Annotated in this window: 43 protein-coding genes (1 of these 43 only partly in view); 15 read left to right on the top strand and 28 right to left on the bottom strand. The window is 68.0% G+C overall.

Translation table 11 applies throughout. The features are described 5' to 3' along the window. Positions 1-5, top strand: the 3' portion of a protein-coding gene (locus tag BMX85_RS21330; RefSeq protein ID WP_090323407.1) for a Gfo/Idh/MocA family protein. Its footprint begins 1,099 nt before the window's first position; 5 of the gene's 1,104 nt are visible here — the last part of the coding sequence; the start codon falls outside the window, past its left edge; its stop codon occupies positions 3-5. A gap of 1 nt (position 6) precedes the next feature. Here BMX85_RS21330 and BMX85_RS21325 read toward each other — a convergent pair whose 3' ends face one another. Together BMX85_RS21325 and BMX85_RS21320 are read right to left on the bottom strand one after the other, a co-directional pair. Further along, complete coding sequence (locus BMX85_RS21325) at positions 7-612, bottom strand: hypothetical protein (protein WP_229210603.1); 606 nt, start codon at positions 610-612, stop codon at positions 7-9. Between the two features lie 188 nt (positions 613-800). After that, positions 801-1,688 (bottom strand): bifunctional helix-turn-helix transcriptional regulator/GNAT family N-acetyltransferase, encoded by an 888-nt coding sequence (locus BMX85_RS21320; RefSeq protein WP_090323402.1) that lies wholly within the window; start codon positions 1,686-1,688, stop codon positions 801-803. 125 nt (positions 1,689-1,813) lie between these two features. On the opposite strand from BMX85_RS21320, the gene BMX85_RS21315 reads away from it, so the two are divergent. After that, complete coding sequence (locus tag BMX85_RS21315) at positions 1,814-2,176, top strand: DUF5710 domain-containing protein (protein ID WP_090323399.1); 363 nt, start codon at positions 1,814-1,816, stop codon at positions 2,174-2,176. Between the two features lie 89 nt (positions 2,177-2,265). Next, positions 2,266-3,390, top strand: a complete 1,125-nt coding sequence (locus BMX85_RS21310) for a class I SAM-dependent methyltransferase (protein WP_229210602.1) — start codon at positions 2,266-2,268, stop codon at positions 3,388-3,390. On the opposite strand, the gene BMX85_RS21305 is transcribed toward BMX85_RS21310, so the two are convergent. Continuing rightward, positions 3,387-4,280, bottom strand: a complete 894-nt coding sequence (locus BMX85_RS21305) for a LysR family transcriptional regulator ArgP (protein ID WP_090323394.1) — start codon at positions 4,278-4,280, stop codon at positions 3,387-3,389. The two genes, BMX85_RS21310 and BMX85_RS21305, sit on opposite strands and share 4 nt — an antisense overlap. 87 nt (positions 4,281-4,367) lie before the next feature. On the opposite strand from BMX85_RS21305, the gene BMX85_RS21300 reads away from it, so the two are divergent. Continuing rightward, the gene (locus BMX85_RS21300; protein ID WP_090323391.1) at positions 4,368-4,973 is read left to right on the top strand and encodes a LysE/ArgO family amino acid transporter; all 606 of its coding nucleotides are present in this window, start codon (positions 4,368-4,370) and stop codon (positions 4,971-4,973) included. Between the two features lie 372 nt (positions 4,974-5,345). Further along, positions 5,346-7,478 (top strand): putative bifunctional diguanylate cyclase/phosphodiesterase, encoded by a 2,133-nt coding sequence (locus tag BMX85_RS21295; RefSeq protein ID WP_229210601.1) that lies wholly within the window; start codon positions 5,346-5,348, stop codon positions 7,476-7,478. On the opposite strand, the gene BMX85_RS21290 is transcribed toward BMX85_RS21295, so the two are convergent. Beyond that, positions 7,464-7,832, bottom strand: a complete 369-nt coding sequence (locus BMX85_RS21290; RefSeq protein WP_177196842.1) for a hypothetical protein — start codon at positions 7,830-7,832, stop codon at positions 7,464-7,466. The two genes, BMX85_RS21295 and BMX85_RS21290, sit on opposite strands and share 15 nt — an antisense overlap. A 162-nt stretch (positions 7,833-7,994) precedes the next feature. On the opposite strand from BMX85_RS21290, the gene BMX85_RS21285 reads away from it, so the two are divergent. After that, positions 7,995-10,238, top strand: coding sequence for a TonB-dependent receptor (locus BMX85_RS21285; protein ID WP_090323386.1), 2,244 nt, complete (start codon positions 7,995-7,997; stop codon positions 10,236-10,238). 183 nt (positions 10,239-10,421) lie between these two features. Next, positions 10,422-12,110, top strand: coding sequence for a methyl-accepting chemotaxis protein (locus BMX85_RS21280; RefSeq protein ID WP_090323383.1), 1,689 nt, complete (start codon positions 10,422-10,424; stop codon positions 12,108-12,110). Positions 12,111-12,209: 99 nt separating this feature from the next. Here the strand turns inward: BMX85_RS21280 and BMX85_RS21275 are convergent, their stop codons facing one another. Then, the gene (locus BMX85_RS21275) at positions 12,210-12,398 is read right to left on the bottom strand and encodes an oxidoreductase-like domain-containing protein (RefSeq protein WP_229210600.1); all 189 of its coding nucleotides are present in this window, start codon (positions 12,396-12,398) and stop codon (positions 12,210-12,212) included. Between the two features lie 11 nt (positions 12,399-12,409). Further along, positions 12,410-15,559, bottom strand: coding sequence for a ligand-binding sensor domain-containing diguanylate cyclase (locus BMX85_RS21270; protein ID WP_229210599.1), 3,150 nt, complete (start codon positions 15,557-15,559; stop codon positions 12,410-12,412). 383 nt (positions 15,560-15,942) lie between these two features. Here BMX85_RS21270 and BMX85_RS21265 point away from each other — a divergent pair, with 383 nt between their 5' ends. Further along, complete coding sequence (locus BMX85_RS21265) at positions 15,943-17,541, top strand: DEAD/DEAH box helicase (protein ID WP_090323375.1); 1,599 nt, start codon at positions 15,943-15,945, stop codon at positions 17,539-17,541. A gap of 101 nt (positions 17,542-17,642) precedes the next feature. Here BMX85_RS21265 and rffA read toward each other — a convergent pair whose 3' ends face one another. The 13 genes from rffA to BMX85_RS21200 form a co-directional block, all read right to left on the bottom strand. Beyond that, positions 17,643-18,770 carry a dTDP-4-amino-4,6-dideoxygalactose transaminase gene (rffA, locus tag BMX85_RS21260; protein WP_090323373.1) on the bottom strand — a complete coding sequence of 376 codons (1,128 nt, stop codon included), beginning with the start codon at positions 18,768-18,770 and terminating at the stop codon, positions 17,643-17,645. Between the two features lie 12 nt (positions 18,771-18,782). Then, positions 18,783-19,148: a DMT family transporter gene (locus BMX85_RS21255; protein WP_090323370.1), complete on the bottom strand. Its 366-nt coding sequence runs from the start codon at positions 19,146-19,148 to the stop codon at positions 18,783-18,785. Continuing rightward, the gene (locus BMX85_RS21250) at positions 19,145-19,882 is read right to left on the bottom strand and encodes a GNAT family N-acetyltransferase (RefSeq protein ID WP_090323368.1); all 738 of its coding nucleotides are present in this window, start codon (positions 19,880-19,882) and stop codon (positions 19,145-19,147) included. The genes BMX85_RS21255 and BMX85_RS21250 overlap by 4 nt, the downstream gene beginning before the upstream one ends. Before the next feature lie 25 nt (positions 19,883-19,907). After that, a complete protein-coding gene (locus BMX85_RS21245; protein ID WP_090323365.1) occupies positions 19,908-20,867 on the bottom strand; it encodes a glycosyltransferase family 2 protein in 960 nt (319 codons plus the stop codon). Between the two features lie 3 nt (positions 20,868-20,870). Then, a complete protein-coding gene (locus tag BMX85_RS21240; protein ID WP_090323363.1) occupies positions 20,871-22,907 on the bottom strand; it encodes a hypothetical protein in 2,037 nt (678 codons plus the stop codon). Positions 22,908-23,106: 199 nt separating this feature from the next. Beyond that, positions 23,107-24,318, bottom strand: a complete 1,212-nt coding sequence (locus BMX85_RS21235; protein WP_177196840.1) for a glycosyltransferase family 4 protein — start codon at positions 24,316-24,318, stop codon at positions 23,107-23,109. Beyond that, positions 24,308-27,199: a glycosyltransferase gene (locus BMX85_RS21230; RefSeq protein WP_090323360.1), complete on the bottom strand. Its 2,892-nt coding sequence runs from the start codon at positions 27,197-27,199 to the stop codon at positions 24,308-24,310. Before BMX85_RS21230 ends, BMX85_RS21235 begins: the two co-directional genes overlap by 11 nt. Before the next feature lie 15 nt (positions 27,200-27,214). Continuing rightward, positions 27,215-28,561: a class I SAM-dependent methyltransferase gene (locus BMX85_RS21225; protein WP_090323358.1), complete on the bottom strand. Its 1,347-nt coding sequence runs from the start codon at positions 28,559-28,561 to the stop codon at positions 27,215-27,217. Continuing rightward, positions 28,558-29,814, bottom strand: coding sequence for an ABC transporter ATP-binding protein (locus tag BMX85_RS21220; RefSeq protein ID WP_229210598.1), 1,257 nt, complete (start codon positions 29,812-29,814; stop codon positions 28,558-28,560). The genes BMX85_RS21225 and BMX85_RS21220 overlap by 4 nt, the downstream gene beginning before the upstream one ends. Further along, positions 29,811-30,611: an ABC transporter permease gene (locus BMX85_RS21215; protein ID WP_090323355.1), complete on the bottom strand. Its 801-nt coding sequence runs from the start codon at positions 30,609-30,611 to the stop codon at positions 29,811-29,813. The genes BMX85_RS21220 and BMX85_RS21215 overlap by 4 nt, the downstream gene beginning before the upstream one ends. A gap of 129 nt (positions 30,612-30,740) precedes the next feature. Next, positions 30,741-31,493, bottom strand: a complete 753-nt coding sequence (locus BMX85_RS21210) for a Crp/Fnr family transcriptional regulator (RefSeq protein WP_090323354.1) — start codon at positions 31,491-31,493, stop codon at positions 30,741-30,743. Positions 31,494-31,525: 32 nt separating this feature from the next. Continuing rightward, positions 31,526-32,782, bottom strand: coding sequence for a tetratricopeptide repeat protein (locus BMX85_RS21205; RefSeq protein WP_090323352.1), 1,257 nt, complete (start codon positions 32,780-32,782; stop codon positions 31,526-31,528). Continuing rightward, a complete protein-coding gene (locus BMX85_RS21200) occupies positions 32,779-34,662 on the bottom strand; it encodes a CHASE2 domain-containing protein (protein WP_090323350.1) in 1,884 nt (627 codons plus the stop codon). Before BMX85_RS21200 ends, BMX85_RS21205 begins: the two co-directional genes overlap by 4 nt. Before the next feature lie 306 nt (positions 34,663-34,968). On the opposite strand from BMX85_RS21200, the gene BMX85_RS21195 reads away from it, so the two are divergent. From BMX85_RS21195 to BMX85_RS21175, 5 genes are all read left to right on the top strand, one after another. Beyond that, on the top strand, positions 34,969-36,366 hold the full coding sequence (locus BMX85_RS21195; protein ID WP_090323347.1) for a FecR family protein: 1,398 nt from the start codon (positions 34,969-34,971) through the stop codon (positions 36,364-36,366). A gap of 402 nt (positions 36,367-36,768) precedes the next feature. Then, positions 36,769-39,267, top strand: a complete 2,499-nt coding sequence (locus tag BMX85_RS21190; RefSeq protein ID WP_090323345.1) for a DUF4214 domain-containing protein — start codon at positions 36,769-36,771, stop codon at positions 39,265-39,267. A 369-nt stretch (positions 39,268-39,636) separates the two neighbouring features. Then, positions 39,637-41,436 carry a type I secretion system permease/ATPase gene (locus BMX85_RS21185; RefSeq protein WP_090323343.1) on the top strand — a complete coding sequence of 600 codons (1,800 nt, stop codon included), beginning with the start codon at positions 39,637-39,639 and terminating at the stop codon, positions 41,434-41,436. A 6-nt stretch (positions 41,437-41,442) separates the two neighbouring features. After that, the gene (locus BMX85_RS21180; RefSeq protein ID WP_090323341.1) at positions 41,443-42,801 is read left to right on the top strand and encodes an HlyD family type I secretion periplasmic adaptor subunit; all 1,359 of its coding nucleotides are present in this window, start codon (positions 41,443-41,445) and stop codon (positions 42,799-42,801) included. Between the two features lie 2 nt (positions 42,802-42,803). Further along, positions 42,804-44,159 carry a TolC family outer membrane protein gene (locus BMX85_RS21175; RefSeq protein WP_229210597.1) on the top strand — a complete coding sequence of 452 codons (1,356 nt, stop codon included), beginning with the start codon at positions 42,804-42,806 and terminating at the stop codon, positions 44,157-44,159. 4 nt (positions 44,160-44,163) lie between these two features. Here BMX85_RS21175 and BMX85_RS21170 read toward each other — a convergent pair whose 3' ends face one another. Next, complete coding sequence (locus tag BMX85_RS21170; protein WP_177196839.1) at positions 44,164-45,261, bottom strand: acyltransferase family protein; 1,098 nt, start codon at positions 45,259-45,261, stop codon at positions 44,164-44,166. A gap of 164 nt (positions 45,262-45,425) precedes the next feature. On the opposite strand from BMX85_RS21170, the gene BMX85_RS21165 reads away from it, so the two are divergent. Then, the gene (locus tag BMX85_RS21165; protein ID WP_090323333.1) at positions 45,426-46,541 is read left to right on the top strand and encodes an acyltransferase family protein; all 1,116 of its coding nucleotides are present in this window, start codon (positions 45,426-45,428) and stop codon (positions 46,539-46,541) included. Between the two features lie 9 nt (positions 46,542-46,550). On the opposite strand, the gene BMX85_RS21160 is transcribed toward BMX85_RS21165, so the two are convergent. From BMX85_RS21160 to BMX85_RS21125, 8 genes are all read right to left on the bottom strand, one after another. Then, positions 46,551-47,402, bottom strand: a complete 852-nt coding sequence (locus BMX85_RS21160; protein WP_090323871.1) for a sulfurtransferase — start codon at positions 47,400-47,402, stop codon at positions 46,551-46,553. A 111-nt stretch (positions 47,403-47,513) separates the two neighbouring features. Further along, entirely contained in the window at positions 47,514-48,251 is a 738-nt protein-coding gene (locus BMX85_RS21155; protein ID WP_090323330.1) for a glycosyltransferase family 2 protein, read from the bottom strand. Further along, positions 48,248-48,646 (bottom strand): HAD family hydrolase, encoded by a 399-nt coding sequence (locus tag BMX85_RS21150; protein WP_090323328.1) that lies wholly within the window; start codon positions 48,644-48,646, stop codon positions 48,248-48,250. Before BMX85_RS21150 ends, BMX85_RS21155 begins: the two co-directional genes overlap by 4 nt. Next, complete coding sequence (locus BMX85_RS21145; protein ID WP_090323325.1) at positions 48,630-50,102, bottom strand: hypothetical protein; 1,473 nt, start codon at positions 50,100-50,102, stop codon at positions 48,630-48,632. Before BMX85_RS21145 ends, BMX85_RS21150 begins: the two co-directional genes overlap by 17 nt. Position 50,103: 1 nt before the next feature. After that, entirely contained in the window at positions 50,104-50,997 is an 894-nt protein-coding gene (locus BMX85_RS21140) for a lysylphosphatidylglycerol synthase domain-containing protein (RefSeq protein ID WP_090323322.1), read from the bottom strand. Next, positions 50,994-51,818 (bottom strand): glycosyltransferase family 2 protein, encoded by an 825-nt coding sequence (locus BMX85_RS21135; RefSeq protein WP_090323319.1) that lies wholly within the window; start codon positions 51,816-51,818, stop codon positions 50,994-50,996. Before BMX85_RS21135 ends, BMX85_RS21140 begins: the two co-directional genes overlap by 4 nt. Positions 51,819-51,846: 28 nt before the next feature. Further along, positions 51,847-52,278, bottom strand: coding sequence for a GtrA family protein (locus BMX85_RS21130; RefSeq protein ID WP_090323317.1), 432 nt, complete (start codon positions 52,276-52,278; stop codon positions 51,847-51,849). Continuing rightward, entirely contained in the window at positions 52,275-53,894 is a 1,620-nt protein-coding gene (locus BMX85_RS21125; RefSeq protein WP_090323314.1) for a hypothetical protein, read from the bottom strand. Before BMX85_RS21125 ends, BMX85_RS21130 begins: the two co-directional genes overlap by 4 nt. 188 nt (positions 53,895-54,082) lie before the next feature. Here BMX85_RS21125 and dnaE point away from each other — a divergent pair, with 188 nt between their 5' ends. Beyond that, positions 54,083-57,646, top strand: coding sequence for a DNA polymerase III subunit alpha (dnaE, locus tag BMX85_RS21120; RefSeq protein ID WP_090323312.1), 3,564 nt, complete (start codon positions 54,083-54,085; stop codon positions 57,644-57,646). Positions 57,647-57,671: the final 25 nt, after the last annotated feature.

Below are 57,671 nucleotides of genomic sequence, written 5' to 3'. Positions count from 1 at the left end.
TGTAGGTCAGCTTTTCGATTTGTGATTGCCGGCTTCCTCGGCGATCTTAATGTCCAGCATCGAGATCACGAGGTCGTCCTCCGTCAGCAATTCCTTCAGCGGGAAACCGTCCTCCATGGCGATCACGGCGCCGGCCGTCACCTTTTCCTCCACGTCGCCTCCGGGCGGCGTGTGCGGCATGAAGGCGAATTGCGGAAAGCGCGTCTTGCCGTGCGCGGCGATTTCGTGCAAGGTCCTCGGCGCGGCGCGCAACAGGCCGTTGCGCACATGGTTCTGGCGCGCTTCGCCGCGTTGCTTGAGCATCGCCGTCAGCCGGACGATCTCCTCCGTCAGGCGGTCGGACTCCGCCTGCTGATGGCTGAGCTCGTCGTCGGTGAGCGCTTCTTCCCACTGCGTCAGTTTCAGCAGGCCGCGCTTGTGCAAGGTCTGCCGCTGCAGGTCGATCTCGATGGCGGCGGCGCGGGTCTGGTGCGAATCCAGGTCCTGGGCGACGCTGGCGTCGCCGTTGGCGCGGTGCCACTTGTCGCCGAAGTTGAACACCAGGCCGTCGAAGTAAAAGTACATCGGCAAGCCATGGGCCGGCGCGTACTCCAGCACTTGTTGTGCCGTCATATTCCAGCGGGCAGCTAGTTCCGCCAAAGTCAGTGTCAGGGGTTCAATCGTGGGCATGATGGGCGCTAGTCGAATCGTCAATTGTTGGGCGTCATTTTCTCACAGTCGCTTGCATCCCGCGTCCACTTTGTGGGCATGCGGCGACGATGTTGGCATTTTGACCCGGTGCGGGTAACGCCGCCCGCTGTTCAGCCCAGCCGCTTGCGCATGAAGATGGTCGCTTGCGGATTGTCGTTGTAGCGTTCGCAGCGTTCGTAACCCAGCCGGTCGTACAGCCCGATCGCCGCACGCAGGTCGTCCTTGGTGTCGAGATACACGCTGGTGTGGCCGGCCCGCGCGGCGTGCTCTTCCAGCGCCCGCATCAGCGCCTGCGACAGGCCGCGCCGGCGGTAGCGGTCGGCAACGTAGAGGCGCTTGCATTCGACCGCGCCGGCGATATCGGGTAGCGGCCGCATCGCCACGCAGCCGGCCGCGGCGCCGTCCACGTAGGCGATCCACATCGCCGAGCTGTCGTCGTCGAGGAAGGCGCGGATGGCGTCGTCGTCGTCGCGCAGCACCACGCCGATGACGTCGAAGTATTCGTACAGCAAGTGCCGCGCGTCGTTCAGCTGCGCGGCCGTGGCGCGCACAAGGTGGGTGGACGGCGGCGACAGGATCTCCCGCACCTTGCTCATCGCCGCCAGCAACTCCGCGCGTTGCGTCTCGCCCAGTTGGTCGAGCATGCGCACCGTTTCCGACGAGACGCGGTGATTGATGTCGGCGATCACGGCCTGGCCGTTGGCGGTCAGGCTGAGCAACGTGGCGCGCTTGTCCCGCGCCGAGCGCACGCCTTCGATCAGCCCGCGTTCGGTCAGCGAGCGCACCATGCGGCTCATGTAGCCCGCGTCCAGACCGAGCTTGGTGCGCAGATGGTTGGCGGTGCAGCCCGGACTTTGCGACAGTTCATACATCATCCGGCTTTCGCTGAGCGAGTAGTCGGTGTCGAGGTAGCGTCCGCGCAGCAAACCCAGATGCACGGTGTAAAAACGGTTGAATTGCCGTACCACCTCGGCCTGTTGCCGCACATGCTGATCCATATCGTTCCTTATTGGTTGCCTTTGGCAAGTACTTCCGGAGACTATAGCGCCGTTGCGGCGTACGGTCAACATGGCGCGCGGGGCAGGCGGTAAAATGGCGCCTTCCCCATCGCGGAGTAGCGAAAATGATGTTTCTTAAAGTTCCGTTTGCGGAAAAAGACGAGGCCAAGGCGCTGGGCGCCCGTTGGAACGGCGAACGCAAGTCGTGGTACGTGCCCGATGGTAAGCCGACCGAGGCGTTCGAAAAATGGTTGCCGCCGGGCGGCGCCGATTTCGTCCCGGCCAAGGCCGCCGCCGCGCCGAAGGCCAAGCCGGCTTCGGTCGACTCCTATGTCGGCAAGTCGGTGATCGGCAAGCTGTATCAGGAACTGCCGCACGACTGCAATCCGTTCGAGGTGTGCCCGGTGTGCGCGCCGGCGCTGGCCAGCTCCGGCTGGCAGGCCGCGCACCAGGATGTCGCCCGGTTGCTGGTCGGCCTGCGGGGCTGACGGCGGCTTAATTAATGGTTAAGCTGAAACTGTTGAGATAGTGACCACACGCGGGATCGATCTGTTCTAGAATACTGATGAGATGCAGTATGAGACTCCCCCACCTGAAGCCGCCGATGAACAGTCACACGATGCCGCCAGTTTTCCGCACCGAAGACGGGCCGGTCACACCGGTCGCCAGCTTCAAGCAACCCGCCGATATCTTTGAAGCGCTGTTTCAAAGCATACAAGGCGGCGAAAAGCATGTGCGGCCGCTGCTGGACCTGGTGCCCGATTCCCGCTTTCTTGGATTCATCGAGGTCGGCTACGCGCTGCGGGCCTGCCTCGAAGACAAATCGCGCCGCGACTACCTGCTGCAGCGCCTGCGCCCGCATCTGGGCGTGATCATCGGCACCTTGCCGGCGAGCATACAGCCGCACGGCATGCTGCCCAAGCAACCGGCGCCACCCGGTTTCCGCGACCTGGAACAGATCGGCGACGACGAAATCCGCGCCTGGCTGATCGAGGACGGCGGCCTGATCTATGGCGAATTCGCCCGCTACGAGCTCGATAACCTGTTTGACGCCATCGCGCCGGCGATCCGTCCCGGCGGCGTCATGGTCGATCTGGGTAGCGGACTGGGCAAGGTGGTGATGTCGGCGGCGCTGGCGTTTCCGTTCCAGCGCTGCGTCGGTGTCGAGTGCATGGGCTACCGCCACCGCATGGCGCTGCAGCGCCTGCACAATCTGCTGGTGCTGGCCGAGCGCGGCGTAGCCCATCTGCCGACGCCGCTGACAGCCAACGCCCCGTTGACCTTGCCTTTCGGCGACGCGACCACCGGCAGCCACCTGCTCGACCTGGCATCGCGCATCTCCTTTGTCGAAAGCGACATGTTCAAGGTCGACGTGCACGGCGCCAGCCTGGTGTTCTTGTACAGCACCTGTTTCGGCCCGCTGATGGACGCGCTGGCCGACAAGCTGGCGCGCGAACTGCAAGAGGGCGCGCTGGTGACGACCACCACCTACGCGCTCAAGCATCCGGCCTTCACGCTGCTGCATTATTTCCCTGCCGGCACGGTCGCCTGGACCAACGTGATGCTGTATAAACGCACCGGCAAGCTGGAGTCGCTGCCGCCGGCGGACATCACGCATCCGCATCAACCGGACGCGGACGAGTGGGAAGCGCGCGCCCGCCAGGATCTGGACGCCATGGATGCACGGGCGGGCACAGCCTAAAGCAACCATTTGCGCGCGGTCGCGACGATATTGTCCGACAGCGTGCGGGTAAATGGCGTCTGGATATCCCAGATATGCCAGGTCAGCGGCACGTCCAGCACGTGGCCCGGCGCCAGATCCACCAACGTTCCCGCTTTCAGCTGCGCTTCGCATTGCAGCAGCGGCAGCATGCCGTAGGCAAATCCGGCTTCGATGAAGCGTACATACCCGTCCGAACTGGACAGCGAATGGTGCGGCACCCGTCCGGTATGGCCGGTGCGCTGCGCGACAAAGCGCGTCTGCAGCATATCCTTGCGGTCGAAATGCAAGGCGGGAGCGTGCTGGACGGCATCGGCGGTGAAGCCATCCGGGAACCAGCGCGCCGCGAACGCCGGACTGCTGACGCATACATACCGCATGGCGCCGAGCGGGGTGGACGTGGTGCCCGCAACTTGCGCCGTTTCGCTGGTAACGCAGCCGAAAACACGGCCTTCGCGCAGCATCGTCAGCGTGTGGTCCTGGTCGTCGAGGCGGATGTGCAACATGCAGTCGCCCGAGCCCATCAATGGCGCGACCGCTTCCTGTAGCCAGGTGGCGGCGCTGTCGGCATTGATGGCGATGGCGATTTCCGGCAGGGGCGCGGCACCGGGTCCGGCGTGCCGAAATTCGGTCAGCGCTGCTTCCAGCAGCTGCACCTGGCGATAGTGGGCGATCAGCCGCTGGCCGGCCTCGGTCGCCACCGGCGGCTGGCTGCGCACGATCAGCAACTCGCCGGCACTGTTCTCCAGCATGCGGATGCGCTGGGAGACGGCCGATTGGGTGATCGACAGGGCTGCCGCGGCCTTGTCGAAACTTCCATGGTCGATTACGGCGTCCAGCGCCGCCAGTCCGCGATAGTCGATCCGGCTCATTAGCGTTCCTAATATTTGGTCAGTATTATTAATTATACTTATCTTTCGGCGGGCGCTACGCTGTCGTCCTTGAACACTGGAGGACGCATGGAAGTGACCGCATTTTTAAAGGGCATGGGGCTGGGCGGGGGATTGATCGTCGCCATCGGATCGCAAAACGCTTATTTACTGCGTCAGGCTTTAAAGAAAGAGTACGTGCTGACCTGCATCGCCATTTGCATTATCTGCGATGTGATGCTGATCGGCGCCGGCGTCGCCGGCATGGGCAAGTTAATTGTCGAGGCGCCCGGATTGCTCTTCTGGATTAAATTGGCTGGCGCCGGGTTTTTATTCTGGTACGGGGTGAGGGCGGCGCGTTCCGCATTGAATCCGGTTGCGATGGAAGCCGACAATGCTAAACCCGCCGCCAGCCGCCATGCGGTGATCGGAGCGATGCTGGCGTTCAGTTTATTGAATCCGCACGTTTATCTCGATACGGTGGTATTACTTGGTTCGATAGGCGGCCAGCAAATCGGCGCCGGACCGGTTTATTTTGCATTGGGCGCAATGCTGGCGTCGGTTATATGGTTTTGCGGATTGGGGTGGGGTGCACGCTTTTTGATACCGGTATTCACTCGTCCGCGTGCCTGGCAGATATTGGACGGTGTGATCGCGCTGGTAATGTGGACATTGGCGGTTACGTTGTTCGTGTAGCCGCCGCAAGACGGGTTCAGGCTGAAAATTGGCTGGTTCGTGCTGATTTTTGGCATGAAAACCACGAAATGTTGCGCCTGCTGCCCAGTTTTTCGCCAGCCGACTTCATCTGGTTGTAAATTTATTTCCATCGGGAACGATCCCGCCAACAGTTCGCATACAATGTTGAAAGTTGCGAAGATATGGCGCACCGACCAGTGGGATTAAATACGTATGGAACCGGGCAATTACTTAAGCGAGTCGATGATGGCGGCGGCCTTTGCGTCGGATGCCATTTTGAGCGTCTTGCTTATATTTCTCTGGCTAACCCAGCGTAAAGAGAAACACGCCCTGTTCTGGGGTATGGGGCAGATCGCGATAATGATCGGCGTCATGACGTGGTTTGTCGGCGCAAAGTTTCTGCCGCACCAGATTCGCCTGTTTATATGCGCGCTGATGCTCACCGCCGGCATGGTCGGTTATTGGGGCGGCACACAATATTTTCTCGGCGATCTGCGCCGCCGGCATTTGCGGGGAATATTAATTGCCGCCGCCGCGCTGACCGGCATATTCTATCTGTTGTGGAACGCTTATTATGACCTGGTGGCGCCCGCCACCGCGTCGATCAGCGGTGCCGTCATGTTATGGATGGGCGTGCGTTTGGTGCAGGCCCAACAGCGTTACCGCTGGCTCGGTTATACCTTGATCGCGCGCGGACTATTTAACATCGTCTCTTCGATTACCCTGACACCGGAGCTGTATTTGGTCTGGTTCGCCGGCACCTCCCTGCTCAAAACCCTGTCGATGCTCGGCCTGATCTATTCGGTGCAGGACGAGATCCAGCAACGCTACGCGCGCACCATCGACAGCCTCAGTCATGGTTTTTTGATACGGGACCGGCGCGGCTACGTTCATGTCGCCAACGAACGCTGCGCCAGCCTGCTGGGGTTCGACAGCCCGTCCGACCTGGTGGGCAAGCACGTGTGCGAGCTGCTGCCGGACCTGACCCCGGCCATCGCCGACGCGTATTTCCAGCGTTTCGAGGCCAAGGGCGTCCAGTATCCGCTGACCGAAACGGCGACGTTTAAATTGCATAACGGCGTCAAGCTGCCGGTCGAGATGATGGGCTCTCCCTATATCGAGCGCGGCCGCCTGTATTGCCTGATCCAGCTGATCGACATCAGCGAGCGCAAGAAAAAGGACGACATGCTGTACCGCGCCGCCCGCATCGATCCGGTGACCGGCTTTTTCAACCGCCACGCGCTGTCGGTGTCGCTGGCGCAGGAAGTCGCCGGCGCGGCGGCGGCCGGGCGGGAATGCGCGGTGCTGTTCCTCGACCTGGACAAGTTCAAGCGGGTCAACGATTCCTTCGGACACGCCATCGGCGACGAACTGCTGCGCCAGACCGCCCACCGCTTGTACGGCGTGCTGCGCCCGGACGACGTGCTGGCCCGGTTCGGCGGCGACGAGTTCATCGTCGTCATGCCCGATCTGGCGCCGGGCACGGCCGAGCAGATGGCCACCGAATGCGCCGAGCGCGTCATCGGCGCCATCGCCAACCGTTTCGACCTGTCCCACCATGCGATCGCCCTGTCGGCCAGCGTCGGCGTCGCGTGCTATCCATTGCACGGAAGCGATAGCGATATGCTGATACGCAATGCCGACATCGCCATGTACGAGGCCAAGAAAGCCGGGCGCGGCGAGCTGCGTTTCTTCAACGACGCCATGAACGCCGCCGCCAAGGAGGCGCTGGTGATCGACGGCGCCTTGCGCGGCGCCATCGAGGCCGGCGAGTTCACCCTGCTGTACCAGCCCATCGTCGACGCCCGGACCGGCAAGCCGGCCAAGGTCGAGGCGTTGCTGCGCTGGCACAGCGCCGCGCTGGGGTGGGTGGCGCCGGACCGCTTCATCCCGGTCGCCGAGGACAGCGGCATGATCGTCGCCATCGGCACCTGGGTGCTGAACGAGGCATGCCGCCAGGTCGCGCGCTGGCGCGACGGCCCGCTCGGCGGCTTGACGATCAGCATCAACGTCTCGGCCTGGCAGTTGGCCGACCCGGCCTTCGTGGGCCTGGTGGAGCAGGCGCTCGCCAGCAACGGCCTGGACGGCCACCGGCTGGAGCTGGAATTGACCGAGCGCGTGCTGATCGACGACGGCGGCCAGGTGCGCGCGGTGCTGCGGCGGCTGCGCGCCCTGGGCGTGAGCATGTCGCTCGACGACTTCGGCACCGGTTATTCGTCGCTCAGCTACCTGACCCGCTTCCAGCTGAACACCTTGAAGATCGACCGCGCCTTCGTCATGGACATCGAGCATAGCGAGCGCAGCAACAGTCTGGTGAACGCCATCATCGCCATGGGACACAGCCTGGGGCTGCGCTTGGTGGCCGAGGGCGTCGAGACGGCCGGCCAGGCGGCGATCCTGGAAACGATGGGGTGCCACTACCTGCAAGGCTATTATTTGTCGCGGCCGATCGCGCCGGACGAGCTGCTGCGCTTCGCCGGCGCACGGCGGCTATCGGCTTCCTGAGTTGCCGGCGGCGGCGGCCTCCGCCGCCGTCGGTAGTTTGCGCGCCGCCTCGTCGCGCGTCAGTATCCAGATGCGGTCGATATGGCCGGTGGCGTCGACGGTGTAATTGACGACGATATCGCTGCCACGCAGCGAGCCGGGCATGTCGATGGTGTTGTCTTGATTGAAGATGCGCGCGGAGGGCGACAACCGGCGCGCCTTGCCGTCGATGCCGACGTCGGGAAAATAGCCCGGCGTCATCCTGCCGCGCAGCGCGTCGGGCGGGAAGGGGCGCTCGAAGGCGAGCGCCGCCGGCGGCGCACCCAGCAACGCCACCCCCACCGTCGCCATCAGCAACATGATCATCCGCAACATGGCCGCCTCCAGGTCCCGCCAAAATAGCAGCTTACCCGATTCCCTTTGCAAATTGTTGCCATGTCATCCAGATGTCATAGCACCGTCATCGCAACGTCACATGCCGTTCCTACAATCTTGCGAGTCGATCATTCCACTAACCCGCAAGAAAGAAGAACACTCATGCAACAGCGCTTCCCTCTGAAACCTTTGTGCCTGGTGGTCCTGCAAGCACTGGCCGTCCAGGCGTACGCGGCCGACGCCGCCGACGCCGCCGATAGCGCCGCCGCCGCCGGCGCCCTGGCCGGTCCGATGCAAACGGTGGAGATCACCGGCCGCGGCCAGTCGCGCCAGGTGCAGAACATCAACAAGGCCGACCTGGCCGAGGCGCTGCCGGGCACCAGCCCGCTGAAGGTGCTCGACAAGCTGCCGGGCGTGAACTTCCAGTCGGCCGATCCGTTCGGCGCCTACGAGTGGTCGACCTCGTTCAGCATCCGCGGTTTCAACCAGAGCCAGCTGGGCTTCACCCTGGACGGCGTGCCGCTGGGCGACATGAGCTACGGTAACAACAACGGCCTGCACATCAGCCGCGCCATCTCGTCGGAAAACATCGGCGGCGTCCAAGTGTCGCAGGGCGCCGGCTCGCTGGGCACCGCCTCCACCAGCAACCTGGGCGGCACGGTGCAGTTCTTCACGCTGGCGCCGACCGACGAGTTCGGCGTGACCGCCTCGCAAACCCTGGGCAGCGATTCGACCTCGCGCACCTTCGTGCGTGTCGACACCGGCCTGATCAACGGCGCCGTCAAGGCCTTCATCAGCGGCACCCGCCAGCGCACCGACAAGACCAAGGGCGAGGGCGCCCAGGACCAGGACCAGATCAACTCGCGCTTCGTGTTCAACTTCGGCCAGAACAGCCTGACCGCCTTCCTGAACCATTCGGACCGCAAGGAAATCGACTACCAGGACATGTCGAAGGAAATGATCAACCGCCTCGGCTACGAGTGGGACAACTACCAGCCGGATTTCCAGCGCGCGGTCAACGCCGCCAAGGGCCAGTTCAGCGGCGGCGTCAACAGCCTCGACGACGCCTACTACTCGGCCGGCGGCCTGCGCAAGGACACCCTGGGCGGCCTGACCCTGGACCTGAACTTCACGCCGGCCTTCCAACTGAAGACCACGCTCTACAACCACGAGAACGAAGGCCAGGGCCACTGGTACACGCCGTACGTCGCCACCAACGCCGCCAACCCGATCTCGCTGCGCACCACCGAATACGAGATCAAGCGCCACGGCGTGACGACCGACCTGACCTGGGACCTGGGCAACCACACCATCACCGCCGGCGCCTGGGGCGAACGCAACGACCACACCGGCAGCCGCAACTACTATGCCGTCACCGGCCCGGCCGACACGATGGTCTACCTGCGCAACCCGTTCCGCACCGACTGGGCGCAAAACTTCATCACCACCACCGCGCAGTACTACCTGCAGGACAGCCTGAGCCTGATGGACGGCAAGCTTAAAATCAACGCCGGTTTCAAGAGCATGAGCGTCGACATCGCCGCCCGCAACATCGTCGGCACCCGCGCCGCCGGCAAGCTGTCGGCCGAAAAGAACTTCCTGCCGCAAGCCGGCGTCAACTACGCCATCAGCGCCGACGACGAGGTGTTCGCGTCGGCCTCGAAAAACATGCGCGCGCATCAGCCGGGCGTGGGCGGGCCGTTCTCGCAGACGCAAGACGCCTACAACGCCGGCGTCGCCAGCCTGAAGCCGGAAACCTCCACCAACGTCGACCTCGGCTACCGCTTCAAGCGCGCCGCCATCCAGGGTTCGCTGGCCGTCTACAACGCCCGCTTCGACGACCGTCAACTGAGCGTGGCCACCTGCGCCGGCATCGTCGGTTGCCCGTCGACCTTCGTCAACGTCGGCAAGGTCGACACCAAGGGCGTCGAAGCGATCGCCGTGTGGAAACTGAACCGCGAGATCAGCTGGTTCAACTCGTACACCTTCAACGATTCCAAGTACAAGTCGGACTACATGGACGGCAGCACCCTGGTGCCGGTCAGCGGCAAGACCGTGGTCAACGCGCCGCGCAACCTGTTCAGCACCGAAGCGTCGTACGAGACCGGCAGCTGGTTCGCCCGCCTCGGCGGCAAGCTCACCGGCAAGCGCTACTACACCTACATGAACGACAACGGCGTGCCGTCGTTCTGGCTGGCCAACCTGTCGGCCGGCTACAAGATGAAGTCGCTGGGCTTGCTCAAGGAATTGTCGCTGCAGGTGAACGTGACCAACCTGCTCGACAAGGAATACATCGGCACCATCGGCACCAACGGCTTCCAGGCCCGCGATCCGAACGGCACCGCGCAGACCTTGCTGACCGGTGCGCCGCGCCAGATCTTCGTCACCCTCAACGGCAAGTTGTAAGCGCAAACGCCGGCCCGCGCCGGCGCCGCAAGCAGGCGTTCCAATCGATAAATTTTGCGTTTCGCGCAAGGTTTAGAGAGTGGAACGCCTTTGTTGCTTATGGGCTACAACTGCGGTGTGGCGCTGGCAGCGGCCGCCGCATCGCCTCATACTACCGAGACTTTTGAGCTCGAGGAGTATGCCGTGAAATGGTTTTATGACCTGAAAATCGCTACCAAATTAGTAGTCTCTTTTGGTGTCGTGCTGTTGCTGACCGCGGTGATGGGCGTGGCCGCGATGATGTCGATGTCGCGGGTTAACCAGGCCTCGGACGACCTGGCGTCGAACTGGATGCCGAGCGTGCGCATGGCGCTGGAACTGCGCACCGATATCGGCGAGATGCGCCGTTGGGAACTGGCGCACCTGATCAACGACGACCCGGCCGGCTTCACCACGTACGAGAAACGGATGGACGACACGCTGGCGACGATCAAGGGGCATCGCGCGGCGTATGAAAAGCTGATCAGCAGCGCCGAGGAGAAGGCCATCGCGGCCGAGTTCGACCAGGCCTGGACCGCCTTCATGTCCGAGCACGACAAAATCGTCAAGTTCTCGGCCGGCGGCCAGAAGGACGAGGCGCGCGCGCTGTCGCGCGGCGCGTCCGCCAAGACGATGGCGACCCTGACCGAAGCGGTCAACAAGCTTGTCAAACTGAACATCGACGGCGGCGACGCCGCCAGCGACGCCGCCACCGTCACGTATGAAAACGCGCGCATGACGTCGGTCATCCTGCTGCTGGTCAACATCGGCGTCGGCGTCGCGCTGGCGCTGTGGATCGCCCGCGTCGTGTCGGCGCCGCTGCAGCAGGCGGTGTCGGTGGCGACGGCCGTCGCCGGCGGCGACCTGACCCGCACCATCGAGGTGGAAAGCGCCTGCGAAACGGGGCAACTGATGGGCGCGCTGCGCGACATGACCGGCAATCTGCAGCGCCTGGTCAGCCAGGTGCGCAGCGGTACCGACACCATCGCCACGGCGTCGGCCGAGATCGCCGCCGGCAACCAGGACCTGTCGTCGCGCACCGAGGAACAGGCGTCGAGTTTGGAGGAAACGGCGTCGTCGATGGAGGAGCTGACCAGCACCGTCAAGCAAAACGCCGACAACGCCCGCCAGGCCAACCAGCTGGCGCAGTCGGCCTCCGGCATCGCCATCAAGGGCGGCGACGTGGTGGGGCAGGTGGTCGGCACGATGTCGTCGATCAACGAATCGTCGCGCAAGATCGTCGACATCATTTCGGTGATCGACGGCATCGCCTTCCAGACCAACATCCTGGCGCTCAACGCCGCCGTGGAAGCGGCGCGCGCCGGCGAGCAGGGCCGTGGCTTCGCAGTGGTCGCCTCCGAGGTGCGCAACCTGGCGCAGCGCTCGGCGGCGGCGGCCAAGGACATCAAGTTGCTCATCAGCGATTCGGTGGAAAAGGTCGAGGCCGGCTCGCAGCTGGTCGACCAGGCCGGCACCACGATGAACGAGATCGTCTCGAGCATCACCCGCGTGACCGACATCATGAGCGAGATCACCTCGGCCAGCGCCGAGCAGAGCGACGGCATCGAGCAGGTCAACGTGGCGATCACGCAGATGGACCAGGTGACGCAGCAGAACGCGGCGCTGGTGGAGCAGGCGGCGGCGGCGGCCGAGTCGATGCAGGAGCAGGCGGCGCGCTTGAGCGAGGTGGTCAGTATCTTCAAGCTAAGCGGGTCGGCGGCGATGGCGGCGCCGGTGCCGCGCAAGCCGCTGGCCGCGCCGGCACCGGCACCGGCACGGGTGGCGCTGGCGCCGAAGAAACCGGCCAAGCCGGTCAAGCAGGTCGCCGATGGCGACGAATGGGAAACCTTCTGAACCACGGTTGCGCGTAGCGCGGATCGGGCGGCACGCCGTCATCGGCCATGCACGCATAGCGCGGCGCACGCATGGCCGATGACGCCGCGCTAACCCGGCCTACGTGTTTCCGGTGTCCCCCGTGTCGTTCCGATGATCGCGCCGCGCCAGCCACGCCTGGTGCGCCGCCCGATACTTCTCCAGCTCGTCCTGATACAGATCGTCGACGCACCAGGTGCAGCCGCTGTGGCAGCAGTCGCGCGGACCCGGCGGCTGCGGCGCCGCCGGCTCGGGATCGTCCTCCTTCACCGCCTTCTCCATCACAGCGGCGGCATTGCCAGCAGCGCCATGTTGCGGCCTTTTTCCTTGGCCCGGTACAGCGCCCGGTCGGCCATCTCCACCAGCACCTCGGGCGAGGTGTCCTCGGTCGGCACGATCACGGCCACGCCGATGCTGATGGTCAGGATGCCGAACGGCGACTGCTCGTGCGGCAGCCGCGCCAGCACCAGCTGCGCGCAGATCTCCTCGGCCGCGCCGAAGGCGTCGGTGGCGTCGGTGGCGGCCGCCAGCAGCGCGAACTCCTCGCCGCCGTAGCGCGCCACGATGTCGGTGGTGCGCCGTCCGTGCGAGGTTATCAGCTCGGCGACGCTGCGCAGCGCGGCGTCGCCGGCCTGGTGGCCGTAGTGGTCGTTGTACTTCTTGAAGTAGTCGACGTCGAGCATCGACAGCGCCAAGGTCTGGCCGGTGCGGGCGGCGCGCCGCCATTCGGCCGCGAGCGCCAGGTCGAAGCCGCGGCGGTTGCTCACGCCGGTCAGGCCGTCGGTGGTGCTGAGCGCGGCGAGCTTGCGGTTCGATTCCTCCAGCTCGCCGGTGCGCGCGGCCACCAGCGCCTCCAGCTCCAGCTGGTGCCGGGTCAGCCGGTGGATGCGGATCTTGTAGGCCAGCACCAGCGAGCCGACGATCAGCACCGCCATGCCCAGCCGGAACCACCAGCGCTGCCAGAACGGCGGCGTGATGGTGATCTTCAACGTGGCCGGCTCCTCGTTCCACACGCCCAGGTGGTTGGCGGCCTTGACCCGGAACAGGTAGTGGCCCGGATTGAGGTTGGTGTAGCTGGCGCTGCGGTGCGAGGCGTCGGTGTGCACCCATTCGCGGTCGAAGCCCTGCAGCTGGTAGGCGTAGCGGTTCTCGGCCGGCTCGGTGTAGTGCAGCGCCGCGAACTCGAGCGAGAACACCGACGCCTGCGACGACAGGGTCAGCGCGGTCGGCGCCGTCACCGGCCCCTCGGCCTTGACGTCGGCGCGCGGCTGGCCGTTCTGCAGCGAATGGTTGAAGACGGTGATGTCGGTGATCGCCACCTGCGGCGGCACCGAGCGGGTGCGCACGTTGGCCGGCGTCACGGCGGTCATGCCGTGCACGCCGCCGAAGTACAGCACGCCGTCGGCCGACGTGGCCGACGAGTTGACGGTGAAGCCCTCGCTCAGCCCGTCCGACGAGGTGAAGTGGCTGACCTTGCCCGTGTCCGGATCGAGGCGGAACAGGCCGGCGATGGTGCTGCACCAGATATTGCCTTCCAGGTCGTGTTCGATGGCCAGGATCTTGTGCGCGCGCATCGCCGCCGCGTACGACTTGAAGCCGATCTTGCCGTCGGCGCGGGCCTGCATCAGGTTCAGGCCCTTGCTGGTGCCGACCCAGATCCGGCCTTTGGCGTCCTCGTGCAGGCTGACGATGTTGTCGTCGGACAGGCTGGCGGCGTCGTCGTTGGCGTGGCGGAAGTGGGTGAACTTGCCGCTGGCCTGGTCGAGCAGGTCGAGCCCGCCGCCGTTCCATTCGGAGCCGGCCCACACGCGCCCGCTGCTGTCCTCCAGCACCGCCGAGGTGCCGTTGACGCTGCGGCTGCTGATGTTTTGCGGATCGTTGTAATAGATCTTGCGGGCGTCGGTGCGCGGGTCGTAGCGGATCAGGCTGTTGCCCGTCGCCAGCCACAGCGCGCCGCCGCCGGCCGGCGCGATGGCGTTGATGTAGTCGCTGGCGGTGTTGCCGAAGTGGATGGCCTGGAACGGGCTGTCGGGCGTGTCCAGGCGGTTCAGGCCGTTCGAGGTGCCCAGCCACAGCGGCTTCTTGCCGTCCTTGTCCGCGCGCGTGTCCTGGAACATGCTGTAGACGATCGCGTGCGACAGCTTGCCCGGCGTCTTGTCGTCGGCGTGGTAGCTCTTGATGACGGTGCTGGTGGCCGGATCGTACAGGCTCATGCCGACGTTGCCGCCCATCCACAGGCGTCCGTCCGGCGCCCGCGCCAGGCTCAGCAACGCGTTGCTGGCCGGCGCCGAGCGGCGGTCGATGCGGAACGGCACGTGGCGCGTGAAGCCTTCGCTCGACAGGTTGGCCAGCGCGATGCCGTCGGTGAACGAGGCGATCCACAGCATGCCGCCGCGGTCCTGCATCACCGCGCGCAGGTTGTCGCCGGGCAGGCTGTACGGATCGTCGGAGGCGTGCACGAACTGATCGAACTTGCCGTCGGCCTCGTTCCAGCGCAGCAGCCCGGCCGACAGCGTGGTGCACCACAGCACGCCCTTGTCGTCGACGTCGAAATTGGTGATGCGGCTGTATGGCGACTCGATCGCGCGCCGGCCGGCCCAGTCGCCCTTGCCGTCCCAGCGGATCACGCCCGACTCGGTGCCGATCCACAGCGCGCCGCCGCGGTCGAACTTGAGCGCGCGCACGATGTTGACGCGGGCGTCGGGCACCGGCGCCGGATCGACCTGGTGGTGGCGGAACACCTTGGCGCCGGGCGCCAGGTAGTCCAGGCCGCCGGGCCAGGTGCCGATCCACACGCCGCCCCGGTCGTCCAGCGCCAGCGCGTTGAGGTCGTTGCTGGCCAGGCTGTCGGGGTCGTTGTCGTCGTGGGCGTAGACGGTGAACTTGCCGGTGTTCGGGTTGAAGTGCTGCAGCCCGCCCCAGCTGCCGATCCACATGCCGTCCTTGCCGTCGGAAATGATGTTCTTGACGATGCGGTGGTTCTTCGGCGCCTTGGCCGGGGCCAGCACGGTGAAGTTGTTGCTCTCGGGATTGAAGCGCGCCAGCCCGGCCTGGGTGCCGGCCCAGATGCGGCCCTGCTTGTCCTCGTAGATGGCCGAGACGCGGTCGTGCGGCAGGCTGGTCGGGTCGTTGGGGATATTGGCGTACTTGACCGCCTGGTAGCCGTTGTAGCGGTACAGGCCGTTGGTGTGGGTGCCGACCCACACGTAGCCTTTGCGGTCCTGCATCATCGACAGCATCGACGGCTCGTCGCCGCCCAGCGGGCCGAGTTTCTTGAAGCGCAGCGACGGCGCCGGCGCGGCACCGGCCGGCGAGGGCGTCGCGGCCAGCACGGCCGTCAAGAGCGCCAACGACAGCGCCAACGACAGCGCGAGCGGCGGCGCGGCGCGCGCCGGCGACGGCCATGACAGCGATGACAGCGATGACAGCAATAGGCGATAGCCCCGGCGTAGGGCCGTTAATAGCACAAACATGGTGGAGTGTCCGATGGCGTAACGACGCGCGCGTCAGCGGGCGATGTTACGCCCGACTAAGATAGATTCTGAACAGAAACCCTATTATACATGCCAATGATGCAATGGTTTCGATATAAAAGCTGGCACTTTTAGCGTCTTTGCCGTATTTAGGGTATAGTTTACGGCGCCTATTGTCTCCTGCTCGTCGTATTTGCTGTCATAGCGCTGCCACCGCATCATCCTTTTCGCACTTCCCCGGTTCCGCCCGCGTCGTCGGCGCGCCGCCGGGGCGGGCAGCGCAGAATTTGTCGTTAATTGAAGAAAGCTTGGCTGTCCGCCGCAGGGCCGCCGCAACTACTATGTCCGAAACCGAGATCACCACCCCGTCCGCCACCGAACCGGCCGCCGCCGCCACGCCAGAGGCGCCAGCGCCGCAGCCGGCGCCGCAGTCCGTCCCGCCGGTGCTGGACGTTCCGCAAGTGCAACAAGTCCGGTTCGCCGATTTCGGCCTGTCGCCGCACATCCTGCGCGCGCTCAACGACCAGGGCTATGTGCACCCGACGCCGATCCAGGCCGAAGCCATTCCCGTGCTGCTCAAGGGGCGCGACGTCATGGGCGCGGCCCAGACCGGCACCGGCAAGACCGCCGGCTTCGCGCTGCCGATCATCCAGATGCTGCTGGCGCACGCCAGCACCAGCACCTCGCCGGCGCGCCATCCGGTGCGCGCGCTGATCCTGACGCCGACCCGCGAACTGGCGGTGCAGGTGGCCGAGAACGTTAAGGCCTACGCCCAGCACACGCCGCTGCGTTCGACCGTGGTGTTCGGCGGCATGGACATGAAGGGCCAGACCATCATCCTCAAGGCCGGCGTCGAGATCGTCATCGCCACGCCGGGCCGCCTGCTGGACCACATCGAACAGAAAAACATCAGCCTCGGCCAGGTGCAAATGCTGGTCATGGACGAAGCCGACCGCATGCTCGACATGGGCTTCCTGCCGGACTTGCAGCGCATCATCAACCTGCTGCCGAAGCAGCGCCAGAACCTGATGTTCTCGGCCACGTTCTCGCCGGAAATCAAAAAGCTGGCCAACACCTTCCTGACCGATCCGGTCACGATCGAGGTGGCGCGCAGCAACCAGACCGCCGACAAGGTCACGCAGGTGGTCTACAAGGTGGCGGAGAACCAGAAGCACGCGTTGACCGCGCACTTGCTGCGCCAGCGCGCGCTCAAGCAGGTGATCATCTTCTCCAACACCAAGATCGGCGCCTCGCGCCTGGCCAAGGGGCTGGAGCAGGAGGGCATGAGCGCGGTGGCCATCCACGGCGACAAGACGCAGCAGGAACGCATGGCCGCGCTCGAATCGTTCAAGAAGGGCGAGATCGACATCCTGGTCGCCACCGACGTCGCCGCGCGCGGCCTCGACATCACCGACCTGCCGTGCGTGATCAACTACGACCTGCCGTACAACGCCGAGGATTATGTGCACCGCATCGGCCGCACCGGCCGCGCCGGCGCCTCCGGCGACGCGCTGTCGATCTACTCGGACAAGGACGAGCGCCTGCTGGCCGACATCGAAAAACTGATCAAGCAAACCATCCGCCGCGGCGAGCTGACCGGCTTCAACCCGGCGCCGTCGTACGGCGACGGCGCCGAGCGCCGTCCGCGCCGCGACGACGGCGCCGGCCGCGCGCCGGCCGGCCGGCCGTCCGAGCGGCCGGAGCGCGGCGAGCGCCCCGACCGCGGTGACCGAGGTGACCGCGGTGACCGTTCCCCGCGCAGCGCCGGCGCGTCGCCGTACAGCCCGGGCGGCCGCCGCGACAAGGTCGATCCATGGTTCCTCAAGCCGTACGAGCCGGCCAAGGCGGCCGCGCCGGCGCCAAGCGCCAGCCTGGGCGGCGCCACCGCCAAGCCGAAGCAAAAGCTGGCCTTCCTGCTGGGCGGCGCGCCCAAGGCCTGAGCCGCCGCGTGCTCCACGTGCGCGCCGCGCGCGGCCGAAAAAAAACCGCCATCGTCAGTGGCGGTTTTTTTTCGCCCACGCCCGGCGCGGGTCCGGCGCCGTTACAGCGCCTCGCGCAGCGCGCGCAGCACGCGATCCTGCCCGTCCTCCAGGCCGACCCACAGCGGCAGGCGCAGCAGCCGGTCGGACAGCGCGTCGGTATGGGTCATGGCGCCGTGGTGGCGGCTGCTTTTGAGGCCGTACGGCGCGCTGTGCAGCGGCACGTAGTGGAACACGCTGTTGATGCCCTGGCGTTTCAGGTCGGCGATGACCTGGGTGCGTTTTTCCAGCGACTCGAGCAGGATGTAGTACATGTGCGCGTTGTGTTCGCAGCCGGCGGTGATGACCGGACGGCGCAGCCTGCCCTCGGCCTCGAGCGGCGCCAGCGCCGCGTGGTAGGCCTCCCACAGCGCCATGCGGCGCGCGTTGATGGCCTCGGCCTCCTCCAGCTGGGCCCACAGGAAGGCGGCGATCACTTCGCCCGGCAGGTAGGACGAGCCGATGTCGACCCAGGTGTACTTGTCGACCTGGCCGCGGAAGAACTGGCTGCGGTTGGTGCCCTTTTCGCGGATGATCTCGGCGCGCTCGGCCAGCTCGGGATCGTTGACCAGCAGCGCGCCGCCCTCGCCGGCGACGATGTTCTTGGTCTCGTGGAACGAGTAGGTGCCCATGTGGCCGATGCTGCCCAGCGGGCGGCCCTTGTAGGTCGACAGGATGCCCTGGGCGGCGTCCTCCACCACGAACAGCCGGTGGCGGCGGGCGATGTCCATGATGGTGTCCATCTCGCAGGCCACGCCGGCGTAGTGCACCGGCAGGATGACGCGGGTGCGCGCGGTGATGGCCGCCTCGATCTTGGTCTCGTCGATGTTGAGCGTGTCGGGGCGGATGTCGACGAACACCGGCACCGCGCCGCGCATGACGAAGGCGTTGGCGGTGGTGACGAAGGTGTAGGACGGCATGATCACCTCGTCGCCCGGCTGCACCTCGGTCAGCAGCGCGGCCATCTCCAGCGCCGCCGTGCACGAGTGGGTCAGCAGCGCGCGCCGGGCGCCGGTCTTCTTCTCCAGCCAGGCGTGGCACTGGCGGGTGAACTGGCCGTCGCCGGACAGGTGGCCGTTGGTGTGGGCCTGGGCGATGTACCACAGCTCGCGGCCGGTCATGAAGGGTTTGTTGAACGGGATCGGGGTCATGTTTTTATCCTTTTAGCCTTGCGCGGCGACGATGGTGCCGATGCAGATGAGGGTGACGCCGGCGATGCGCAGCATCGACAGCGGTTCGTGGAACAACCATGCGCCCAGCAGCAGCACGATGACGAAATTGAGCGCCATGAACGGGTAGGCGTGGGCCAGCTCGAACTTGGTCATGGCCGCCATCCACGTCACCGACGCCAGGAAGGCGGCCGCGAAGGCGCTGACGACCCACGGGTTGAGCAGCAGCTTGACCAGGAACAGCAGCTTGTCGGCGCCGGCCTCGGGCAGCGCGCCGGCCTTGCCGACCTGCAGCTTGAGCATGATCTGGCCGTAGACGGTCAGGGCGATGGTCATGGCGATGTAGAGGTAGTTCATCATCGGGCCGGGGCGTCGAACCATTTGTGGAAGGTGTAGAAGCTGTCCGACGGCTCGAAGCCCTGGCGGCACCACACTTTTTGCACGGCGACGTTGGTCACCTGGGTCGACACCACCATGGTCGCCAGCGCGCGCGCGCCGCCCCATTGTTGCGCCAGGCGCATCAGCGCCTGGTACAGGCGCTTGCCCTGGTGCGCCGGATGGACGCCGAACAGCACGCCCTCGAACCGGTCGTCGGCCAGCGTCTTGAGCGTGGCGAAGGCGACGATGCCGCCGGCGTGCTCGATCAGCACCACGGCGTCGGCCACGGCCGGGCTGCGACAGGAACTGGCGGCCCAGCTCGAATAAACCAGGTCGGCGTCGGCGGCGCGCAGCCGGGCGTCGGTGTGGTAGTGGCCGAGGTAGCCGGCGAAGGTGGCGCCGGCCAGGCGCTCGACGGCGTCGGCGTCGGCCGGCGTCGCCAGCCGCGTGCTGTAGCCGTCCGGCAGCGGCGCGGCGCCGGCGTCGACGGCCTGCTTGCGGTAGTACACCAGCGTGTCGGTCAGGAAGCAGCCGGCCTGCTCGAGCCGCTGCGCCAGCGCCAGCTCGGTGGTGGGGCAGCGCGCGATCAGCAGGGCGACGGCGGCGTCGGCGCACCAGTCCATCACGGCGGCGACGGCGTCGCCGCCGGCGAGCGTGGTCTTGGCGACGGTGACGCCGAAGCGCTGGCGGTCGATGTCGGAGAGGGCGATGTGCATGGGGGCTCCAGGAAAAATCGGGGGGTCAGTCGGGCCGCGCGCGCGCCGGCGCGGCGTTGGGCGTGAGGCGGCGCAGCACGTACAGCGGGCGCCGCTTGACCTCGTCGAAGGTCTTGCCCAGGTAGATGCCGAGGATGCCCAGGATGCCGATGATCAAGCCGCCGATGAAGTACAGCGAGACGATCAGGCTCGACCAGCCCGGGATGGCCGTGCCCTGCAGCAGCGCGCGCGCCAGCAGCCAGCCGCCGAAGGCGAACGAGACGCCGGCCATCGTCAGGCCCAGCGTGGCGGCCAGGCGCAGCGGCTTGTCGGAATAGGCCAGGATGGTGTCGGCGGCCAGCTTGCACAGCTTGGCGAAGGTATAGGTCGAGGCGCCCTCGAGGCGCTCGGCGTGGCGCACCTGCAGGCCGGTGGTGGTGAAGCCGAGCCACTGCACGTGGCCGCCGAAGAAGCGCAACTGCTCGCGCATGCGGCCGAAATTGTCGACCACCTGGCGCGACATGATGCGGAAGTTGCCGCTGTCGCCGTCGATGTCGATGTCGGCCAGGAAGCTGAACAGGCGGTAGAACAGCCACGACGTCACCCGCTTGCGCAGCGGGTCCTGGCGCGGGCCGCGCAGCGCCAGCACCACGTCGTAGCCCTCGCGGGCCTTGGCGTACAGGCGCGGGATCTCCTCGGGCGCGTCCTGCAGGTCGCAGTCCATGACCACCACCCAGTCGCCGCGGCACTGGTCGAGGCCGGCCGTGATGCCGTAGTGCTGGCCGAAGTTGCGGGAAAATTGCAGGCCGACCACGCGCGGGTCGGCCGCGGCCAGGCGTTCGATGACGTCCCACGAGCGGTCGCCGCCGCAGTCCTCGACCAGCACGATCTCGAAATCGGGGCCGACCGTCTCGAGCGCGTCGCGCAGGCGGCGGTACAGTTCGTCGAGCATCTTCTCGGCCTTGTAGACCGGGATCACGACGGAGATATGGGGGACGGCTGGCATGGCTTATTTCTCCTGGACGGCGGGGGCCGCGGTGGCGGCGGGCGCGCCGCGTTCGAGGTCGATGGCGCGCAGCGTAAAGCGGGCGCGGCCGGTGCTGAAGGCGCGGAACTCCACCGCGCTCAGCGGCTGTTGGGTGCGGAAGCGCAGCGTCACCCGCTGCCGGCCGGCGGCGGTGACGCCCTGGCGCGCCAGCACCTGGGTGGCGGCGGCGCTGACGACATCGACCATGCCGTAGCCGGCGGCGCCGGCCTCGGCGCCGGTGCCGATGTCGAGCTCGAAGCTGACCGCGTAGCTGCCCGGCGCGAGCGTGCGCATCGGGCCGAAGTGCAGATTGCCCTCCTCGCCGGGCGCGGTGGTGATGGCGCCGTGCTCGAGCACGCCGCGCTGGTGCAGCGTGTGGCGGTCCATGGCGTAGCGCAGCGGGCGGCTGACGTCGGTGTCCCACGACGGCAGGCTGGCCGCCGGGTTGGTCGGATAGACCAGCACGTTCATGTCCTCGAAGCGCAGCAGGCGCGGCTGGCCGGCGTAGCTGGCCAGCAGCGGCTGGTCCAGCAGCGCCAGCTCGCTGTCGCGCAGCGCCACGAAGGTCGGGCCGCGCCAGGCGGCCGGGGCGTACCAGCGGTCCGACGAGAGCTTGCGCATCGGCTGCGGCAGGCCGCGCTCGAACTCGACCTGGCGCACCCGCACCGCGCCCGAACTGAGCACCGAGGTCTTGCCGGCCACCCAGAACGTCGCGTAGCCGTAGCGCAGCCCCTGGGCGCGCAGGAAGCCGGCCAGGCGGCGCTCCGGCGTGAGCAGCGCCAGGCCTTCGCGCGGCAGCGTGACGAGTTCGCTGAACGGCGACAGGTAGGCCGCCGGCGCGCTGGTGGCCAGCAGCGCCAGCGCGGCGATGCCGCCGGCGCGCGCCAGCGGCGCGCCGGCGCGCTCGGACAGCGTGCCGGCCAGGATCAGCAGCATGCCCAGCAGCGACGGCACCAGGTAGCGCACCGACGATTCGGGCGACGTCATGTCGGCCAGCGTGGTGGTCGCCATCAGGAACAGGCTGAGGCCAAAGCCGACGGCGGTAAACACCACCACCAGCTGGCGCGGGCCGCGCTCGGGCCGCAGGCCGCGGTACAGCGCCCACGGCAGCAGCGCCAGCAGCAGCAGCGCGCCGGCCAGCCGCAGCGCCGCGTAGGCCCCGGCGGCCGAGGCCACCTTGGCGCCCGGCGGCGGCAGGCCGTCGAACAGGCTCAGCACGCCTTGCGCCACGGCCAGCCCGTTGAGCGCCATGGTCTTGACGTCGAGCCAGCCGATCAGCGACAGGCCGATGTTGTTGTTGACCTGCGCGAGCGTGTGGCGGTTCAGCAGCACGCCGGCCACGGCCGCGGCCAGCACCACCGCCAGCGCGGCCCAGTGGGCGCGCGCCGCGCCGCCGTCGCGCCGCGCCAGCGACAGCTGGACGCCCGCCGCCGCCAGCAGCGGCAGCGCATACACCAGCAGCGCGCGCTGCGGATTGGACCAGAACACCAGCACCGTCAGCGCGGCGGTGGCGCCGGCCCACGGCAGGCGCCGCGCGCCGCGCGCCTGGCTCAGCGACCAGTAGGCGCGAAGCAGGAAGCAGCCCATGTAGAAGATCGAGCCGTAGGCGGCCTGGCCGTAGACGTGCTCGGCCATCATGGGCGACATGCCGGCCGACACCACCAGCATGCCGGCCAGGCGCGCCGGCGGCCGCTGTTCGAGCATGCCGGTCAGCAGCCAGGCGCCGTACAGGATCAGCGCCGCCGACACCAGCCCCGACGCCGCGTGCGCGGCGTAGCCGTTGCCCAGCAGCGGCAGCAGCGCCAGGATGAAGGTGTGGGTGTTGAACACCCACAGGTCGCCGTTGGCGTAGTTCCAGGCGCGCGGGAAGTACTGGCCGGTCTCGTGGATTTCCTGCGCCAGCAGGTTCTTGACGGCCGAATCGGAGTGGAACACGAGCTGGTAGTCGATCGCCAGGTAGAACGCCAGCAGCGCGATGTTGACGCAGAGCAGGAGGTACAGGCAGCGTGTGGTCAGCAACCCAGGTTGAACATGTCGCGGGTGCATAGAATGTAAAAAGAGGTAAATAGGGCGGGAGTATAAAGGATTATTGCGAAATCACCAATGCCGCCCGGGGCGCGCACGGCGCCGCGAACCGCCCCGCGGGCCGCATGGCGCGGCCTTTGGGCGCGCCGGCCCGGGCGGCGGGCGGCGCGTTAAATTGTGATAATTTGTAACTTCAGGGCAATGCCGCCGGCCCCGTCTTGTACCAGCCGGCCGCGATCACGCAGGCGAGCAGCTGGCCGGCGCTGGCGGCCCAGTCGAGATGGGGCATGGCCGCCGAGCCCGGCGCCCGGCCGGCCGCGCGCAGCGCCAGCCACGCGCGCAGCGCGGCGGCCAGCTGGGCGCCGTCGGCCGCCTCGAAGTACCAGGCGTGCGCGCCGCCGACCTCGCGGAACACCGGCAGGTCGCGCGCGATCACCGGCAGGCCGTGCTGCGCGGCCTCGATCAGCGGCAGGCCGAAGCCCTCGGCGCGCGAGGCGGCCAGCAACGCGTCGCCGGCGCCGTACAGGCGCAGCAACAATTCGTCGCTGGCCTGTTCCAGCCAGAACAGCCGCCGGTCCAGCTCGGGGTGGCCGCGCAGGCGCGCGTCGAGGCCGTCGACGCGCCAGCCCGGCTTGCCGACGATGACGAGGTTGACGTCGTCGCCGCCGCGCCACAGCTGTTCGAACGCCTCGAGCGCCTGCGCGTGCATCTTGCGCGGCTCGAGCGTGCCGACCATCAGCAGCGTCGGCCGGCCGGCCAGGCGCGCCAGCAGCGCCTCGTCGGCGCGGGCCACGCCGCCGCTGGGCGCGGTGGCGGCGATGTCGGCGCCCAGGTGGGCCACGCCCACCCGCGGCGGGACGGCGCGCGTGGGCGGGCGCTGCGCCAGCCAGTCGAGCAGGTCGTCGGCGGTGGCGCGCGAGTTGCACACCAGGCCGTCGGCCAGCGCGGCGATGGTGTCGAACCAGCGCGCGAACGCGGCCACGACGCCGTCGACGAACCATTCCGGATGGCGCAGCGGCAGCAGGTCGTGCACGAAGAAATGCAGCCGCACGCCGTGCAGGCGCAGGCTCTCGAGCACGGCGCGGTTGCGCGCCACCGCCTCGAGCGCCAGGTCGAGGCCGAGGAAGATGTCGCCGGCGGCCACCCGCAGCGGCCGTTCCGCGCCGGCCGCCGCCGGCCGGTGGCGGCCGGCGCCGCCAGCGTCGTCGCCGTCGATCTCGGCGTAGGCGTAGTAGCCGCCGGCGTCGTACACCGGGCGCACCACGTAGCCGGCCGGCGGCGCCGCCAGCAGCGCGGCCAGCAGGCCGCGCGTGACGCGCTGCACGCCGGAGCGGGCGTCGTGCAGCACCAGCTCGGACAGGTCGAGCAGCAGCTGCGGCGCGGCGCGGGGCGCTTCAGGCGTCATACAGCTCGTCCTCGTGCGCGACCGGCGTGGCGCCGCGCCGGCGCGCCAGCGCGGCGGCGCCGTCGTCGTCGTCGCCATCGCCGTCGAGCCTGAGCAAGGCGTCGCCGGCGCCGATCTCGGCCACGGCGTCGGCCATCGCCAGGTCGTCGCGCCCGATCAGCGCCAGCGTGTGGCGGCGCGCGTAGCGGTAGGCGTCGCCGTCGCGGCGCACCGGTTCGACGCGGTAGCCCGGCGGCGCCTCGGCCAGCAGGCGCAGCAGCCTGGCGCGCGCGGCCGGCGCCTCCGCGTCCGCGCCGATGTCGACCAGCAACTGCGGCAGCCCGCGCGCCGCGGCGTTGGCCGCGACGCTGGCGGCCACCTGCAGCCGGTCCTCGCGGGTCGGCGCCACGCCCGTGTCGAGCGCGCCGAGCGCCTCGAGCAGCGCGCGGTACTGCGCCTGCGCGCCGCGGCGCGACGCCTGTTCGATGGCGGCGTGGAAGGCGGCGCCGACGGCGGCCGGGTGGTGCACGCGGCCGACGAAGTCGACGCCGCGCGCGACCAGCTCGCGCGCCAGCGCCGGATCGTCGCGCAGGCGCAGGATCGCCGCGCTCAATTCGGCGTCGGTGAACGCGTCGGGCAGCTTGATGACCACGTCGTCGGGGATTTCGGCCGCCGAGCCGTGGGCGTTGATGATGGTCGGCAGGCGCGAAGCCAGGCTGTCGAGGATGGTGAGCGAGGTCTCGCCGCGCGAGCGGCTGCGCAGCTGCACGCCGCAATCGGCCGCCGCCAGGTAGGTGTGGAACAGTTCCGGCGACACGAAGCCGGTGATGGCGACGTTGGCGTGGCCGGCGATGCGGCTTTGCAGCGCCTGGCCGAACGGGCCGATATGGTTTTCGCCGACGAACACCAGGCGGCACTTGGCGTCGCCCGCCAGCGCCGAGTTGAGCCACGCCTCGACGATCTTGTCGTTGCACTTGGTGACCGAGACCAGGCCGAACGAGCACACCAGGAAGTCGTCGTCGGCCAGGCCGAGCGCGGCGCGCGCGCTGGCGCGGTCGGCGCCGTCGGCGACGGCGCGCAGCAGCGGGATGGCGTGCCAGTCGTCGGCCTGGCCGGCGCCATACCAGCGCTCGGCCAGCTGGCGCGAGTAGCGCGAATGGACGATCACGCCGGTGGCGTCGTCGAGCACCTGTTTGTTGCACGGGTAGCGGTAGTACGACGCTTCGCGGCCCTCGGCCTGCTCGTGCATCAGCGCGCCGTAGCCGTGCGAGCGGTACAGCGCGCGCACGTAGGCGTCGCCGCTGTGCGCCAGCGACGACAGGTAGTGCATCGCGCCGCTGAGGTAGAAGTCGTGCAGCACCACCACGCCGGGGTGGCGCGCCAGCAGCGCGAACATGTGCGCGTGGAAGCCGGAGTTGCCGAAGTGGTAGAGCACGCGGTCGTAGCGCCCGGCGTTGGCGTCGAACCAGTCGGCGCTGCGCACGGTGAAGTTGGCCTGGACCCAGCGCGCCTGGACGTCGGCCTGGTTGACCACCACCTCGATGTCGTAATAGCGCGCCAGCTCCGGCAGCAGCGCGGCGCTGTGGTCGGCCACGCCGGTGCGCTCGGGCGGCAGCGGCGAGACGTAGGCCAGCCGCGGGCGGCGCCCGCCGGCCGCCGCCACCAGGGTGCGGGCGGCGTCGGCGCGGCGCGCGTGCAGCTGCTCGAAGCCGGCCAGCGCGGCCTTGGCGCTGGCGTCCCACGAGAACAGCCTGGCCTGGCGCAGCCCGTGCGCGCGCAGCGACTCGGCCATGCCGGCGTCGGCCAGCACCTGCTGCATCTTGGCGCTGATGTCGGCCACCTTGTTGGGATCGAACAGCGCGTCGGCGCGGCCGATGACCTCGGGGATGCTGCTGTTGTTCGAGCCGATCACCGGCACCCCGCACGACATCGCCTCGAGCGCCGGCAGGCCGAAGCCCTCCTGCAGCGACGGGAACACGAACAGCGCCGTCAGGTTGTAGAGCGAGACCAGGTCGTCGTCGGAGACGTAGCCGGTCAGCACCACGTCGCCGTCGTCGAGGCCGAAGCGCGCCGCCAGCGCCAGCAGGCGCGCCTTGTCCTCCGGGCGGATGCTGCACACGACGGCGAGCTGGTACTGGCGGCGCAGCGGCGCCGGCAGCAGCGCGTAGGCCTCGATCAGGCCGTCGATGTTCTTGCGGTAGTCGATGCCGCCGGTGTACATCAGGAACGGGCGCGCCAGGCCGAAGCGCTGGCGCAGCGCCAGCTCGGCCTCGGCCGCCAGCGGCCGCGGCACGAAGATGGTGTCGACCGCCGACGAGATGTTGACCACCTGCTCGGCCGGCAGCTGCAGCGCGTCCATCGCCTCGCGCCGCGAGTGGCCGGAGATGGCCAGCAGCAGCTCGGCGTTCTTGAGGCTTTGCAGCTTGCGGTAGTACCAGTTGGCCACGTTGGGGTCGCCCAGGTAGGTTTCCTTGCGCATCAGCGGAATCAGGTCGTACAGCGTGACGGCGGTGTCGAACTGGCCGCGCCCGTGCAGCACCGACACGCAGGCGTCCTCGCCGAGCCCCTCGAACAGGCTCGAGACGTGGACCACGTCCGGCTTCAGGCCGGCCAGGTAGTGCTCGCGCACCTGCTCGGCGGCGCGCAGGCGCCAGCTGTTGAGCGGCTGGTGTTCCCAGATCGGCGTCGGCAGGTCGTAGCCGGTCAGATGGGACGGCGGCAGCGCGGCGAGCGCGGCGCGCAGCGGCGCGACGCTGTCGGGGAAGTGGTTGTTGTAGACCACCCGCAACTCGTGGCCGCCGGCCTGGCGCAGCATGCCCTGCAGCAGCGCCATGGAATAGCGGCCGATGCCGCGGTGGGTGCTGGAACCCTGGCACGCCTGGAGGTCGATTACGATACGCATAGAAATGGGGTCCGGTCAGGAATGGGGGGGGCGGGCGCGGCCGAGGTCGTCGAACACGCGGCGCGCCGAGTCGGGCAGGTCGTCGAGCTCGGCGTGGACGGCGGCCGGCGCGGCGCCGTGGCGGGCGTTGAGCTCCAGGCGCAGCTTGAGCCGGCGCATCAGCGGCACCATGAAGGGCAGGCGCGCGAGGTTGCGGCGCAGGAAGAACGACAGCCGCGGCCGCGCGTTCACGTAGCGCAGCGCGACGCCGGCGGCGCCCTTGGCGCGGCGCAGCAGCGCGCGCGCCACGCGCCCGGGCAGCGCGCGCGACCAGGCGGTGGCGCGCGCGCGCAGCAGATTGCCCGCGCGCAGCGGGCGCGTCAGGCGCCACGAGGCGCTGGCGTAGACGCCGGCCAAGGTGCCCTCGGCGTGATTGGCGCGGGCGAGCTGCAGCGGCAGCTCGGCCTCGGCCGCGCGCAGCCGTTCGCCGGTGTGCGACAGGCGCGCCAGCGCGTCGGCGGCGCGCTGGTCGGCCACCGCGGCGCGCTGGTCGGCCTCGCCGGCGCGCTGGTCGGCGGCGGCGGCGCGCTGTTCGGCCGCCTCGACCCGGTCGAATTTCTGGCGCCATTCGCGCACGTGGTCCTTGGCCCAGGCGCGCGCGGCCTCGGCGTCGGCCTCGGCCTGCTCGGCGCGCCGGCGCAGCGCCGTCAGCGGATGGCTGTAGTGGTGGTCCTCGCACAGCACAAAATCGTCGGCCGGGTGCGGCGGCAGCGCCAGCGCCGGCGCCAGCGCGCGGTGCTCGTCGGCCACGTAGAACTGGCTGTGGCCGTCGGCGTGGGCCAGCGCGTAGCGCGCCGCCGCCAGCGCCGCCAGCGGCGCCGTGCCGGCGGCGCGCAGCACGATGATCCACGGCCGCCAGCGTTCCAGGTCGAGCCCGTCGAGGGCGTCCGCCTCGCCCAGGCGCAGCACGTGCAGCGCGCCGTCGAGGTGGCGCGCGCACAGCGCGTCGAGCGTGTCGAGCGCGACGCTGTGCTGGACCACGTCGTGGCCGGCGGCGCGGTGGCGCCGCGCCAGCGCGGCGTCGAAGGTGGCGGCGCCGCCGTCCTCGCCGCCGAGCTCGAACCAAGTGCGCTCGCCGGGCGCGCCGGCGGCCGCCACGGCCAGGTTGACGTCGGCCGGGCGGGCGATGCGCAGCCGGCGCAGGCGCGCCGGCGACGGCTCGAGGTTGACGCCGCGCCAGCCGCGCTCGTAGAGCGCCTGGGTGGCGTTGCCGCGCAGCGGCTCGCCGGCGGCGGTGTCGACGTAGACGCCGCGCTCGAGGTGGCCCAGCGCGCGCACCAGCAGCACGTCCTCGAAGTTGTGGGCGTAGGAGGTCAGGCTCATGGCGCGCTTTCGTGGACGATGTCGATCTGCGGGTCGAGCCAGGCGCAACCCTCGAAATAGCTGTGCTGCAGGTTCATCACCTCGAACACCAGCGCCAGGTCGCGCCACTCGTAGTTCTGGCCCAGGTGGTTGTCGTCGCTGTGCAGCGCGGTGGCCACCGAATAGCTGCCCGGCCCCAGGTCGAGGCGGAAGCGCCAGTTGGCGCGCAGGCGCTGGCCGGCCTTGAGCGCGCGCAGCGGCGCCAGCTTGTGGAACGTGTTGGTGCCGAAGATGTTCTGGCCGAGCCGGTCCTTGATGCGGAAGCCCAGCGTGAGCTCGGCGATGTCGGCGTGCACCGCCACCTCGACGCTGAGCGTGACGGCCGTGCCGGTGCCGTGCACCTCGGCCGGCGTGCCGTCGTCCTTGAGCAGGGCGATGTGGCGCACGGTGGCCTCGCCGGTGCCCGAGATGGTCTGCACCTTGCCGTTGTCGAGCGTCTCCTGGCGCACGCCGTCGGCGGCGCCCTCGCGCTCGGCGAGCATGGCGTTGTACAGGTCCATGATCTCCTCGGGCGTGCCCTCCTTGCTCACGCGGCCCTTGTCGAGCAGGATGGCGCGGTCGCACACCGACTGGATCGCGCCCTTGTCGTGCGAGACGATCAGCAAGGTGGTGCCCTCGGCGCGGAAGGCGCGGATGCGCTCGAAGCTTTTGTGCTGGAAGTAGGCGTCGCCCACCGACAGCGCCTCGTCGACGATGAGCACGTCGGGGCGGCGCGCCGTGGCCACGCTGAAGGCCAGGCGCATCTGCATGCCGCTCGAGTACACGCGCACCGGCTGGTCGATGTATTCGCCGATCTCGGCGAACGCCTCGATGGCCGGCATCAGCGCGGTCAGCTCGGCCACGCTCATGCCCAGCAACTGGCCGGCCATGTAGGCGTTCTGGCGGCCGGTGAAGTCCGGATGGAAGCCCATGCCCAGCTCGAGCATGGCGGCCACGCGCCCGCCGATGGCCACGCGGCCGACGGTGGGCGCGGCGGTGCCGGTGATGAGCTTGAGCAGGGTGCTCTTGCCGGCGCCGTTGATGCCGATGATGCCCAGCGCCTGGCCCGGGCGCACGCTGAAGCTGACGTCCTTGAGCACCCAGATGGTGTCGTGGCGCGGCCGCTTCGACGGCGAGAGCCATTCGAGCAGGCGCGCGCGGTGGTTGGGGTAGCGCCGGTAGGCCTTGCCCAGGCTGGTCACTTCGATGCTGCCGTGCGATATCGAGCCGTTCACAGTTCGTCCACCATTTCAGCCGCGCGCTTGCGGAACAGTTGCATGCCCAGCAGGCACAGGATGACGGTCAGCGCCGCCGCCGGCAGCAGGCTGGCCCAGTCGGGCGCCTGGTGCGCCACCAGCACGCGCTGGTGGGCCATGATGATCGGCGCCATCGGGTTCCAGGCCAGCCAGCCGCGCACGTGCTCGGGCAGGGCGGCGACCGGGTACACCACCGGCGTGAACCAGAACCAGAACTGCAGCGCGATGCTGAAGAACTGGCCGACGTCGCGGAAGAACACGTTGAGCACGGCCAGCACCATGCCCAGGCCGATGGCCAGCAGGATCTGCAGCAGCAGCACCGGCAGCATGGCGGCGAACACCGGGCCGGGGAAGTTGCCTGAAATAATCAGAAACGCCGTGAACAAGGTGAAGATGATGCCGAAGTTGAGCAGCGCGTTGGCCACCACGATGATCGGCAGGCACAGGCGCGGGAAGTTGATTTTCTTGATCAGGCCGGCGTTGTCGATGAACACCGTCTGCGCCTTGCTGGTGATCTCGGCGAACAGATTCCACGTCAGCACGCCGGCGCACAGGTAGATGCTGTAGCCGAAGGCCGAGGCGTTGCCGGGCAGGCGGTTGTGCATGACCTGCGAAAAGATCACCGTGTAGACCAGGATCATCGCCAGCGGGTTGAGCACGGTCCAGGCGGCGCCGAGGATGGAGTTGCGGTACTTGGACTGGAACTCGCGCTGCACGCTGCCGAGGATGAAGCCGCGGTAGGCGGCGAGGTTGCGCAGGCGCCCCATGACGATCATGGTCGGGCTCGCTGCGCGGCGGGGGCGGGGGTGTGTGGGGTCATGGTCTGGGGCGCGCGCGGCGCCGTCCGGGAACGTTAAAAAAGCGCGCAATTATACATCACGCCGGTGCGGGCGGCGGCGCGCGCCTCAGGAGCCCTCGATCAGCTTTTGCAGCGCCTTCGGATCGACGATGATGAGCCGGTGCAGGTCCTTCTGGACGATGCCCTGCTGCGCCAGCGCCGTGAGCGCCCGCGTGACGGTCTCGCGGCTGGTGTTGATCATGTTGGCGATGTCCTGGTGGGTCGGCAGGTTCTCGACGACGTCGGGCTGGCCGGGCGCGCCCTGCGGCGTCTTCATTTGCACCAGGTAGCTGTAGATGCGGCGCTTGGTGTCGTTGATGCTCAGCAAGGACCGGAACTCCGAGTCGCGCTGGATCTTGGCCGCCAGGTGGCGCAGCATCTGGTTGGCCACCGACGGATAGTGCGAAAACATGTGCAGCGCCGCCGGCGCCGGCAGGAACGCCACCAGCACCGACGACATCGCCAGCACCGAGGCGGTGCGGCGCGAGCCGTTGATGACGGCGATCTCGCCGAAGAAGTCGCCCGGCGCGAGCATGCGCAGGCCGATCGCGCGGCCGTCCTCGGTCACGTCGATCACCTGCAGCTGGCCCGACAGCAGGAACAGCAGGCCGTCGCCTTCGCCGCCCTTTTGCAGCACGACGTCGCGCTTGGCGTGCTGGCGGAAGCGCAGCTCGCCCTTGATCGACGCCATTTCCGCCTCGGTCAGGCCGGCCAGCAGCGGGATCTTGCGCAGGTGGACCTGAATGTTGACGGCGGGAATGGCGGCCGGGGCGGCGGGGGCGGCCGGGGCGGCCGCCGGCTTGTCTGGGGAGGATGTCATGGCGCTATTTTACAAGAGCGGGGCCGGGCCGGTCACGGCGCGTTCCACAGCCAGCTCAGCTGCAGTTGCCTGCTGCGGTACTGGAAGATCGAGATGTTCTCGCGGTTGTCGATCTGGCGCCACTCGAGCTGGACGCTGTGGGCGGCGCCGAGCGGGTAGATCAGCGCCGCGCGCAGCGCGCCGGTGCGCTGGCGCCGCAGCGTCTCGATGTAGCGCGCCGAATAGATCGCCTCGCCCTGCCAGTGCAGGTAGCTCAGGTCCAGCTCGCCCTGCAGCGGGCCGAGCAGCGCGCGCCGGCCGTACAGCCGGGCGCTCCAGCCGTGGCGGTCGCCGCCGGGGCGCGCGCCGTTGCCGCGGTCGTCGAGCAGGCCGGCGCTCGCCTGCAGGCGCACGGTGTCCTTGCGGTAGTCGAGCAGCGTGCGCAGCTCGAACGTGGTGGCGCCGAAGTTGCTCAGCGTCTTGTAGTTCAGGCGCGTGACGGCCGCGCTCACCTGCAGCTTGAACGGCGCGGGCAGCGCCAGCGGCGGCGTGGCCCGCAGTTGCAGCTGGCCCTGCTGCTGGTACAGGCGGCCGTTGAGCGTGACCACGCCGGCCATGGCGCTGGCGCGCCACTCCCAGGCGCCGGCGCGCCACGGATGCTCGGCGCCGGCGAACAGCGACGTCGTGTTGTACTGGGATAACTGGTCGTAGCGGCGCGCGCCGGCCTGGAACCAGCCGATGTCGCCGTCGCGGTTCAGTTCGCGGAAGTAGTCGAGCGTGACGGTGCTGAACTGGTCGGGGCGGGGGCGGAACTCGGCCAGCAGCTCGGCCGGCGCGCCGTCGATGATGAAGTTGCCGTTGGTGGCGCCCTGGTTGGCGTTGCTGTCGCTGCCGCGCGCCAGCCCCAGCGTCCACTGGCGGTTGGCCTGCCAGCCCAGGCAGCCGAGCTTGCGCTGGTTGGCGATGATGTTGCGGATGCCGGCCGGGGGCGCGAAGCGCGATTCGATGTCGGTGAACAGCGCCTCGGCGCGCGCGGCGTTGCCCAGCGCGCAATGGATCAGCGCCAGGTCCAGCCATTCGCCGGCGTGGCGCGGCCCCAGGTTGTGCATGCGCTCGAGGATCGCCGCCGCGTCGTCCTGGCGGCCCTCGGACAGCGCCCGCATGGCGTCCATGTAGAGGTCGGGCGCCGCGCTGATCGCCGCCGGCGCGCCCGCGTCGTCGGCCGGCGCGGCCGCGCCGGCGCCGCCGGCCAGCACGCCCAGCAGCGCCGCCAGCCACGGCGCGGCGCGGCGCGGACGCCGGCGGCTCAAGCCCGGCCCCCGGCGCCGCCGTGCTCGGCCGGCGCCAGCGTATAGAGCGCGGTGAACGCTTGCTTGCCGCGCAACGTGGTCTGACCGATCGGCAGCAACGTGTGGCGCCGCGCCAGCGCGGCCGTGCCGGGGCCGATCACGATGTCGTGCGGCAGCTCGCGCGCCAGCGTCTCGAGCCGCGAGGCGACGTTGACGCTGTCGCCGACGGCCGTGTAGATGCTGCGCGCGCTCGAGCCGAAGTCGCCGGCCATGGCGACCCCGCTCTCGATGCCGATGCGCACCCGCAGCGGCGCCTGGCCGCGCGCCGCGCGCGCGGCGTTGAAGCCGGCCATGGCGGCGGCGATGCCGCGCGCGGCCGCCAGCGCCTGGTCGGCGTGGTCGGCCACCGGCAGCGGCGCGCCCCAGAACGCGACCAGGCCGTCGCCGGTGTATTTGTCGAGCGTGCCGTGCTGCTCGAGCACCGGGCGCGTCAGGCAATCGAGGAAATCGCGCGTCAGCTGCGCCGCCTGTTCGACCGGCAGCGCGGCGACGTGGCCGGTGTAGCCCTGCATGTCGGCGATCAGCGTGGTCACCTCGCAGCGCGTCGGCGCCAGCGGATCGGCCAGGTTGCTGCGCAGCAGCTCGTCGACCACGGCGTCGGCCACGTACTGGCGCAGCGTGCCGAGCAGGCGGCGCGACTGGCGCTGCGTCATTTGCCAGGCGAACGGCACGCCGGCGGCCAGCAGGAAGAAATTGGCCAGCAACGGGCCTGCGCTGTTGACGCCGCCGTCGTGGGGCAGCAGCAGCGCGGCCAGCGCCAGCCAGGCCAGGCTGGCCGCGCCCAGCAGGCCGATGTTGGCCAGCGCCGAGCGGCGCGCCAGCGTGTAGGCCGACAGCAGCGCCACGGCGGCCGTGAACAGCAGCGCGATGGCGGCGCCCGGCAGCGGCGCGGGGGCGGCGCCGGCGCGGGCGTCGAGCAGGGCGCTGAGGGCGGCCGCGTGCACCAGCAGGCCGCTGGTCGAGGCGCTCAGCGGGGTGGCGACGCGGTCGGACAGGCCCAGCGACGACGAGCCGACCAGCACCAGCTTGCCGGCCAGCAGCTCCGGCGCGACCTCGCGCGCCAGGATGGCGCTGGCCGGGATCACCGTATAGGCGTCCCACGCGCGGCGGTAGGGGATGCGCAGCAGGCCGTCGCCGGCGCCGCCGATGGCGCCGCGCGGTCCGCCGGCCGGCATCGCCGGCGCGGCGTCGCCGGCCTGCAGCAGCGCCAGCGACAAGGTCGGGTAGCGGCGCTGTTCGTACCAGGTTTGCATCGGCAGGCGCCGCAGCATGCCGTCGGCGTCGGGAATGAAGCCGATGTTGCCGGTGCGCGTGGCCGGCGCCAGGCCGGCATGGTTGGCCACCACGCCGCTGGCGACGACGGCGCCGCCGGGCGCGCCGGCCACGCCGGCGGTCGGCTGGCCGACCCGCAGCGGCAGCGCGCCGTGGAAGTCGAAGGCCTGCGCCAGCACCAGCGGACCGTGGCGCGCCAGCATGGCCAGCCGGGCGTCGCCGGCGCCGTCGGCCGGCTCCGGGAACACCAGGTCGAGCGCGACGGCGCGCGCGCCGTAGTCGGCCAGCAACAGTTCGGCCAGGTCGGCGATGCGCGCGCGCGGCCACGGCCACGGGCCCAGCGCCGCCAGGCTCGCCTCGTCGATGTCGATCAGCGCCAGCCGGGTGTCGGGCGCGGCGTCGGCGCGCAGGCGCAGCAGGCGGTCGCGCAGCCACTCGTCGCCGGGCGCGCCCGCGCCCCACTGTCCCCATGCGCCGAGCGCGACGGCCGCGGCGGCGATCAACAGGATCGGCGTGCGGGTGGTGCGGGTTCTCGGTGGGGGCGAACGGAGCGGGGACGAAAGTGTCATGAGTCGGTCGGGTTGGCGCGGCCGCGCCCTGTGTGGATCGCTGCAAGTATAACGCCGATGCGGTAACGCGGGTTAACAGTATTGCTTTGAAGCTATGTCGAACCACGGGGGACGCTAGATGGTGAGCAAAAGTAACAAATGTGGAGTTGCGGCGGCCGCCGCCGTATAGTGGTCGCGCCGGGGCACCGCGCCGCGCGCGCCGCGCCGGGTCGGGGTCGCTGCGGGGATGCCCTTGAGTAATGATGTGACGGTCGTCACCGACAACACGGGCGCGTCGGCCGATGATACAAAAAAGGAGTCCCTATCATGTTGGTTCATAATTGTTTGTCCATTCCGGTCCGGCGCCTGGCGCACTGCGCGCTGGCGGCGGTGCTGGCCGTCGGCGCCGGCGCGGCCGCCGCCGGCGAGGCCGGCCGCATCGTGTTCGTCAGCGGCGAGGCCCGTGCCGGCGCCAAGGCCGCCACGCTGGGCGAGGCGGTGCGCGAGGGCGACGAACTGTCGACCGGCAAGGACGGCTATATCTATCTGAAGACCGTCGACGACGGCCTGCTGATCCTGCGTCCGGCCAGCCGCGCGCGCATCGACGCCTACCATATCGACGGCAACAATCCGGCCAACACCCGCGTCAAGCTCGAGCTGCTGTCGGGCGTGGCGCGCAGCGTCTCGGGCAAAGGCGTCAAGGCCGCGCGCCAGAATTTCCGTTTCAACACCCCGGTCGCCGCGATCGGCGTGCGCGGCACCGACTTCACCGTGTTTACCGACCAGCAGACGTCGAATGTGACGGTGTTGGACGGGGCGATCGTCGTCAGCGGGTTCGGCGGCACCTGTTCGCCGGGCGGCGCCGGGCCGTGCGAGCACGCCGCCAGCCGCGAGCTGGCCGCCGGGCAGATGGGGCAGATGCTGCAGGTGCGGCGCGGCCAGGCCGAGCCAAAACTGATGAGCGCCGGATCGGTCGCGCCGAACGTGGTGGCGCCGCCGCGCGCCGACGAGCCCGTCGCCAAGGGCGGCGGGGCGACGCCGGCCGCCAACGCCGCCGACGCCAGCCTCGATCCGCTCAAGGCCGACAGCCTGCTGCATCAGGTGGCGCGGGCCAACGTGGCGCCGTCCGAGCCGCAGTCGCCGCCGACCTTGCCGTCGGACCCGCTGCCGCCGGTGACGGTCGAGGTGACCGCCCCCAAGCCCGAGGTGCCGCCTTTGCCCGACAGTAAGATCGTCTGGGGCCGCTGGGCGGCCGTCGCCGGCAACGGCGTCAACGTCGACGCCGACGTGATGACGGCGGCCGGCGCCCAGCGCGTGGCCACCAATAAGTATTATTCGATCTACCGCACCAAGGGCGCCGACTGGCAGACGCCGGTGCAGGGCAGCGCGGGGTTCGCACTGCGCCAGGGCGAGGCGGCGGTGCTGCACGACGCCACCGGCGTCATCTCGGCGGCGACGATGGAGAACGGCAAGTTGCTGGTCGATTTTTCCACCGCCAGCTTCGCCACCTCGTTCGACTTGCTCACCGGCCAGGAGCGCTTCAACCTCAAGGCGGTCGGCTCGGTGGCGCGCAACGGCCAGCTGGGCGGGTCGGCGGTCAATTATGGCAACACTAACATGAGCGTCAACGGCACGCTGGGCAGCCAGAACGACGCCGCCTATCTGTTTTACTCGCGCCTCGACGCCGCCCGCAGCGTCAACGGCGTGACCTACTGGACCAAATAAACATCCCCTGGCCGGTCGTGTGTTTTTATCACGACCGGCTTTTCTCCCGCCCCTCCGATTCTCTCCAATTCTCACGCTATTAATATAATAGCGCCCGGTTTTAAATCGCATTTGTTTATGTGTTTATCTGCTAACGGCGGTGTTATAAACACATCGCCGCCATAGGGCGGCGAGCCCTGCTATTGATTTCCGGCCCGCCTTATCTCATAATCCGGCGCGCCTTTTGATTAAAAATAAAGCGCCGGCGATGTTATTTAGGCTGATTGAGTGGTTTTTATGGTTTCTTGTGATGTCCGTCACATAAATCACCGCTGCTCTTCTGCCATTATGGCTGCCGTAGTACTGCGGGCAACAAGGCACCGCAGATTCATTCTTATTAATGCATTTCCCAGGAGTTACTAAATGGCTACTTCCGCTGCAGATATCCAAAAACTGTACATCGCTTACTTCAACCGTCCAGCCGACACCGCTGGTCTGGCTTTCTGGCAAGCACGCGCTGACGCTGCTGGCAGCGTCGAGGCTATCGCTAGCCAATTCGCTACCGCCAAGGAATACACCGATCTGTACGATGGCGTCAGCAACTTCGAAATCGTCAACGCGCTGTACATCAACCTGTTCGGCCGCGCCGCTGAAGAAGCCGGCCTGAAATACTGGGCAGGCAAACTGTCGTCGGGCGAACTGACCATCGGCACCGTTGCTTACACCATCGCCAACAGCGCCCAGAACGCCGACTTGGTCGCCGTGACCAACAAGACCACCGCCGCCGACCAGTTCACCTCGACCCTGACCCCTGATGAAATCATCGGTTACTCGGGCACCTCGCCGAACGCCGTCGCCAAAGCATGGCTGGCTGGCATCACCACCAACGCCTCGCTGACCACCGCGCTGAACAACCTGGACACCGTCCAGTCGAACGCCGCCGCCGCCCGTGGCGAAGCATTCGCGCTGACCGTTGGTACTACCGACGCGTTCGTCGGCAAAAACTTCAACGACACCATCACCGGCACCGCCGCCAACCTGACCAGTGGCGAGACCATCGACGGCGGCTTCGGCGTCGACACCCTGAACCTGTCGGCTGTTGGTGCCGGCACCTTCGCGGGTACGGTCAAAAACGTTGAGAAGATCAGCCTGACCGGCGCCAGTGCAGCCACTATCGATTCGGCGTTCTTCGCCGGTTCGACCGAAATCTCCGTTGACGGCAAAGACACCGCTGTGACCAACGTCAACAAGCAGACCGTCACCTTCACCGATGGCACCGGCGCACTGGCCAACACCGTGAGCTACGTCGCTGCAGCCACCTCGGGCGCCGTCAAACTGGTCGACGCCACCGGCGCGATCACCCTGACCGGTGCGGCGCTGACCTCGGCAACCCTGACCGGCACCTCGTCGGGCGGCACCGTCACCCTGACCGACACCAACGCCAAGATCGCTACGCTGACCGTCGGCCTGGCCGGCGACGCGACCATCCTGGACGTGTCGAGCCTGACCGCCGTGACCAGCGTCAACGCTTCGGGCTCGCGTGGCGACCTGACCATCGACACCACCGCGCTGACCAAACTGGCGACCCTGTCGACCGGCAGCGGCGTTGACACCGTCACCATCGACAAAACCTTCGCGGCCGCCAACACCGGCACCGCTCTGGCCGTGTCGACCGGCGCCGGCGACGACGTCGTCAACGTCAAGGTCTCCGGTATCGCAGCAGCTGTTGGCGTCACCCCGGCCGTCACCGGCTCGGTGACCGTCGACGGCGGCGCCGGCGACGACCGTTTCGTCGCTGCCGTTACCGCTGACCTGGTCGGCGCATCGCTGATCGGCGGCGAAGGCACCGACACCCTGGCCATCGGCTCGACCACCTTCACCGCGGCCCAGTACGCCGTGCTGACCGGCGCGGCCACCGGCATCGAAGTCGCCGAGTTCGGCGCTGCCGCGGTTGACGGTTCGTTCCTGACCGAGTTCGCCACCCTGTCGTTCACCGCTGACGGCGCCACCGTCACCAACGCGTCGGAACTGGTCACCACCACCGGCAACATCAGCGTGTCGGGCATCGGCTACACCGCCGCTTCGGGCGCCATCGCCGCCGTCTACGGTTCGGGCGCGGTCGATGTTTCGATCACCGCCACCGGCAAGACCGTCACCGTCAACGGCAACACCGCCGTGGTGCACGTCGCTTCGGACGCTGCCGACATCGCCACCACCATCAATGGCGACGTACAGACCCTGCTGACCGTCAATGTCAACAGCACCGTCGATCCAGCTGACGACGCAGTGAAGTTCGTCGCTGCCGCCACCGTGACCGTCGATGCGACCCACAACACCGCGCTGAAGGCAGTCACCCTGGTTGGCGACGGCTCCGTCACGCTGAACAACAGCGCCGGCGTGGCCCTGGCTACCGTCGATGCATCGAAACTGGGCGGCCTGGATCTGGACGGTAAAGTCGTTGGCGGCCTGACGTACACCGGCAACACCACCGTCGCAGAAACCATCACCCTGGGTTCGGGCCACGACATGGTCACCGTCGCGTCGACCTTCAAGGCGATGGACACCATCACCAACTTCGACGCTGTGCAAGAAAGCAAAACGGCTGGCGTGTCGGTTGTCGACACCCTGGTGTTCAACAATGTGGTCATCGACGGCAGCGCCGCCGCTCAAGTGTCGAAACTGACCCTGGCTTCGTCGGTCACCAACCTGAACGACGCTCTGCAAGCCGCCGCTACCGCGTCGGCCGCCCAGACCGTCGCCGGCAACAACGGCATCGTGTCGTTCCAGTTCGGTGGCAACACCTACGTCTTCAAAGACGTCATCGTTCCAGGCGAAGTCGCCGGTACCCTGGGCGACACCGACCTGGTCGTCAAGCTGACCGGTTCGGTCGACCTGAGCACCAAGTTCGACACCGCAGCGTAATCATGGCCAAGCTTGGCGCTGTGGCGGTCGGTTGAGGTCAAACCAGACTAATAACAGCGCCGTCGCGAACCGATGAAAGCCCGTCCCCGCAAGGGGGCGGGCTTTTTTTCATGCGCCCCGGCGCGCGCGCGCGCCCCTCTGGTGCCCGCGCGCGACACTTACAAATGCTAACCAGGGAAACGGTCGATGCCGCTGGTAATTGTAAAAACACTGTGTTAAGCTTCGGAAATTGTGACAGGGATCACATAATTGATGGTCGCGAGGCCACCGGGCCGCTCCGCCCCGGCGCGCGCTGCCCTTCCTTGCCACTGCCCGCCGGCGTGCCCGCCACACCGCTGTTTGTACTACCTATTGCCTCGTGCAAGCCCCATGAAAAATACATTTCTGAAAACAAAAAACGAAATCGAGCAAGTCCTTGCCGGTTTCAAAGGTACCTTCATCACCGTCGGGGTCTTCAGCGCCATCAGCAACCTGCTGATGCTGGCGCCGTCGCTGTACATGTTGCAGGTCTACGACCGCGTGCTGGCCAGCCGCAATGAAATCACCTTGCTGATGCTGACCGTGATGATCGTCGGCGCCTATCTGGTGATGAGCTCGCTGGAGCTGGTGCGCAGCTTCGTGCTGGTGCGCGTCGGCGCCCGCTTCGACATGGCGCTCAATAAGCGGGTCTACAGCGCCGCGTTCGAGCAAAACCTCAAGCAGGCCGGCGGCAACGCCGGCCAGGCCCTGCAAGACCTCACCAACCTGCGCCAGTTCCTGACCGGCAACGCCTTGTTCGCCTTCTTCGACGCGCCGTGGTTCCCGGTCTACCTGATCGTCATCTTTTTCTTCGAGCCCTCGCTCGGCTTCTTCGCGCTGGGCGGCACCGCCATCCTGGTGGTGCTGGCCTACGTCAACGAGCGCGTCTCGCACGAGCCGCTGCAGCAGGCCAGCATGATGGCCATCGCCGCCACCAACCTGGCCACCAACAACCTGCGCAACGCCGAGGTCATCGAATCGATGGGCATGCTGCCCAACCTGCAGCGCCGCTGGTTCAAGCTGCATGGCAAATTCCTGCAACTGCAGGCCAGCGCCAGCGAGAAGTCCGGCACCGTCAGCGCGGCCACCAAGTTCGTCCAGGTGTCGCTGCAGTCGCTGGTGCTCGGTTTCGGCGCGTTGCTGGTGCTCGAGAACAAAATGACCCCCGGCATGATGATCGCCGCGTCGATCCTGGTCGGGCGCGCGCTCTCGCCGGTGCAGCAGGTCATCGCCGTGTGGAAGAGCTGGGCCAGCACCCGCACCGCCTATGGCCGCCTGGCCAAGCTGCTGGCGGACAATCCGGAGCGCGGCGCCGGCATGGCGCTGCCCAAGCCGCTGGGCAACCTGATGGTCGAGGGCGTGTCGGCCACGCCACCGGGCGGCAAGACGCCGGTCTTGCGTGGCATCACCTTCGGCATCGCGCCCGGCGACGTGCTCGGCGTGATCGGGCCCAGCGGTTCGGGCAAGTCGACGCTGGCGCGCCTGCTGGTCGGCGTGTGGCCGGCGCTGATGGGCAAGGTGCGCCTCGACGGCGCCGACATCTTCCAATGGAACAAGGGCGAACTGGGCCCGCACCTCGGCTACCTGCCGCAGGACATCGAATTGTTCGGCGGCACCGTCAGCGACAACATCGCCCGTTTCGGCGAAGTCGATCCGGAGCAGGTGGTGCTGGCGGCCCAGCGCGCCGGCGTGCACGACATGGTGCTGCACCTGCCGCAGGGCTACGACACCCCGCTCGGCGACGGCGGCGCCGGCCTGTCCGGCGGCCAGCGCCAGCGCCTCGGCCTGGCGCGCGCGCTGTACGGCGACCCCGGCCTGGTGGTGCTCGACGAACCGAACTCGAACCTCGACGACGTCGGCGAGGCGGCGCTGCTGCAGGCCATCCACGGCATGCGCCAGCGCGGCAAGACGGTGGTGCTGATCACCCACCGCACCAGCATCATCGGCGCCACCAACAAGCTGCTGATGCTGCGCGACGGCATGACGGCCGCCTTCGGCCCCACCAACGACGTGCTGAAGGCGTTGCAGGAGGCCAACCAGAAACAATTGCAGGCGCAACAGGCGCAGGCCCAGGCCAAGGCGCAGGCGGAGCAGGGCGTGCTCGCCGCCGCCGCCGGAACTGCGGCCGCCGCCACCACCGAACAGGAATAAGCAGACATGGCGATTATCACCAAACAAGAACCGGCCAGCGAGGTCATCGCGCACGACGTCGAGCCGTTGACGGTCAACACCGACGCCCGCGCGGCCAGCCGCATCGGCTGGCTCATCGTGGTGCTGGGCATGGGCGGCTTCGTGCTGTGGGCCAGCCTGGCGCCGCTCGACAAGGGCGTCCCGCTGCAGGGCTATGTCGCCAAGGAGGGCAACCGCAAGGCGGTGCAGACGCAGGGCGGCGGCACCATCCAGGACATCCTGGTGCACGACGGCGACGTCGTCAAGGCCGGCCAGCTGCTGGTGCGCCTCAACAGCGTCCAGGCCAGCGCCCAGGTGGAAACCTCGCGCGCCCAGTACTTCGCCGCCCGTTCGAGCGAGGCGCGCCTGCTGGCCGAACGCGACGGGCTGGCCAAGGTCGCCTTCCCGCCGGCGCTGGAGGCCGACCGCAACGATCCGCGCGTGCAAACCAACTACGCGCTGCAGCAGCAGCTGTTCACGTCGCGCCGGGCGTCGCTGCAAAGCCAGCTGTCGGCGATGGACGAGAATATCGCCGGCCTGAACCAGCAACTCAAGGGGCTGCAGGAATCGCGCGACAGCAAGAAGACGCAGCTGGCCATCCTCAAGGAACAGCTCGACAACATGCGCAGCCTGGCCACCGACGGCTACATCGCCCGCAACCGCATGCTCGACCTCGACCGCACCTACGTCCAGATCAGCGGCGCGATGTCCGAGGACGTCGGCAATATCGGCCGCGCCCGCAGCCAGGTGCTGGAGCTGCAGATGAAGCGCAGCCAGGCGCTGTCGGACTACCAGAAGGAAGTGCGCACCCAGCTGGCCGACACCCAGCGCGAGGCGGAAGCGTTGATGAGCCGTATCTCGGGCCAGAACTTCGACGTCGCCAACACCGAGCTCAAGTCGCCGGTGGACGGCGTGGTGGTCGGCCAGAACGTGTTCACCAAGGGCGGCGTGGTCGGCGCCGGCGCCAAGCTGATGGAGATCGTGCCGAGCGACGACGCCATGGTGGTCGAGGGCCAGCTGGCCGTCAACCTGGTCGACAAGGTGCACGTCGGCCTGCCGGTGGAACTGATCTTCTCCGCCTTTAACACCAACCGCACGCCGCACATCCCGGGCACCATCATCCAGGTCTCGGCCGACCGCACCGTCGACGAAAAAACCGGCGCGGCCTTCTACAAGGTGCGGGCCAAGGTCGACAAGGACGGCGCGCAGCTGATCGCCGCCAAGAAACTGCAAATCCAGTCCGGCATGCCGGTCGAGATGTTCGTCAAGACCGGCGAACGCACCATGATGAGTTATCTGCTCAAGCCGGTGATCGACCGCTCCCACTCGTCGATGTCGGAGGATTGAGCGTGAACCGTCCCCTCCCGACCGCGCCGCGGCTGGCGCGACTGGCGTGCCGCGTGGCCGCCGCCATGATGTTGCTGCAGGGCGGCGCCCACGCCATGAGCCTGACGCAGGCCTATGAAAACGCGTTGCGCAACGACCCCACCTTCCAGGGCGCCGTGGCCGAGCGCGACGCCGGCGCCGAGTACCGCGTGCTGGGCCGTTCGGCGCTGCTGCCGGCGCTGCAGGGCAGTTATTCGACCAACCGCAACTGGGCCGACATCACCGAGCCGAACGGGCTCGGCCGGCAGGTCACCAGCCATCCCGAGTACATCAGCAAGTCGGCGGTGGTGCAGCTGCGCCAACCGCTGTTCAGCATGGAGGCGTGGGCCCGCTACAAGCAGGGCCAGGCCCAATCCGACTTTAGCGTCGCGCAGTTCAGCGGCCGCACCCAGGAGATGGTGTTGCGGGTGGTCGGCGCCTATGTCGACGCCCTGTTCGCGGAGGAGCAGGTGCGCCTGGCGCGGATCCAGCGCGACGCCTACCTCGAGCAAAAGCAGGTCAACGACCGCCTGTTCAAGGGCGGCGAGGGGACCCGCACCGACACGCTCGAAACCCAGGCCCGGCTGGACCTGGCCGAGGCCCAGCTGATCGAGGCCGAGGACAACGCGACGACCCTGCGCGCGACGCTGTCGACCTTGGTGGGCGAAGAGGTGCGCGGGCTGGACCAGCTGGCGCCGCAATTCCGGCTGGCGCCGCCGGACGCGGGCGGCTACGACGCCCTCAAGGAGATCGCGCTGGCCAACAATCCGGACATCCAGGCGGCCCGCTTCGCGCTGCAGGCGGCCGACCAGGAAATCAACAAGAACCGCGCCGGGCATATGCCGAAGCTGGACATGGTCGCCAGCCTGAGCAAGAGCAGTTCGGAAACCATCAACACCTACAACCAGGACAGCACGGTGCGCGCGATCGGCATCCAGCTGACGATCCCGCTGTACCAGGGCGGCGCCGTCAGCGCCAGCACGCGCCAGGCCGTGGCGACGCGGGAAAAATCGCGCGCCGACCTGCAGGTGCAGACCGACAGGGTGCTGCTCGAGCTGCGCAAGCAATACAGCCTCGTGCTGAGCAGCGTGACGCGCATCCGCGCGCTCGACAAGGCGGTGGCCTCGGGACAGCTGTTGATGGAGGCCACGCGCCAGAGCATCAAGGGCGGGGTACGCATCAACCTCGACTTGCTCAACGCGCAGCAGCAGCTCTATACCAGCGAGCGCGACCTGGCGCAGGCGCGCTACGCCTACTTGCTGGGCATGCTGCGCCTGCGCGCGGCCGCCGGCTCGCTGTCGCCGAACGACGTGCGCGAGGTCGCCGCCTATTTCCACTAACTGCTCAGCTTCTGCCTGGTGCGCCGGCGGCCATCGGTTGGCGGCGCGTCAATTCGTCGGCCAGTTTCCGGCCGAGCCGCATGCTGCCGCGCTCCACGGTCAGATGAAGCAGCCACGCCAGCAGGATGGCACTGGCCAGCGTCACCAACACCGCGGCGCCATACGGCAAGCCGCGGTGCAGCAGGATTTTCAGCAGCGAGTAGCCGGCCAGGCTGTGTACGCAGTACAGCGGATAGCTGATATCGGCCAGGAAATCGAGCAGCCGATGCGGTCTGAAGCGTGAACGCAGCGCGTAGCACAGCGCAAACACCGCCAGCGCCAGGTAATACCACACCGTCACAGTCGGGAACTGGCTGCGCTGGGGGCCGAGAGACCAGGTCAGGCTGAATACCGCCGTCGACAGCAAGACGCGCCACACCAGCGCACGGGTGCTGATCCGCTCGCTGACATGCTGATGAAACAGTACACCGATCAGCATGAAGAGGATGTAGTTCAGTTCCATCAGGAACAGCGTCAGCATAACGCCGGCGCCATACCATGTGACCCACACCGCAAACACCAGGAAACCGAGATGCCACCACGGCTTGCGGCTGAAGAAGGCCGCAGTTCCCAGCGCCGCCAACAGGTAGAATTTGACTTCGATCGACAAAGTCCAGTTGACCGCGTCCATCGAGGGGAGATTGAGCAAGTTGTGCACCAGCAAGGCGTTGGCCAGCAGCACCTTCGGTTCGTAGCTGAACGCTTGGCCCCAGTAGTGCGCGCTGGCGACGATCGCCAGCGTGCCGATGCCGAGACTGGCGGCGTAGGTGGGGTAGATTCGGCAGATGCGGTTGAGCAGGAAACCAGCCTTGCTGGTTTTCTGCAGGCTATAAGGAATAACGAAGCCGCTGATCAGGAAAAACACGGCGACGCCCAACGGGCCCTGATAAGGCAGCTCGAACATGTGCACCCATGGCGCTGGCGTCAGCTGAAGGTTGGGCGAGAAAGTGCGTGCCGCCAGCAAGTCCTGCTCGCCAAAAAAGGTGCCGAAATAATGCGTCATCACCACGAGCATGGCGGCCACGCCACGCAGCTGGTTGGCAAAGATAAACTTGTTATTCATAACTCTCCCGTCGCCTGCATGGAGCAGGTGCGGCTTGGATTGATCAAAACAGGAAGTATTGTAAGCGGGGGAGCATGCCGATGCGACGACGGCGGTGCTTAAGGCCGGCGTGGCCGCTCGAACGCGGGTTATTATAGTGCAATCCATAAAGGAATTGGCCGGCGATGAAATCCCTGAATCTGCCCTATATCGAACGCGTCGACCAGCTGCGCTGCGTCGCCGCCACGCTGGTGTTCCTGTTCCATTTCTCGCACCAGTGGCGCGCGCTGGGCGGCGGCGGCCTTGACACCGCCTGGGCCGGCCTCGTCAACGAGGGCCACACCGGGGTGGCGCTGTTCTTCACCTTGTCGGGATTTTTGTTCATGCGTATCGCCCAGTGGCAGCGGCGGCTGAGCTACCGGCCCTTCATCCGCAACCGCCTGTTGCGCATCGGGCCGTTGTACCTGACGATGTTCGTCGTCGCCCTCTCGCTCAACCGCGACAGCTTCCAGCCGCAGGACATCCTGTACCTGCTGTCGGCCAACCTGGGCGACTCGCCCAGTTCGCGCAGCGTGGTCACCGGCGCCCTGTGGTGCATCCCGCTGGAGTTCATGTTCTACCTGGTGTTCCCGTGGCTGAGCCGCTTCGCGCTGGAGCGCGGCGCCGGCTATCTGGCCCAGGTGCTGGCGCTGATGGTGTTCTTTAAGCTGATGGCCTACGGCGCCACGACGAACAGTTCGCTGATGTATTTCAGCACGGCGGTGGGCCGCTTCGACCAGTTCGTCATCGGCATGCTGGCGGCGATGGCGTTCGCGCGCTGGCAGTCGGGGTTGTCGCAACGCGCCGGCTGGCTGCTGGCGCCGGCGCTGGCGCTGGCCGTGTGCGCCAGCGCGCTGCAGGCGCACGTGGCGCCGTTCGGCGCGGCGCCCAAGTCGCCGTTCTGGATCGGCTGGTCGATGCTCGAGAGCCTGGTGTGGGCCGGCGTCATCGTCACCTGGGTGGCCTGGCGCGGACAGCTGCCGCGCTGGTTCGGGCGCGCGTTGACCCATGGCGGAAAAATCAGCTTTTCGTTCTACCTGCTGCACATGGGCGTGGTCCAGATACTGGCCCAGCGCTTCGGGATGGTCCACTGGACCGGCACCGGCTGGCTCGACGCGGCGCTGGCGCTGGCGCTGGTGTACGCGCTGGTGTGGGGCCTGGCCACGCTCAGCTACCACACCATCGAGCTGCCGTTCCTGGCGCTGCGCGGCAGCTACGGCACGGTCAGGGACGCGCCGGCGGCGGGCCGGTTGTCGCGCTGACCGGCCGGCTCATTTGCCGTGGCATTGCGGGCACGACTTCTCGTACACGTATTGCGGCGACAGTTGTTCGCGCGGGGTGACCACGGCGCGGCAGACGAAGCACTGGACGGTCTCGGTCGGCTCGAGCTTGGGATTGAGCGCGGTGCGGTAGTCGAACACGAAGCAGTCGCCCGTGTAGTGGGCGCCGCCGACCTCCTCGAAGTACTTCAGGATGCCGCCCTCGAGCTGGTAGACGTTGTCGTAGCCGATGTTTTGCATGTGGATCGCCGCCTTTTCGCAGCGGATGCCGCCGGTGCAGAAGGTGACCACGGTCTTGCCGTCGAAGTCGGCCTTGTGCGCGGCGATCACGTCGGGGAACTCGGTGAACTTGCCGATGCGGTAGTCGACCGTGTTGTCGAAGGTGCCGACGTCGACCTCGAAATCGTTGCGGGTGTCGACCATGACCACCGGCTTGCCCTGGTCGTCGACGCCGTTGTCGAGCCAGCGCTTGAGCGTGCGGGCGTCGACGAACGGCGCGCGGCCTTCCTCGGGCTTGATCAGCGGCATGCGCATGGTGATGATTTCTTTTTTGATCTTGACCAGCATGCGCTTGTGCGACTGTTCGGCCGACAGGCTTTCCTTGACCTCCAGGTCGGCCAGGCGGGCGTCGGCGCGCACCCACGCCAGGTAGGCGTCGATGTCGGCGCGCAGGCCGGACAGGAACATATTGATGCCTTCCGGCGTCAGCAGGATGGTGCCCTTGAGGCGGCGCTCGGCGCACACGGCCTGGTAGGCGGCGCGCAAGGTGTCCAGATCGTCAAGAGTGATGAATTTGTACGCGGCGATGTTGACGTACGCGGCGTCGGGGGCGGTAGCTTGCATGGTGCGGCTCGAAATCAATTAAACAGGCGGTATTATAAACGCGGCGCGCCGCCGCCGGCCAAAGCGCCCGGCCGGCGGCCCGCCCGGGCGCCGCAACCGGCGCCGGGACGCTCAGTTCGGCGTGGCCGCCTCGAACACCGCCAGTTCGGCCGGCGTGCCCAGCACGTGCACCCGCCGCGGCGCCAGGTCGGCGATGGCGATGCGTTTTCCGTCGCGCAACAGTTGCTGGTACAGCGGCGCCACGTAGCGCTCGCCGCCGACCAGGTGCGCCGGGTCGGCGAAGTAGCGCTCGTAGGCGGCGACGTAGTCGGCGCCGGCGGCGAACCAGTACAGGCCGATCGAGGCGTAGTCGGAGATGCGGCGCTTTTCGGCCACCTCGGTGGCCCAGCCGTCCTCGCCCAGCTTGACGAAGCTCCAGTGCTCGCCCGGCACCTGGAAGCACGGGATCCAGCCGTCGGCCCCGGCCGGAATGGCCTCGGGGCGCAGCGCGTCCGGCTCGACATAGGTGTCGATGTTGTAGATCAGCAGCGGGCCGTCGGCGCGCCACAGCGCGCGCGAGACGTGGGCGCTGGTGGCCTGGCCGTCGGTCAATTCGGCCAGTTCGTGGATGTGGACGTCGGCGATGCCGAGCGCGGCGCACTGCGCGCGCACGTAGGCGCCCGAATCGTTCTCGGCCAGGCAGACGAACACCACGCGCGTGTCCGCCGTGATGAAGTGCTTGAGCGAGAGCATCGACCAGTAAAACAGGCTGTGGCCGTGCGCGACGATCTCGTACTTGGGCACGGTGTAGCCGGCCTGGTAGAAGCGCGAGCCGCGCCCGGCCATGGTGACGACGATGGTGCCGCTCATGATTGCCCCAGCAGCTGGTGGATTTCCTGTTCCGACAGCTTCAGGAACTCGTCGGGCCGGATGGCGCGGTCGTCGATGTAGAAGCCCTTGCTGCGCGGCCACGGCTTGCCGAACAGGATCTCGTCGTACGGGATGTCCCATTGCGCCAGCCAGGCCAGCATCACCGGCGCGGTGTGCTTGTTGATCAAGCCCAGGTTGTGGTTGTGGGTCTTCATGTTGCGCGACGTGTAGAGCAGGATGCGGTAGCCGCGCGCCTGGTATTCGCGCAGCTTGGCCACCATGTCGGCGCGCGGCACCAGCTCGGCGTAGGTCTGCGCCGCAGTTTTGATGTCGCACAGCGTGCCGTCGATATCGACCACCAGCAGCGCTTCGTCGTCGTCAAGTTGCTTTTCCAAATTCCACCTCGTCTAGAATGGCGTTGGCCTTGAGCAGGAAGGCCATCACCTTGTTGGGATAATCGATGTGCAGCGGCAGCATCGACAGGAACAGCGAGGCCTCGCCCAGGCGCACCGCGCGCAGGTCGTGGCCCAGCCGCGCCAGCTGCCGCGTAAACAGCGGCTTGAGGGCGGCCTGGCGCTCCAAGGTCAGGTCCAGCCGCAAGCTGTTGTCGTCATTGAACCCGACCCGGTACAGGCCGTTGTTGATGAAATCGTAGTCGCCCAGCACGCTGTGCGAGATCTTGCACAGGTCGTACAGCGGGTGGGTCCACAGTTCGGCCTCGTCGAGCGCGCCCTTGGGGTCGATCAGCTTGAGCAGGTGGCGCTGCTGGTCGTACAGGATGTTCGAGAAGCACGGATCGCCGTGGCCGACCACCTCGTGGTCGAAGCCGAAGCCGGCCTCGTGGCGCGCGTACAGGCGCAGGTAGCGTTGCAGCTGCGCCGCCAGCGCCAGCGACGGCGTGGCCGAGGCCACCAGCGCCTCGATGCGGCGGCCGTCGTCGCGCCCCAGGAAGTCGGCCGCGCGCCGTTCGAGCTTGTCGACGAACAGCGCGCGCGCGGCCGCCAGCGAGGCCGCCCTGGCGCACGCCCGGCGCGGGCGCTGGGCGACGAAGAACAGCAGGCGCTCGATGAACGACTGGAAGCTGTCGGCCTCGAAGGCGCCGTGGACCCATTGCAGGGCGGCGTCGGCCAGGTAGTAGCGCATCATCTTGTACGAGGCGCGCTCGTCCTGCTCGCGGAAGTCGAACGGCTGGATCAGCCACGGGCGCATCGCCTCGGGCGCCAGGTCGTAGAACGCGTACTCGGCGCGCATCTTGCGCCGGTCCGACGAGCTCTTGGTGTAGTAATACTCGTCGACGTCGATCTGGTTGAAGTGGCGCGCGGCGGTCGAACCGCTGGTGAGCATCAGGAATTGCTGCAGGTGGGCCAGGTCGAGCGGGCGCACCGACTGCAGGCGCTGGCAGTCGCGCCACGGCGCCTGCCAGGTGTGCAGCGGCGCCGCCTCGAACGCCGGCCACTGCTCGACGAGCCAGTGGGCGTTGCGCAGGAAGACCAGCAGCGGCTGGTACAGGCGGTCGCTGAAATCGTCGTTGGCGTAGGGCAGCCGCTCGATCAGCTGGCGCAGTTCGCCGCTGTCGGGGAAGCCGGCGCGCCCGGCGATCACGCACAGCGCGCCGTCGTCGCCGCTGGCCTCGAGCGTGGCGCGCAGCGCCGGCAGCTGCTCGTTGCTGCGCAGGTGCACCAGGCGCTCCGGCGCCCAGGCCGGCAGGCTGGCGCGGAAGCGCTCGAACAAGGTGCGGCGCTGGAACAGGATGTCGCCGAAACGGCGCGGGCCGACCACGCCGCGCACCTCGCCGGCGGCCAGTTCGCGGTCGTCGACGACCAGGATGAGTTGGTGGTGCAGCTGCGACATGTCAGGATTTTCCTTGGTGGAGGCGGCGCGCCAGCGCCAGCGCGGCCATCGACAGCAGCGCCAGCGCGGCCAGCACCAGCGGCTGGTATTGGCCGGGGCCGGGACCGGGGCCGAGGCCGGACTGGCCCGGGCTCAGGTTGGCCAGCAGGCCGTGGGCGAACAGCGTGGCCAGGCCGCTGCCGCTGGGCGCGAGGTGGGCCAGGAACAGCGCCAGCGCGGAGATTTCGAGCAGCCAGATCAGCACCGACAGCAGCAGCAGGCCGGTCAGCCTGCCTTCGAGCGAGCGCAGCAGCTCAAGCTCGAGCTGGCGCAGCGCGTGGCTGGCGCGCAGCACCATCAGGCCGCGCGCGCTGGTGCTGGCGAGCACCAGGTGGCGGTTCAGGTAGACGAAGGTCTTGGCCGCCGCGAACAGGGTCAGCAGCACGAAGGCGCTGGCGGCCAGGAACAGCAGGAACACGGTGCGCATCGGCGCCGGCAGCGTGACCTCGACCATCGCCAGGCCCAGCATCAGCGCCGACAGCACCAGCACGTCGGCGCAGCGTTCGGCCAGCCACACGGCCAGCGCCTTGCGCCGGCCCGGGAACACGTGCAGGAACGCCGCCAGGCGCAGGATCTCGCCGATCTTGAACGGCAGGAAGCTGCTGGGGAAGGCGGTCAGCCCGTGCGCGGCCAGCAGCGCCGGCACGTGCTCGCGCTGGTCCAGGCTGAGCATGGCCAGGCGCAGCATGCGGCACAGGTGCGAGGCGGCGTACAGCAGCAGCGCCGGCGCCAGCGCCGGCGCGCCGCCCAGGCTCGCCAGGCCCGCCAGGCCGCCGGCCGCGCCCGCGCGCAGCGCCAGCCAGACCAGCAGCAGCCCGGCCAGCAGCGCCAGATAGAGGCGTAGCGCGCGGCTCATTCGTCCTGGCGCACCACGTCGCGGCGCGCCACGATGCTGCCGCTGTAGGCGGCGTGCGCCTTGGCGCGCATGTCGCCGGCCAGGAAGCGGCCGCGCCGCAGGCAGTAGGCGCCCAGCAGGCCGAGCACCTTGAAGGCCTGGCGGAACAGGCGCACGTTCGACACCTGGTCGTCCTCGCGCCAGCTGATCGGGAAGAAGCGCACGCGCTGGCCGGCGTGGTAGCTGCCCAGCAGCATGACGTAGTTGAACGTCAGGTCGTCCGGGAAACCCTTGTAGTAAAACTCGCGCAGCGGCGCCAGCCGGTACAGGTTCAGGCCCGAGCCGAGGTCGTAGATGCGGCGCCCGGCGCCCAGCGAGAACAGCAGATTGTAGACGCGGTTGCCGAAGGTGCGCAGCGCCGAGTAGCCGAGCAGGCGGCTGCCGGGCATGAAGCGCGCGCCGAGCAGGCAGTCGGCGTCGAGGTGGGCGCCGCGCTCGAGCTCGGGCAGCAGGTCGCGGATGTCGGCCTGGTCGTCGCCGTGCAGCACCACCAGGTAATCGAAGCCGTGCTCGATGGCGTAGCGTAGGGCGGCCTTGTGCGATCCGCCCAGGCCATAGTTGTCGTCGTTGGTCCAGGCGATGAAGTTGCAGTGCGTCAGGCGGGTGGCGGCGCGCTCGACGGCCGCCTGCAGCGTGTTGTCGGGCGAGCGGTTGTCGACCACCATGACGGTGTCGACGGCGCGCTGCACGCGCTCGTCGAACTGGTCGATCACGCGCACGATCTGCGGCGCGCAGCGGTAGGCCGGGATGAAGACGAGGATGCGGGGCGGTGACTGGGGCATGGGTTCGTGGGTTCCGGGATTCAGGGGGTCAGGCGGCGCGCATGAAGCGCGTCAGCGTTTTCATAAAGAGGAAGTTGGTGACCAGATTGAAGGGCGTGACGACGATCTTGGCGGCCAGCGCGCCGTGCAGCGCGGCCACGCCGGTCCGGTCGGCCAGCAGCGCGGCGACCATCTGCAACAACTGCGAGTATGCCATGATCGAGACGAATTGGTAACACCAGTACAAGGCCAGGAAGCGGCCGGCGCCGGCGCCGCTGCGGCGGAACACCATGCCGAGCGAGGTGAACCAGACGAAGCTGACGCCGACGTACGACGACACCACGTTGGCGCCGAACGGCGCCATGCCGGCCAGCCGCACCAGCGCCGTGTAGGTCAGCATGTCGCACAGCCAGCCCAGCCCCGACAGCAGCAGGAAGCCGAGGAAGGCGCGCAGGCCGGACGGCGCGGCGGGTCCGCTCACCGGCCTTCCTTGCGGGCCCAGGCGGCGCCGGCCTGTTTCACCGCGCGCTCCAGGCTATCGTCCTGGTACAGCCAGATCTCCAGGCGGCCGCCGGCGCATTGCTCGACCCGGGCCGGCGCCGGCAGCGACGCGCGCAAGGTGGCGGCGGTGTAGGTCGGATCGACCGGCTGCACCGCGCCGTACAGGACGGCGAAGTTGTAGCGGTGGGACGGATAGTCCGCCGGGCGCAGCACCGGGCCGAGCGTGGAGACGTGGAAGCTGGGCGCGAGCGTGCTGTCGGTGGCCAGCATCGGGTTGTGGGCCGGCAGCAGGTAGCGCAGGCTGCGCGCGTTCCAGTAGTCGGCGATGCCGGCGCGCAGCGGGAAGCCGGCGCCCTCGATGCGCGCCAGGCAGCCGGCGGCCAGCGCCGCGCCGTCGACCATGGGCGGCGGCGGCGCCAGCGTCAGGCGGCCGGCGCCGATGGCGACGACGGCGCCGAGCGCCAGCTGGGCGGCGGCCGCCGGCCAGGCGCGCGCGCCGAGCAGCTGGTCGAGCCGGATCACGCCCAGCACCAGCGCCAGCGCCATCGGGAACATCAGATAGCGCAGGCCGAACTGGTCGGCGAAACCGCCCGACAGCACCACGCCGAACAGATTGACCGCCGACACCACGGCCAGCAGCGCGGCGGCGGCGCCGAAGCGCCAGTCGGCGGCGGCCACCGTCAGGCCCTGGCGGCCCAGCGCGCAGGCGCGCAGCAGCCGGTAGGCCAGGAACAGCAGCGCCAGCAGCACCAGCATGGCGCAGGCCATGGTCAGGCCGTTGTCGGGGGCGAACGCGGTCTTGATCGCCTGCAGCAGGTTGCGCAGCGCGACGCCGGCGGTCTCGGGCGAGGCGCGCACGCGGCCCTCGTTGGCGGCGTTGCGGATCACCACCTTGGCCAGCAGCATGGCCAGCACCTGGGCGCCGAACACCATGGCCGCCAGCCGCGCCAGCGAGCGCCGCGTGGCGCGGTGCGCGGGCGCGCGGCCCAGCATCAGCCAGGCGCCGCCGAGCAGCGCCAGCACCGGCAGCGTGAAGCTGAGCGTGAACAGCTGGGTCGACAGCACCGCCGCCACGCAGCCGGCGACCAGCCAGGCGGCGGGGACGGCGCCCGGCCGCTCCAGATAGCGCAGCATCAGGCCGGTGCCGGTGAGGCCGAACAGCAGCGTGGCCAGGTGGTTGTTGGTCGTATAGAAGTACAGCCACATGCCGGACTTGGCCGAGGCCAGCGTGAACAGGGCCAGCACCAGCAGCAGCGAGGCGGCGGCCGATTTGCCCAGCGCGGGGTCGATTCTGCGCGCGCACCACAGCAGCGCCGCCGCCACCAGGAACACCTGGACCAGGGAGACGAAGAAGATGCGCGCGGCCGGGTCGCCGAACAGCGGGAAGGCGAGCCAATACAGCAGCATGTCGGGAACGAAGGCCGGCGCGGAGGAGAATTTCCATTCGGCCCAGCGGCCGCCGTGCCGCAGCAGGTCGGAGAACAGGTCGTCGAGGAACAGCGTGTCGCTCTGCAGAATGACTTTGAAGCGCAGCGCCGACGCGCTCAGGGCGAGCACCAGCCACGCCAGCAGGTATTTGATTTTATTGATATTCATGCAATGGAACGACAGGCCGCCACCGCTGGGATGCCGCCGCGCCGGGAACGCCAGTGTCGTTGTCTATTCGATAAAGCGGCTTATTATACGGCACCGTTCCCCTATAGATGCCCGGGGCGGCTGCCAAATCCCCGATCGCGCCGCCGCGCTGTAAAATAGCCGGTTATTGAACCAGCGGTGGGCAGCGTATGAACATGGTAGCAAACGAGCAAGCGGTGGAACAGGTGGTGGCGCCGGACGACGGCGTGGTGGCGCCGGTGGGGCCGGCCTTCGTCCACCTGCGGGTGCACTCCGAGTATTCGATCGTCGACGGCCTGGTGCGCATCGACGACCTGGTCGGCGCCGCCGCCAAGGACAAGCAGGCGGCGCTGGCCGTCACCGACCTGTCCAACATGTTCGGCATGGTCAAATTCTACAAGAGCGCGCGCGGCAAGGGCATCAAGCCGGTCGTCGGCGTCGATGTCTGGATCACCAACGACGACAACCGCGACAAGCCGTCGCGCCTGATGCTGTTCGCCAAAAACCGCATGGGCTACCTGCAGCTGTGCGAACTGCTGTCGACCGCCTGGCTGACCAACCAGTACAAGGGCCGCGCCGAGATCCGCACCGAGTGGCTGGCCGAGCTGGCGTCCAAGACCTACGAGCTGCTGCCCGACGATAATCCGGCCAACGGCCTGATCGCGCTGTCCGGCGCCCATTTCGGCGACGTCGGCATCGCCATCGAGAACGGCAACCCGGCGCTGGCCGAAAAGAACGCGCAAAAGTGGGCGGCGATCTTCCCCGGCCATTTCTACATCGAGATCCAGCGCGCCGGCCAGGCCAACCAGGAGACGCAGGTGCGCCATTCGGTGGCGCTGGCGGCCAAACTGGGCCTGCCGGTGGTGGCCACGCATCCGGTGCAGTTCATCTCCGGCCACGAATACATCGCCCACGAGGCGCGCACCTGTATCGCCGAAGGCGAGATGCTGGCCAATAACAAGCGCGTGCGCCGCTTCAACGAGAACATGCGCTTCCTGTCGCAGGCCGAGATGCGCACGCTGTTCGCCGACCTGCCGGCGGCGCTGCAAAACTCGGTGGAAATCGCCAAGCGCTGCAACCTGACCCTGGTGCTGGGCAAGCCGCAGCTGCCGAACTTCCCGACCCCTCCCGGTATGACGATCGACGAGTTCCTGGTGGCCGAGTCGAAGGCCGGCCTGGAAAAGCGCCTGCTCCACCTGTACCCGGACCCGGAGCGGCGGGAGAAGGAACGGCCGCGCTACGAGGCGCGGTTGAAGTTCGAGACCGATACCATCTGCAACATGAAGTTCCCCGGCTACTTCCTGATCGTGGCGGAGTTCATCCAGTGGGCCAAGGAGAACGGCGTGCCGGTCGGACCGGGCCGCGGTTCGGGCGCCGGTTCGCTGGTCGCCTATTCGCTGCTGATCACCGATCTGGACCCGCTCAAATACAACCTGCTGTTCGAGCGCTTCCTCAATCCCGAACGCGTCTCGATGCCCGACTTCGACATCGACTTTTGCCAGGAGGGGCGCGACCGCGTCATCCAGCACGTCAAGGATTTGTACGGCAAGGAGGCGGTCTCGCAGATCGCCACCTTCGGCACCATGGCGGCCAAGGGCGCGATCCGCGACGTCGGCCGCGTGATGGACTTCGGCTACAACTTCTGCGACGGCGTCTCCAAGCTGATTCCGTTCAAGCCGGGCAAGCCGGTGTCGATCGCCGAGGCGATCGAGGAGGAGCCGATGCTCAAGGAGCGCCAGCAGAACGAGGAGGAGGTGGCGCAGCTGCTCGATCTGGCGCAGCAGGTCGAGGGCATCACCCGTAACATCGGCATGCACGCCGGCGGCGTGTTGATCGCGCCGGGCAAGCTGACCGATTTCTGCCCGCTGTACACGCAGGGCGGCGACGGCGGCGTGGTGTCGCAGTACGACAAGGACGACGTGGAGGCCGTGGGCCTGGTCAAGTTCGACTTTTTGGGCCTGACCACGTTGACGATTTTGGACCGCGCGGTGCGCTACATCAAGGCGCTCGATCCGAAGGAGGCCGAGTTCGACCTGGCGCGCCTGCCGCTGAACGACCGGCCGTCGTACGAGCTGCTGACCAAGGCCAAAACCGTGGCCGTGTTCCAGCTCGAGTCGCGCGGCATGCAGGGCATGCTGAAGGACGCGCGTCCCGACCGGTTCGAGGACATCATCGCGCTCGTCGCCTTGTACCGTCCGGGCCCGATGGACCTGATCCCCGACTTCTGCAAACGCAAGCACGGCGAGAAGTTCGACTATCCCGATCCGCGCACCGAGTCCATTTTGTCCGAAACCTACGGCATCATGGTGTATCAGGAGCAGGTGATGCAGATGGCGCAGATCGTCGGCGGCTACTCGCTGGGCGGCGCCGACATGCTGCGCCGCGCGATGGGCAAGAAGAAGGCCGAGGAGATGGCCGAGCACCGCGAGATCTTCCGCGCCGGCGCCGCCAAGGACGGCCTGACCGCGCAGAAGGCCGACGAGATCTTCGACTTGATGGAGAAGTTCGCCGGCTACGGCTTTAACAAGTCGCACGCCGCCGCCTACGCGCTGCTGTCGTACCATACCGCCTATCTGAAGGCGCACCATCCGGCCGCGTTCATGGCGGCCAACATGTCGCTGGCGATGGACGACACCGAGAAGGTCAAGATCCTGGTCGAGGATTCGATCGACATCTGCGGCCTGACCATCCTGCCGCCGGACATCAACAAGTCCGACTACCGCTTCATGCCGGACGGCCCGCCGCCGTCGGTGACCGGCAAGAAGGTCACGCAGATCCGCTACGGCCTCGGCGCGGTGAAGGGCTCGGGCCAGAGCGCGATCGAGGCGATCATCGCCGCGCGCACCGCCGGCGGCCCGTTCACCAGCCTGTTCGACTTCTGCAAGCGGGTCGACAAGAAGCAGATCAACCGCCGCACCATCGAGTCCCTGATCCGTTCGGGCGCCTTCGATTGCCTGGGCATCGACCGCGCTATTTTGCTGGCGTCGGTCGGTTTCGCGATGGAGTGCGCCGACCAGGAAGCCAAGGCGGCCAACCAGGTCAGCCTGTTCGGCGGCGACGACAGCGACCTGGTGGCGCCGCCGGAGTACGTCAAGTGCGCGCCGTTCACCGACCGCCAGAAGCTGGCCGAGGAAAAGATCGCGCTCGGCTTCTACCTGTCCGGCCACATGTTCGATTCGTTCGCGCCCGAGGCGCGCCGCTTCGCCCGCACCAAGCTGGCGGAACTGGAACCGTCGCGCGAGCCGCGCATGCTGTGCGGCGTGATCACCGGCATCCGCCCGCAGATGACGCAGCGCGGCAAGATCCTGATCGTCACCCTGGACGACAAGACGGCGGTGGTCGAGGTGACCGTGTATTCCGAGGTGTTCGAGGAGAACAAGCGCATGTTCAAGGACGACGAGTTCCTCGCCGTCGTCGGCAAGGTGTCGGAGGACCGCTTCTCGGGCGGGCTGCGCATCTCGGCCGAGCGGGTGTTCGACATCGTCACCGCGCGCGTCAACTACGGCAAACAGCTGGCGATGTCGCTGCCGGCCAATGTCGACGCCAGGAAGATGGCCGAGTTGCTGGCGCCGCACCGCATGGCCGACGGCCTGCCGGTGGCGATGAAGGTCGCGCCGCAGGGCGTCAAGTGCGTGTTGCAGCTGGGGGAGGGCTGGCGCGTGGCGCCGTCGGACGATTTGCAGCTGGCGCTCAAGCAGGGCCTGGGCGCCAGCGAAGTCGAAATCGAATATTGATGGTGGTGGCGGCGCGGCCCGCGGC

The organism is Duganella sp. CF517, assembly GCF_900110275.1.
Lineage (GTDB): Bacteria > Pseudomonadota > Gammaproteobacteria > Burkholderiales > Burkholderiaceae_D > Rugamonas.
This window is presented reverse-complemented; position numbering and strand designations above follow the sequence as displayed.

Coding starts and splice junctions, on each gene's coding strand:
- BMX85_RS21325 (WP_229210603.1), bottom strand. CDS start 612: ATGACGGCACAACAAGTGCTGGAGTACGCGCCGGCCCATGGCTTGCCG.
- BMX85_RS21320 (WP_090323402.1), bottom strand. CDS start 1,688: ATGGATCAGCATGTGCGGCAACAGGCCGAGGTGGTACGGCAATTCAAC.
- BMX85_RS21315 (WP_090323399.1), top strand. CDS start 1,814: ATGATGTTTCTTAAAGTTCCGTTTGCGGAAAAAGACGAGGCCAAGGCG.
- BMX85_RS21310 (WP_229210602.1), top strand. CDS start 2,266: ATGAGACTCCCCCACCTGAAGCCGCCGATGAACAGTCACACGATGCCG.
- BMX85_RS21305 (WP_090323394.1), bottom strand. CDS start 4,280: ATGAGCCGGATCGACTATCGCGGACTGGCGGCGCTGGACGCCGTAATC.
- BMX85_RS21300 (WP_090323391.1), top strand. CDS start 4,368: ATGGAAGTGACCGCATTTTTAAAGGGCATGGGGCTGGGCGGGGGATTG.
- BMX85_RS21295 (WP_229210601.1), top strand. CDS start 5,346: ATGACGTGGTTTGTCGGCGCAAAGTTTCTGCCGCACCAGATTCGCCTG.
- BMX85_RS21290 (WP_177196842.1), bottom strand. CDS start 7,832: ATGTTGCGGATGATCATGTTGCTGATGGCGACGGTGGGGGTGGCGTTG.
- BMX85_RS21285 (WP_090323386.1), top strand. CDS start 7,995: ATGCAACAGCGCTTCCCTCTGAAACCTTTGTGCCTGGTGGTCCTGCAA.
- BMX85_RS21265 (WP_090323375.1), top strand. CDS start 15,943: ATGTCCGAAACCGAGATCACCACCCCGTCCGCCACCGAACCGGCCGCC.
- rffA (WP_090323373.1), bottom strand. CDS start 18,770: ATGACCCCGATCCCGTTCAACAAACCCTTCATGACCGGCCGCGAGCTG.
- BMX85_RS21255 (WP_090323370.1), bottom strand. CDS start 19,148: ATGATGAACTACCTCTACATCGCCATGACCATCGCCCTGACCGTCTAC.
- BMX85_RS21250 (WP_090323368.1), bottom strand. CDS start 19,882: ATGCACATCGCCCTCTCCGACATCGACCGCCAGCGCTTCGGCGTCACC.
- BMX85_RS21245 (WP_090323365.1), bottom strand. CDS start 20,867: ATGCCAGCCGTCCCCCATATCTCCGTCGTGATCCCGGTCTACAAGGCC.
- BMX85_RS21235 (WP_177196840.1), bottom strand. CDS start 24,318: ATGACGCCTGAAGCGCCCCGCGCCGCGCCGCAGCTGCTGCTCGACCTG.
- BMX85_RS21230 (WP_090323360.1), bottom strand. CDS start 27,199: ATGCGTATCGTAATCGACCTCCAGGCGTGCCAGGGTTCCAGCACCCAC.
- BMX85_RS21225 (WP_090323358.1), bottom strand. CDS start 28,561: ATGAGCCTGACCTCCTACGCCCACAACTTCGAGGACGTGCTGCTGGTG.
- BMX85_RS21215 (WP_090323355.1), bottom strand. CDS start 30,611: ATGATCGTCATGGGGCGCCTGCGCAACCTCGCCGCCTACCGCGGCTTC.
- BMX85_RS21210 (WP_090323354.1), bottom strand. CDS start 31,493: ATGACATCCTCCCCAGACAAGCCGGCGGCCGCCCCGGCCGCCCCCGCC.
- BMX85_RS21200 (WP_090323350.1), bottom strand. CDS start 34,662: ATGACACTTTCGTCCCCGCTCCGTTCGCCCCCACCGAGAACCCGCACC.
- BMX85_RS21195 (WP_090323347.1), top strand. CDS start 34,969: ATGTTGGTTCATAATTGTTTGTCCATTCCGGTCCGGCGCCTGGCGCAC.
- BMX85_RS21190 (WP_090323345.1), top strand. CDS start 36,769: ATGGCTACTTCCGCTGCAGATATCCAAAAACTGTACATCGCTTACTTC.
- BMX85_RS21185 (WP_090323343.1), top strand. CDS start 39,637: ATGAAAAATACATTTCTGAAAACAAAAAACGAAATCGAGCAAGTCCTT.
- BMX85_RS21180 (WP_090323341.1), top strand. CDS start 41,443: ATGGCGATTATCACCAAACAAGAACCGGCCAGCGAGGTCATCGCGCAC.
- BMX85_RS21170 (WP_177196839.1), bottom strand. CDS start 45,261: ATGAATAACAAGTTTATCTTTGCCAACCAGCTGCGTGGCGTGGCCGCC.
- BMX85_RS21165 (WP_090323333.1), top strand. CDS start 45,426: ATGAAATCCCTGAATCTGCCCTATATCGAACGCGTCGACCAGCTGCGC.
- BMX85_RS21160 (WP_090323871.1), bottom strand. CDS start 47,402: ATGCAAGCTACCGCCCCCGACGCCGCGTACGTCAACATCGCCGCGTAC.
- BMX85_RS21155 (WP_090323330.1), bottom strand. CDS start 48,251: ATGAGCGGCACCATCGTCGTCACCATGGCCGGGCGCGGCTCGCGCTTC.
- BMX85_RS21145 (WP_090323325.1), bottom strand. CDS start 50,102: ATGTCGCAGCTGCACCACCAACTCATCCTGGTCGTCGACGACCGCGAA.
- BMX85_RS21140 (WP_090323322.1), bottom strand. CDS start 50,997: ATGAGCCGCGCGCTACGCCTCTATCTGGCGCTGCTGGCCGGGCTGCTG.
- BMX85_RS21135 (WP_090323319.1), bottom strand. CDS start 51,818: ATGCCCCAGTCACCGCCCCGCATCCTCGTCTTCATCCCGGCCTACCGC.
- BMX85_RS21125 (WP_090323314.1), bottom strand. CDS start 53,894: ATGAATATCAATAAAATCAAATACCTGCTGGCGTGGCTGGTGCTCGCC.
- dnaE (WP_090323312.1), top strand. CDS start 54,083: ATGAACATGGTAGCAAACGAGCAAGCGGTGGAACAGGTGGTGGCGCCG.